The sequence below is a fragment of the Paenilisteria riparia FSL S10-1204 genome (assembly GCF_000525995.1).
GTDB lineage: Bacteria > Bacillota > Bacilli > Lactobacillales > Listeriaceae > Listeria_A > Listeria_A riparia.
The window spans coordinates 230,095-287,357 of sequence record NZ_AODL01000007.1; the positions used below are offsets into that span (position 1 = coordinate 230,095).

Here is a 57,263-nt window from a genome sequence, read left to right on the forward strand (position 1 = left end):
ATTATTACAATTGTGTATATAATGTCAAAAGTATTATTCATTTTACCCTCCCAATATGTAATTTGTATTGCATTATCTCCATATTCTATGTTATTATAACATAGAAAGCGCTTTTAATAAACTATTACATAAAAAGGAGTGGTTTTTTTTGAAAAAAAAACAGGATTATCGGCTTTAATGTTCATACTTATACTATTAGTAATTATGTATCCTCTACAAACGGTTGAAGCAACAAGTATAAGTAAAAAATTAGACACTGTTGAGGAAAAATACGACTTAGAGGAAATAAGTGTAGCAGAAGCAAAAGAACTTGGGGCAATTCCAATTAAATTTAATACAATCGATGAGCTAGACAAATTTTTAGCCCAAGAAGAAGCTAAAGAAGAAGCGCTGGCTAAAGAAAATGTACTAGTAGAGAATGAAGAGAAATCTACATTTGCAATATCCGATATACCTATCTTATCTCTATTTATTTCTAAAGCTAATGCTGCTAGTTCTACTGCCTCTAAAACACTCTGGTCAAACGGTGTATCTACAACCAAGGGATATGCTCGAGTAACTAAGGATAAGGATAAAAAAATTACTGCTGTATCTACTTGGTCAAATCAATCTGGGGTCCCATGGCCTATAGGGTGGGAAAGTGTAACAAGTTATCATTCATTAAAAAGTGGGAAAAAATCTGGAACTGCAACTTTTAAAGGAAATAAAATATACTATCTAATTTTACCTGTGCGAGATATGGCTTACAAAAAATATACTTCCTATACAATGGGATTCTGATGTGAACAAACAAAAAATAATTTTTGGAGTTATCCTGTGCTTAGGAATAATATTTTGCATTAACAAGTATCTATATTCATTAGTCATGGTAAATGGTGATTCGATGAATCCAAGCCTTACCGATGGTGAGTTAAAGTTAATGGTGAAATCGAAAATCGGTAACATCAATAGATTTGATATTATAGTATTCCAAGATACAGATTCATCTGATTTAATGATTAAAAGGGTAATTGGGTTACCTCAAGAAGTTGTTCAGTATAAAGATAATCATTTATTCGTAGATGGAAAATTAGTGTACGAAGATTTTATAATGGGACTCTCGGATACAGACCCCAATTATCTAACCAAAAATTTTTCTACTCACAAAATAACAAAGAATCATTACTTTGTACTAGGAGATAACCGTCAACTAAGTGATGATAGCAGGTTATACGGGACAGTTAACATAGATAAAATTATCGGTGTTATTAGGTACACGCCTACTAAATAACTATTCCCGCTAACCCAGAAAATGCACTCAAAATATTGCTTTGCGTAGTCCTTAGTATTTATTCTACCAACCTAGAGAGCCTTCAAATCATTTTTGGGGGCTTTTTTTAATTTTCCAATCATGATATACTATTACGGTATTCCTATCGCACATGTAAAAAAAGATACACAATCAAATTTTTAGAAGGAGATGACTCATTTGGAAAAAATATTAGTTCTAGGAGCCACTGGTAACATCGGCTTCACAGTTGTTCAAACATTGGTAGAAGCGGGACATCAAGTTCGTGCCGGCGTTTCCAATCTCGAAAAAAGTAAAGCACTGTGGCAAGGTAATAACTTGGTGGATGTTGTGCATTTTAATTTTTTAGATGCGGGCACGTATGCCAGCGCACTAGAAGGTATTTCAAAAGTTTTCTTTGTCCGTCCACCCCAACTATCGAAGCCTAAGGAAGACATGTTCCCATTTTTACACTTTCTAAAAGAGCGGCAAATTGCGCATGTTGTTTTTGTTTCGCTTATTGGAGTTGAGAAGAATCCGGTAACACCACATCATAAGATTGAAAAAGAAATGATGCGCCTGGACCTTCCATTTACTTTTTTACGTCCTAGTTTTTTCATGCAGAATCTCAATACGACACATCAGGAAGATATTCAAAAACATGATGATTTATTCATACCTGCAGGCAAAGCGCGAACGAGCTTTATTGATACACGCGACATTGGAGAAATCGCTGCTATTTGCTTGATGAATACCCCACAACATATTGAAAAAAAAATATAGCATTACTGGAGAAGAAGCATTGACGTATTATGAAGTAGCAGAGAAAATGACCGCGATACTAGGGAGAGAAATAACATACAGCAAGCCATCGCTATTAAGATTTCGCGCAACGATAATAAAACGCGGAACCCCAAAAGCGTTCGCCAACGTCATGACCATGCTTTACTTCATTACCCAAATGGGAAACGCAAAACAAATAACCCCAACAGCAAAGGAATTATTGCACCATGAGCCTACTTCGTTTGATCAGTATGTTAAAGATTATCGTGAGTATTTTTTGTAATGGCTGGAGAATAGATTGCATTGGCCGCAGACATTACTCATTAGATTAAGAGAATGTCTGCCAAAACAATCGTAAATAGTTAGATTTATATTTCACATTACTCTGGTAAAAAAGGGGGTGTATAAGTGCGCCCTTTTCCTAATTTATGTTTCATATTACTTAGATAAAAACAATTACTTTCCTAAACCAAACTTCTACTTCTGTTTTATTTACATTTCACATTACTTAGATAAAAACTCTTTATCAACTGTTCGCGTCATTATATTTACGCTATTTACATTTCACATTACTTAGATAAAAACATCCTACTTCTATTACTATCTCTTTTTTTTTAAGAACATTTACATTTCACATTACTTAGATAAAAACGTTAGGCAGTCGAGAGCTAAAAGGAGACGTTAAAAAATTTACATTTCACATTACTTAGATAAAAACTTGATTTTAGTATTTCATCATAATAAGTAGCCTTATTTACATTTCACATTACTTAGATAAAAACGCAGAGGGTAAGGCGCCTAAACGGATACAATCATTATATTTACATTTCACATTACTTAGATAAAAACGCATATGACTTATCAAAGCAAGCACAGCAAGAATCATTTACATTTCACATTACTTAGATAAAAACAATGTATTCCATCATCGTATCCCGAGATGTCTCATTTACATTTCACATTACTTAGATAAAAACAAAATCACAAATGCGCGCTTTGAATTCGCAACTAAAATTTACATTTCACATTACTTAGATAAAAACAAATCTCGTTAGAATTATCATCGTACAGGATAATAGTATTTACATTTCACATTACTTAGATAAAAAACTTTTTTATTTGTTCACGGCGGTCACACTATTCAATATTTACATTTCACATTACTTAGATAAAAACGCCGTGCAATTGCGCATGGGATTCTAAAAACGCTATTTACATTTCACATTACTTAGATAAAAACTTATGCTGATAGGCTGTTCTACTGTATTAGCGCTATTTACATTTCACATTACTTAGATAAAAACGTTTTGCGCAAAATGGATTAAAAGGTTCAGACGCATTTACATTTCACATTACTTAGATAAAAACTACATCGCCAATCTCTGTTACAGCGAACGCACATTCATTTACATTTCACATTACTTAGATAAAAACATTTTTGAACTCGCAACTAGAAAGTATAAAAAAAGGATTTACATTTCACATTACTTAGATAAAAACGCAGATAAAATAGCTATACAGGCATATAAAAGAAGATTTACATTTCACATTACTTAGATAAAAACTTTCAATACTTCGCTCATACATTTCATCAACCTTTCTGATTTACATTTCACATTACTTAGATAAAAACATATTGAATCATTAACAAAGCAGCCATATGTTGTATTTACATTTCACATTACTTAGATAAAAACGATTCCCACGCGGTGTATACTACATTCACTTTCGGAATTTACATTTCACATTACTTAGATAAAAACTAGAGGGAGAATGAGAAAATGGATTTTATTGTATTTATTTACATTTCACATTACTTAGATAAAAACCAAAAGTTGATGTTTTGTTGTTGCGCTTTAATGAATTTACATTTCACATTACTTAGATAAAAACAGGTACCCTCTCAACGCTTACTCCCATCATACCTTAAACACCCAAATCTGTCGACCGACAAACAAATCCTACATTTTCGCTCTCAAACCTTACAGTGTAAACTCCGAAAGCAGGTGCAAACCCATTCACATCAGCGCTTTATAAAAATCTGTCGATGTCCCCATTATTTTGCACTACTGGAGGTCGACAGATTTTTTGATGTATTAAAAGAAATTCGAAGTTTTCTCATCCGCAACGCCCCAAAACTCCTTTTCGAGCCATCTTTCATTTCGACTTGAGAACACAATGACAGAGTCTTCTTCATCACGAATATACTGATCTAATTCCATTCGTAATTTTGCAAGTAAGGCTGGGGTTATCTCGCCCTCAAAGACAGATTTTTGCACGTGGGTTAAATATTTTTTGCAGATTTTGAAAATATTTCTCGATACTTTCGGGCCACCGTTATCCATTGCTATATCGTAAATCAGGATAATATACATAGTATCACCACCAAATCTTGAAGCCTTCATACGGCTTATCATTCATTAAATGCTTGATGAGTTTGTAGCATTCAAGCCTAATTAAATGGCGGTACGAGACATTTCGAGCTAACTCGCGATGCTTCACTGTCTCTTTCATTCGCAAATCATAAGCTTGTAAAATCTTCTGTCGCGCTTCTTTTTTCATATAACAGAAATTCGCTTCTCTTTCGAAATCTTTCTCTGTAATAATATTTTTATTCAACATGCTAAAAATCAAACGGTCAGCAATTAGTGGTTTGAAGACTTCTGAGATATCTAGGCAAAGCGAAAATCGGCGTTCACCCGCGCTGTGCAAATAACTGACTGCAGGGTCCAACTGCGTTTTGTAAATCTCTGTCAAACAACTAGAATACACAAGTGAATTAACATATGAAATCAATGTATTAATCATATTGTCTGGTGGTCTTTTCACCCGTTTTTCAAAGTCAATTTCCTGATTAATAATGGCCTGCCACGCTCGGTAGTAGACTTTGCGAATATTTCCTTCAATTCCCATCAGCTCTTGAATATTCGCTGTTTTTGCGATTCGTTTCCGTAATAATTTAATTTCAGCCATCGCAGCGTCCACGTCTTTATCCCGTTGCCGATAATACCTCAAATTTCGCAAAATATTAAACGAAGCACTTTCAACAAACTGAACCGCGATTTCATGCCGCTTCGCTTCATCCACATAATGGGTTACTTGCGCTACTAGGAGTTCCCCGGAAACGTTGGCTTCGCGCGGGTAATAACTACCACTATAAAATCCATAATAATTAAAAATATGCACTGGAATGCCAAGCTGACCAATATAATTCAAGCATTTCGTATTTAAATCTACTTCGCCAAATAGAAAAATTTCGCGAGTCATCTCGACTTTTAAATCTTTAAAACGACCGTCTGGCGCCGTTAGCCGTATCACATTGTCTTTTCGCTTTAACTCACCATTTGAAAATAAATAATAACTCTCCATATCGGTCTCCTCTCACACAAAACAATACTCGAAATACGCGCATTTTTTGCAAATCGGTTTTTCTTCAAGCTTTGGTGATTTTTGTTGTGTGGTTATTTTTTCGATGTCTGCCATCACTTCTTTAAGTCGCGCCACATCAGATTCCGTAAGTATCACTTCTTCACGGCGCCGTAATTTTGGATAGTCGATAATGCCATTTTCAATCGCTATTCCTTTTTCACGCAAGAAATAAATATAATACTTCAACTGCCAAATTCCCGCTTCTTCAATAGCTCGGCTTTTCTTCACTTCATGGAGCACTTTCCAGTCACGGATAAAATCGATATTTACCGTTTCATCAATCATCACCTGACCCGCGTCCCGACTATAGCTCGATTCATCCAGCAACTTGCCAAGCTGCACGTTTTCGTCCAAATGTTCCATCCGAATCGCTTTCGAAAAGCACCATAATTTCCGCTTGCAAACAAAATAATAATAGACATGTGTTCCGCTTATTCTCATTGGTGTGCCTCCTTTTAGAAGAATAGATTTTCTTGAGATGGCTCTTTTAGTGTAATGCCGATTTCAGAACTATAGTTACATTTTAAAACACTAATTGTTTCATATTTAGTCATTTCCTTTTTATCCAACTCGCTTTTTTTTGACGATGTATCCAGGCGCATCCATCATAAATTCGGATAATTTAGTTCTGGCCTCCATTCTGCTTCGTTTATTTTCTTTTCCAGGCTTTGATATTTCCGCCATATATCCCTCAATTTCAGCGCGATTTTCATCAAAAACTGGTTCTGGAATGACCGTCACCGAATTAATATTGCGGAATTTTTCGCGTACGGTCTTTTTGTCAAGCTCGTATGTGTGAAATGACTTTACGTAGTTGATATTGCAAATTACGGTTTCATAATAATCGCTACCTGCTAGTGCTTCGGTAGAATAAACGCGATCAATAAGCGCTAACTTCTCCGCTTCTGAAATCGGACCTCCCACTTCTTGCAACGCTTTTCTCGAATTTTGATGAATTAGTGGGTCAATGACGCTATTTTTTCCAATTCCGGAGCATTTTTCGTCAAAAACATAGACGTTCGTCGCCACATCCAGTTCTCGATTTCGATAGCAACGACCCATGCGCTGGAACAATCCGTTCAAATCAGATAGCTCGGTGAACAGCAAATCAAAATCAATGTCTAGCGAAGCCTCAACAACCTGCGTCGCCACCCAAATACAAGGCCCTTCGCTCGTCTTATGCCCATCCGCCAAAATAGCATCTGATTTCGCATTCCGATCTCGCTTAATAAATTGACTATGAATCAACTTCACTTCGTCACCATATATTTTCTCCAAATTCTCGTACATCTCTTTAGCTACACGAACCGTATTACAAATCACCAAAATCCGATTTCCATCATAAAAATCACTAATAAAATCACTATTTATCTGCTTATGCACCACTTCCAAACTATGGCGAATCCGATCCGAAATAAAATCCTCTTCGGCACGCGTAAAAGAAACACCATTTTCCGCTAGCAAATCAGGAATAATTCCCGGTAATGTCGCTGTTAAAATCGCAAATTGACCGCCCACTTTTTGAATATAGGAAAGCCCCACGATGAGGTAGGCAAGCAAGTCCGGTGAATACATTTGCACTTCGTCGATAATAACTTTGGAGTAAGATAACGTCGCCAATTTCGGCTCAAATCCTGCATATCGGAAGACAAAATCAAACAATTGATCTAATGTACAAACAGTGATTGGTAGCGACATCTGGCGCGTTTTTGTAAAGTACTCCTCGATGTCCTGAATATCCTTTTCGCGTTGCAAATACTGCCCGTAAGTTTCCGAATGCAAAAGCCCCACCCTATCCGTCACGTCTTCGCGGATAATGCCTGTTTCGCTACTCGCAAGCCTATCGTAAATCGCGTTAATCGCTGTGCGTAAAGGTAGCGTGAAAAATCCTTTATTATTACCGAGCCATAGCAAACCAGCTTCTGTTTTCCCCATTCCTGTTTCCGCGACAACGATAATATTATCCTGTTGATGGGCATACATGTATTTTTGTAAAGGCTTCCAATCCGCGGCAGGGTTTGATTTGCGGAAGGTTTCAAGTTGGTTGTTTAATGCAGATTCTAAGAAGTTGTTTGGTTTTTCGACGTCGATGTAGGCGCTCGCTGCGAAGTCGATGCGGTTTAGGAGACCTTTTAGAAGAACATATTGGATGAAAAGTTCGAAGCTTTGCGCATTATCCCCTTCAAAAATTCGTACAGAAACTTGATAGTACTTGGAAGGAATACGATTTCGATAAGCCCGATTTTTCCCTAATGCCTCATATGTAAATCCGTTCCACTCTTGTTCCAACTTTTGCATCTCACTCGACCATTCTTCCAATGTAAAATGAATATCACGCTCATGATGGCGTGCAACCGCTTGAAATAAAAGTTGAATTTCCTCTTTTGAGTAGCCATCTTCCTTCAATTTCTTATAAGGGACAAACGCTACAGAAAGATAATTATGAGGGATTTCTTTTTTGTTGCGCCTTCCACCAGATACTTTTTCTTGAAAATATACATTCATCTTTCCAAGATCATGCGTTAGACATGCCAACTTCAAAAAATACCAGTTAACCGGAATATCAGGATAATTTTCTTGCAAGATTTTGTAGTTCGTTAATAAATTATCAGTATGTTCTTGGATTGTTTCTTCTGGATTTGATTTCGCTAAATATCGGTTCACAACTATACCTCCAAAAAAAGGAGAGAGATAATCCCCCTCCCGACTTATTTAAGCAAACTCTAAAAATACTGGTTTTCCATCCTCATCTAAGAAAAATTCATCCTCTTCTGATACCAAAATCGAAGTCGTGTAAAAAACATCTTTTTTGGACCAGTTTCGGTACATCTTAGGAGCTTTAGCCGTGCCTCGATTTACCAATTCATATTTATCAGTGAGTAAATAACGGGTTCCTAGCATGTCATTCCTACCGATATTACTGTGCATATCAGGTGTAAAAGTTAGCTTGCCTAATATGGAACTCGGTACGTATGCACCATAGTCTCTATCTAAGCAAATGTCATCTTCTGCCTCGACTTCACGAATCTGGACTACCTTTACTTCTTGTATCGTCGCAATATCTTCACGTCGACCAAGCGATGGGTATTCTTGTGGCACTTCAAATGCTTGAGCAATTTCATCTACTAGACTTTGATCCTCAGGAACGATATGCAATAATAATTCTACATCCACGAGCAATTCCGCCGTAGCAACACCACGACTTATCCCGTAACCATCAACATTTAGCTGATGACGATTTTTATCGAATGTCATACCATTTTTAAATTCATATCTCGTGTACAAATCGTTTACTTTCGAGAAATACTTCCCTTGAATACTAATCTCCATCGGATGATAGCTCGTGAAGCCACACATCGTATGCACCATTCCAATAACGGTGGAATATGGCGGCAATGGGTATGTTTCTTTTAACTGAAAACTAGTTGGTTTCTTGTAATTCACTAAATCCTGCCATAGCTTAATTCTAATTGCTTTCATAATATGCATCAATCTTTTCTTTAAGGTCTTTGAAAAATGCTGGTACGGATTCGGCGTGAAGTTCTGTTTTGATTTCTGATGTGTTATCAAACTGTCCATCGATGACGCCACATTTTGTATTTTCTTTAATGCCAGGATAGTCAATGACACCTAAGATATTATCTACAAGAATCTTGTTATCTTTAATATCCACAACATTTTGGAAAACTGGATTTTTCACATCATAAACGCCACCAACAATGAATAGCGGTTTTAAATCTTCACGACGTCCACGAATATCTCGATACAATAATGCAATTGTATCCATCAATTTTTGAACACGGCGGCTTTTTTCTTTGTTGTCAATTTCAACTTGTCCGTCGATACCAATTTGGTCTAAATCGATGGTTACAGTGTAGCGATAGTAAGAGCGATGAATTTCTGCTTGGGCAATGTTCATGTTCTCACCGACTTTATCGGCTTGTCCTTTATTCGTTAAGAAATCCAAATCAGCCTTGAAAGTTTCGAGCGAGATAGCATTGGACAAGCGTACTTTTGCAGAACGTTTTTGTCCTTGTGTGCCTTTTTCGGTTTTTAAATAGCCGAAGAAATCTAATTCTGGATAGTCTGTAATAGTTGCCTCGCTTAGGAATTGGATAACTTTCTTGTCCCCACTTCCTTCTGCCTTTACCGGAGCAGGATTTTCACCCACCTGCTCCATCATGTTATAGCGAATTGCTTGGCGAGATATGTACGTGTACTGGTCGCCGTTGTTTCGCGATATTTTTTTAAGTGCTGAAATGTTCCCCAAGCTCTCCCCGTAGTTCGCACTTTCCGCTTGAAAAATAATTGTCATTGCTAGTCCTTTACTCTTCATCCTTATTTCCCCCGTTTTCGTTATTTTCTAATGGCCCATTTACGCCAACCATAAAAGCATATCCGACAGTTTTAAAAGTCTCGTCATTTGTGAATGCTTTTAAAAAGAAGTCTGGTATTGCTTTGCCTAAATAAGAGTAGCTATTTAAAATGATATCCATAAACGCATCACGATTATTGGTTTTTAGCGCGTTTAGTATTTTGTAATTAAAACCGCTTAATTTGTTTTCAGGATATGCTTTTTTGAACTCCGTACCGCATTTATTAATGTGCCAGATTTGCCCTTTCGAAATGTCTGTCATCGCCTCTATCTCCTTTAAAAAATTAGTGTTGATGCTAAGCAATGCGCCTACATGCCCCATATGGTAGTAGGTGTTGCTAACATTAGTTACTTTTAAATACATCGTTTTGTGAATAAACGTAAATAAATTTTCATTATTCATAAGACGGCGAACTGTTTCTTGGTAGAAATTTATGTTCAGATTGCCTTCTTTTAAGCCACATTTTTGAATCGTTTTCAATGTTTCTTTGGATTCTCGAAATATTTTCAAAGCACGTTTTGATAAAATGTTGAAGCGGTACGTTTCGTTTTCATAGCGCACTACTTGAATATCTGCAAGTTCGTAGTGACGCTTATCTTCTGTTTGATTCGTGATTGCTTCGATTAATGCGCGGTACGGACTCGTTGATGTTAGATTTTCTGTGCTATGGTGTAGAATTTCATTATGAACCTTCTTATTTACTGCATGCAACGTGTCTATATTTATGGAGTCGTTAATGAAGATGCCATTACCATAAACATATGTGAAACCTGCTGGAACGCACGAATAGATGAGTTTACACACTGGGCAAACTGCTATATCATTGTTGAAATCCCAGACATGTGATGTTTTTCTTGCTGTATCAAAACCTGTTTCATTCATAAAACTTAAATCAAGTTTCATATTTTTTATAGGTTCATTACAAGTAATACAGTTGAATTTCGCCTTTTCTAAGTTTGTCTCAAGATGCTCTAATACAGGTTCTACAAAGCTTTTCCGATAATCAATATAACAATCTTTTTCTTTTGTCTGCGAGTACAGAAAACTAACACCACTCCAGCCATTGTTAATTACCGTATAAATCACGTTTTTAGCAGCTAAATATTTCTTCCCTTTTTGACTTTGGCAAAAATCAATAATCTCGTCTAATTGAGTATAGACTTGTTTTACATTCTGAATAATTTCTGTGCACCTTTCTTCGAATGTTTCTTTCTTTTTTAATTGCCCAACTTTAGTAAGATTTTTCCCCCATTGGACAGGATCTTTCGTTTCATCAATAAGCGGATATGCGCCGACATAACTATTGCTTTTCAAATAATATTTAGCAATCGCTATATAATTATTAAGCCTATCTAGCGACAACTCATCAAAATCTGAAAAATCTGCTTCACGATGCCGTTCCATTTCTTCTTTGTACGAAATGATTTTATACCAAGAAAGTGTCTTTTCGTAAGCTTTTATGAAATATGCAAAATAAGACTCCTCAAATCCATCTAGTAATGCTGTATCAAAAAATAAACGCTGTCCTTCTATTCGAACATTTTCTTTGCCGACAATATTCACAAATCCGACGAGGCCAGCGTTAAACAGCCAATCTCCAGTTCGACATTCTATTTCTCTCATGATTTCACCTCCCTATTGTTGCGCAAGCATACCGAATCCCATGCCGGTAAGCGCACCGAATCCTGATTCAACAATATGCTCTAACAAATACTTCTCTGCTTCAATCTCAATTAACCCCAAAGAACATACAATGGAAATATCGTAGTGCTGCGCGACTGTTTTTTTCATGTTGATTGGTCTGATTTTCATTTTTTCAATGTCTTGCGCAATAAAACTTCCATATTTGCCTTCTAGTTTGATACGTAAATTTCGTTTCAAAATCGGGATGAATTGCTCGTCTTCGAACATATAGAACCAGTCTTTCTGTGTTTCTCGGTTATGATCGCGACATACAATTGGAGATAGCGTTTGGAGTACAATGCTTTCCGTCTCAATCGGAGCAATTCGAACCATATCAACTGATTTCACTTCTAGCTGGCACACATCCGAAATCTTGATTTGCTCTCTTCTCAATTCCATAAATGCGTTATAAAACATGATTGCCTGCTCTGCATTTCCTGTTGAAAAATTAATTATTAAGCGCTTTCCCTTCACTGTAATGTCTTCTTTTCCAAATACAGCATCTTGGAAGTACACCGCAAAAGTAAAATCTTTTTGCCGATTAGCTCCATATAAATCTGCAAATATTTCTGGATATGCTTTTTGCAGGCCTGTTTTGAAAACCATCAATATTTTTCGTCTAAAATTCAATGGAAACTTTTCATTACTTAAATCACACATAATTTTCAGTCTCAAGTAATCACCTCATTTGCATCTCGTCAGTCTGTAATAATTTATACAGCCACTTACATTATAAAACATTTTATCTATTCTTTGCACTTATTAACAGGTAAATTCATATGCTTTATTTCCAATTGTTCACAAAATAGACACCTAATTCCATACAGAATTAGGTGTCTATTTGCCAACTATATCACTTCAAAACCAGCTTCCCAGCTACTTTCTTCTTATCAATCAACTGATGTGCCCCTATTATCCCACGAAGATCAAATGTGAGCGTTTCAGCTGTTTTGAGTCGTAATTTATGCGAGCGATACAAGTCTGCCAGATAACCAAGCGCCTCTTTATCCTTCATATCTTTCGTCCGTGTCATCCGCATCGTCTTCACTTTCTTCTCCTCCGCATTCTCTGGAAGACTAGTAAGCGAAATATAACGACCACCTTTTTTCACGTACCGCAAGCCCTCTTCTGCGCCTTTTCCGCCAAAACTGGCGTCCAGCACGACATCTGCTTTATCAGCTAATGCTTCAGCAAGATTTTCTTCGTCATATGCCACGACTTCATCGGCTCCTAATGCACTAACGTAATCTCGATTTCTACTATTCGCAATCCCTATTACGTGAATTCCTGCTTCTTTTGCAATTTGGACGGCAATGGAACCAACTGCTCCGGAAGCGCCTTGAATGATTAGGATTTCGTTCTTTTTTAATTTTGCTAGTTGTAATGCGAAATAAGCTGTTGTGCCAACGGAAGCTAGGCCTGCTGCTTCTTCTAGGCTCATTTCTGCGGGTTTCTTCACGATTTTTGCACTGGAGATAGCGACATATTCGCCGTAGCCGCCAATGCTAGGGTGGCCAATGACGATATCGCCGATTGCGTAGTGTTTGATTTTCGAGCCGACTTCTACGATTTCGCCGACAACATCGCTACCTGGAACGATTGGGAATTCGAGTGGCCTTATTTTTTGCATAGTTCCTGCACGAAGTAATGCGTCATACGGGTTGATTCCTATGGCTTGGACTTTAATTAAAACGTCTTTTTCACTGAGTGTTGGCTTTGGTAATTCTAGCTCTTCAAAGACTTCTGGTGGCCCGTATGTGTTGAATCCAAGTGCTCTCATTTTGTATTCCTCCCTATTTGTCTACTTGCTCTGTTTCTGTCAGCCAATCAATAATCTCATCTTCTTCTGCGGCGTTTACATTATGCTGTACGTAGTAGGTGCGCATCGTAACATTGTCGCTCATCGTTTTGAAAAAGCGGGTAATGCGCTCGCCTTCTTCGACTGGTAAGATGGCGTCATCCACGCCGTGCCCTACAAAAATTCGTTTGTTCTTAAGCAATAAGTTTTTCGGTGATTTCTCAAGGAATGCTGGTAGTTTAGCACTTAGAAAAATACCGCCACGATACATTCCACCATTGCGTACAAATTCGGTAATCGCAACAATTCCTCCTTGTTCGAAGCCAAGTAAATACATGTTTTTACGGTCAATTGTTGCGTATTGCCTGCTAATTTTTTCGATAAAATTGTGGATATCGTTTGCCGCATATGTAATCGATGACTCGCTTGGTTCACCATCAACAACTGGCTTATAATACGCGTATCCAGGTCCTTTTTGAAGTCCGCCTCTGATTGCTACAATAACAAATCGATCCATAATTGGCTCAAGAATCCCTGGTAAATCTAGCTCATCACCACCTATACCATGCAGTGCGAACACGGTTGGGAACACATCATTCGTTTTGCGATTAAGTGGTTCATAAATATCATATGCAAACATAAAAATACCTCCATTATTTCGCTAGTTCAGCGATTTTCTTAAATTCTTCTTCCGTTAACGTAATACCTTTACCCATCTTCTCGTTTTCTGGAGACCAATCTCGAATATCATATTTCGGCGCGCGCCCGTTCCAGCTAATTAGATTTACTTCTTTTCGCCAGCCTTTCGCATTTTCCGATAATACACCAATATGTTCTACAATTTCATATTCAATATTGCTCATCTGTCAAAACTCCTTTTATTTATGTTCTGTTTTCTCCATACTACCAAATGTTTACCCTCAAATCTTCTCTTGGAATCGTCATTTCGAAAAATCTTTTTATTTAGACTAGAAAAATCGTGGTTGGTGCGTTAGGATGAGAATAGAGAGTTGCTTGAAACGGAGGTAATTGGATGGAAGAGGCTTCAGAAGACCTGTTGTTAGAAACGTGTTTATTGGCGGGTAAAATTATGATGGAAAGTGGCGCGGAGATGTATCGTGTGGAAGATACGATGAGCCGAATTGCTGAGACTGCGACGGATACAAAAGGTATTAGTTTTGTTACACCGACAGGGATTTTTATGGCGCTTCAAGGCGGCTCTACGGTGAAAATGGAGCAGATTCCAACGCGGACGATAAATTTGGAGAAAGTATCGATGGTCAATGACTTATCACGAGAGTTTACCGTGCGTAAAATTTCTTTAGGAAAGCTGTACACGCAACTACGGGCACTTGATAAAGAAGTGAAATTCTTTCCTGTTTGGCTACAGATTGTTTCTTCGGCAGTTATTAGTGGCACATTAATGATGATTTTTGGTGGTGTTTGGAAGGATTTCATTGCGACTTCATTGATTGGTGCGATTGGATTTATCATTTTTTATTATGGGACGGAATTTTTTAAAGTGAAATTTTTGGCGGAGTTCTTGGCTGCGTTTACGATTGGGTTATTGTCAGTTCTAGTGATTTCGATTGGCTGGGGCGTGAGCTTAGATAAAATGGTTATTGGAGCTGTAATGCCATTGGTTCCTGGTGTGCCGATTACGAATGCGGTGCGCGACTTATTGGCTGGACATCTTTTATCAGGAATAGCTCGTGGTACGGAAGCTTTAATCACAGCTGGAACGATTGGAATTGGGATTGCGGTTGTTTTTCGATTCTTCACGTAATGCGACATGAAAGTTAGGAGGTTAGATGATGTTTTGGACGGTATTTATGCAATTAGTTTTTAGTTTTCTGGCCACGATGGCGTTTGCGATTACGACGAATGTACCACGTAAATCTTTGATTGCTTGCGGGCTAACGGGAACGTTTGGCTGGATGACGTATTGGATTTTGTTGCATTTTGATGCAGGAACAACGATGAGCACGCTGGCTGGTGCTTTTATTGTCGCCATTGCGAGCTTCTTTTTTGCAAAATATAAACGGCTACCTGTGACGATTTTTAATGTGCCCGGAATTGTGCCACTTGTGCCTGGTAGTTTAGCATATCAAGCTGTGCGAAACTTTGTACTTGGTGATTATATTCAAGCGATTTCTTTTTCTGTTCGTGTTGCACTAGTTGCTGGGGCGATTGCAGCTGGACTTGTACTTTCGGAAGTGCTAAATCATAGTATTCGTCGTTTTCGAGAACATAAAGAGAACATCTGAGTGTAAATCATTGACTTACTTTTTGTAAGTTGTTAATATTAAGTTATTAAGTCAATGAAATGAGGAATGCAAAGATGAAAGTAGCGATTTTAGTAGGTAGTTTAAGGGAGCATTCGCACAACAAAACATTAGCAACATTTATTCAAAAACGTTATGCCAAAGATATCGATGGGGAACTATTAGATTTGAATTTGCCGCTTTACAATGAGGACTTGGAATCTGATTTGCCCGCTGATGTTGTTGCTTTTAAGAAGAAAGTCCATGATGCAGATGCTGTTTTATTCGTAACTCCAGAATACAATCACTCGATTTCAGGTGTTTTAAAAAATGCGATTGACTGGGCTAGCCGGATTACTCCTGACCTTAAAGAAAAACCAGGATTTATTGTCGGTGCTTCGATGGGGGGACTTGGAACCGTTCGCGCACAAATGCATTTACGCCAAATTCTCGATACAATGGGCATGCGCATTTTGCCAGCAAATGAAGTCTTCATTAGCGCAGCGCATACTAAATTTGATGAAAAAGGCGACCTTATTGATGAAAGCACCGTTGCTTTTCTTGATTCGGTTGTGGCTAATTTTGTCGATTTCTATAAACGAAATAAATAATATGGACTCGGGCAGGAGAAATCTTGCCTTTTTTAAATGAATCTTTTCCGCCTTGCATGTATACGTATATACGTGTATACTATTAAGTGAAAGGTGATGATAAAGATGATGTACGCATTGAAGCGATCCACTAGAAAATCTGGACATAGCGTAATTACGACATTACCGCCCGATGTTATGAAGAAATTAGGTATCATTTCCGGAGATAATGTGGAGTTTGTAATCAAAGATAATGAAGTAGAACTAAGAAAAGCCGCCGAGAAGAAAGAAACCGTATCACAAGAATTCTTAAAGATGGCCGAAGAAGTGTTAGACGAGTATGACCAAGCCTTCCGCGGACTTGTTGATCGATGACCATTCGTTATTTAACGGAACCAGAAATCATCATGCTAAACGGTTTGCTGATCAAGAAATATAGCCCGATGGAACCAATAGGCCTCGTGGAACCGAATTCTCTTAATATGAGTGTAGAGCTACCAAAACAAATTGTTTTTAATCAGGAACTCTACCCGACAATCCCAGAGAAAGCTGGTATTCTATACAAAAATTTGGTCATTAAACATTGTTTTGCAAATGCAAAGAAGCGGACGGCGCTTGCTTCTTTAGGTTTATTTCTGAAATACAATGGCTGGCAACTCCTCGCTGGCAATCAAGATGCGGAGGATTTCACCGTTGCCATCGCGCTTGACAGTAACATGGCGCTTACAACGATTTCTAATTGGATTGAAAAAATTCCGCGATGCCTAAGATAAGGTAGCGCGGAATTTTGCGTTATACGAACGAATTAACACGTGCGTTTTTAGTAAATTTATAGCTGGCAATGCAGAAGAACAGTAACGCATAGCCAAGCAATATTGCGATGTTTAGACTAATCGATGCCAAAGTACCATTTTGCTGTAATGTCGTAATTGCGTCCATCACCCAATATTGCGGCATGAATTCAGCCAATTTTTGCATGAAGTTCGGCATGATAGCAACGGGAATAAGTGCCCCTGAAAGCAAGCTCGTCAATGTGAACAAAATCATCTGCAAGCCGCTGACGCTCTTTCTGCTCGTCGCTGTGAAGCCAAGTGCCAACGATAACAACACCGCCATCACTGCAAAAATAAACAAAATACCAAATAGCGCAAAGTAGGAAACGCCAGGATCAATCTTGAAAGCAAAGCGCATAGCGACTAAACAAATAACAATTTCTGTCACAACAACAGCTAGCGAGAACAATGCATTCCCTAGCAAATACACCTTGCTACTTAGCGGCGTAGACATCAAGCGATAAAACGTCCCGTCCTCTTTCTCCTGTAAAATTAACTCTCCTAAATTTCCCGCTGCATAAAGCAACATCATACATAGAAAACCTAAAATCTGCATTGACATCATCAAAACAATATCTTGCTGGTTACTTGTCATTTTTTGTGTAATGGCAATTTTGGATGTGTCAAATGTTTTAGCGTATTTAGAAAAACTTTGTCCACCATCATTACTTGCCTTAATCATCGTCATCATGCCTGTAAGCGAAGCATTGACAGCTGATTTCACTGCATTATTAACCGTATCACCTTGAATTGACTTCACCGTAATATGTTGCGGATCAAGCGCAGCAATGCTTTTTTCTGAACCTTTTCCTAAAATGACAAGTGCATCCAACGAACCACTCGTTAACTTCTTATTTCCATCCTCTAGTGAAACCGATGTTGCCTGCTTATTTGCATCTTTCATCCAATCTACCAATTGCGTCGTATAAACACCCTGATCCTGATTCACCAAGCCAACCTTGAGCCCACTCGTATCCGATTGCGCACCATACGAAAGAAAATAAATTAAAATACTCAAAATCGGCAAGCCAATAATCAGCAGCAGTTTCGCCTTACTTTGCGTCATACTCTTTAAATTATGCCTAAAAATCCATCCAACTTGCTGCATTTTAATACACTTCCTTTCGTCTAATCCAATAGCTCATGACAACAACAAGCACTAACGTAATCGAAATATTCAGCGCAATCGGCCAAAACGACGCCGAAATGACATTGTTATACATCACATCACGTACTCCAACGCGTACCCAACCAATTGGCGAAAGCTTCGACATCAAGCCATCTCCCGTTGGAAAATAAGCTCCTCCAAGGAATGCAAATACTTGCACCAATATCGAAGCAGCACCCGTTGCCGCAGGATTTCCATTACTGAACACATCGACTGCCATCCCAAGTGCCACCGACAAGAGCAATAAACTAAAGTAAATCACAAAAATTAGCAATGCATTCTGACCCCAATGGACACCAAAGAAAAGTTGCGAAACGGTCATTAATAGAATCAATGCAACGGTCTGCATAAATATCGCGCCGAGAAAATTTCCAATAATAGCTGTTGATTTACGAATCGGAGCAATAAACAACCGTACATCCGTATGACGTACCTTCTCCTCACGAAATACATTAATACCTGTATTTATTCCGAACATCATCATCATAGCAATCATCGCAATTGCATAGTATTCAAAAGCCGTAATTTCATTTCCTGAAGCCTGTTTCTCAACTGTAACCGCGGAATCAGAAACTTTAGGCGGGTTTTGCAAAATTTTAGCCTGCGTCGGATCCACTTTAATAATCGTGCTCGCCAACTGATACTGCGATGTAAATTGTGTTAAATAGCCATTTAAAACGCTCATCTCAATCTGACTCGGTGAATTCGTCGTTACTGTCAAATCATCACCAACTTCGACAAATCCTACTGCATCGCCATTTTCCACGGCACTCTTTCCAGCCTTGGTGCTTTTCGCTTTTTTTAAATACAATTTGCTTTCCACTCGCCGTCTTAGCGAATTGACTAAAGCTATCGCCAATCGGACTATGTTGCTCCACCACATATTCTACCGTCATTTTATCCAGCTTTACGTCACTACTAAAGCTATCCTGCAAAACGCTCCCCAATACAAGAATTAGCGCCAACGGAAAAATCAACATGTAGAGAAAATAACCCTTGTCACGCAGTGTTAACTTGATTGTCTTGAAAATTATATGAAAAATCATCATCTGCCTAGCATCCCTTCCCTAATCACGTAATTTCCGACCAGTCAAATTCAAAAAGACCGTCTCTAAATTCAATGTTTGTTGGTTCATTTCTATTACTTCCACCGACTGGCGAATCAGTGTTTCCAATACCTTGTTCAAATTGTTCACTTCGCTGTTCGACGTAATTTTCACTGTATTGCCTGCCATCAATTCCACAAGTTGAATACCCGAAATCTCCTGCAACTCTTCTATATTAATTTTTTGCACATCATCAACAACAATTCGCATTTCCTTCATGTCGGAAACAAGACTCACCAACTGCTCTTTCGTGCCTTCTGCAATCACTTTTCCGTGGTCAATAATCGCAATATAATCACATAACTCCTCTACTTCTTCCATATAGTGGCTCGTGTAAATAATCGTACAACCAGAAGTATTCAATTTCTTAATCGACTTCAAAATATAATTCCGTGATTGTGGGTCAATACCAACCGTAGGCTCATCCATAATAATCAGCGCCGGTTTATGCGCAATCGCACAAGCAATATTCAAACGTCGCTTCATCCCGCCAGAAAAAGTTCCCGGCTTATCTTTTCGCTTATCCGCTAATCCGACGAATTCCAGCGCCGTTTCCGCTGCCATGTCCAACTCCTTCCCACGAAGCCCATACAAACCCCGCAAAAAAGCGCACATTCTCAAATGCTGATAAATCATTATACAACGCAATGTCTTGAGGAACTAGACCGATACGTTGCTTAATCTCTATTCCATGTTGTTCCTGATCCTCACCAAACAACCGAATCACGCCACTGTTCTTCTTCAAAAGCCCACACAAAACACTAATTGTCGTACTTTTTCCAGCACCGTTTGGCCCTAATAAACCAAAAATCTGTCCTTCTTCAATTGCCAAATCCAAATTATCCACAGCAATATTTTTCTCAAATTTCTTTGTTAGCTGCTCAATCTCTACGATTTTCATTGCTTTCCCTCATTTCCACTTGTTATCTTGTTTCTAGTATAGAAAAAAAGTGAGCATCGCAACAGTGCAAATACTCACTTTCTTACCGTGAAGATTTCACGAATTTTTTCACATCCGCTAATCATTTTTCATTGTTTCTAGTGGTACCAACGTGATAATTTGAAATCCGTCGGTTGAATCGATAATCAGTTTTCCGCCAAGCTTCGCCGTTCTCTCTTCCATCCCTGTCAAACCTAGGCTTTTCGTCACCGACTCCGCACCTACACCATTGTCCTTCATCTCCAAACGCACAAATTTATTTAGAACCGTCAAAGTAACCTCAACGCGACTTGCCTGACTATACTTCAACACATTCGTCAAGCCTTCCGTCAAATTTTGAATAAACACATACCACATCGCTTGCGTCACCTTACGAAGTTCTCCTTGCATTTGAAAAATGGTCCGAATCCCATATTGCGTCTCAAACGCCTCCAATTGTGCCTTCACACGATTAATTGCAAGACTTTCCTGCGCTGGTTTCGTTGTTTTTAACGTTTTACGAATCTCTTCAATACCCGCTTTATTTATCAAAATCGCATTATCCAGCAGTTCTGCAGCTTTCTCCTGATTCGTGCCCAGGAGAGCTTTCGCTGCTTCAAGCTGTATCAAACCTCCCGTCAACGAATGCCCCAACTGATCATGAATTTGGTGTGATAAAGCATTGCGCTCTTCCAATTTTGCCAAGTATGCCTGCCTAATTCCAGTCGTCTCTGCGGCCTCTAGCTTTGCCGCAAAACCGTCCAATCTCACACGCATCTCCTCATTTTCAGCAACCAAATCTGCCGTCACATACGCCGTTCGATTCAAATGCCAATAAAAAGCCCCTACAAAAATACTAATCCCAGCATAAATTAACGAATATCCACTAAAAAAGAATGGAATCAGCGTCAAAATAAGCGCTAACCAAACCCATTTCGCCTCTAACTTCTTTCCGCGAAGCAACAAAGCAAAAGTACAGAATGGCAATAAAAAATCCATGAGTGGCAGATACCAAATACTAACCAACCAAATAAGCACAATCAACAACAATCGAATTCCCAACTGGTATCGTATCAAAACAAACGACAACAACGTCAGCGATAAGTACAATAAAATGTGCAATAAATAAAGCGCCACCAATCCGTTAGTCATATCCAACTGAAACAAATAAGCCACGAGTAATAAACAAAATGTGCTATCCAGCATCAATTTATAACGTGTCACATCTCACCGCCCCCAACTTTGCCCGTCAAATACAAAATTGCTAGCTGCGTCCGATGGTCCAGCCCTAATTTACCGAGCAATGCCGAAATATTGTTTGCCACCGTCCCTTCCGAAATAAATAAATTCTTCGCAATCTCCTTATTCGAAAGACCACTCGCCACAGCCTTCATCACGTCCATTTCACGCGCCGTTAAATGCAAACCACTTAAATCCGGCGACACATCCGGTTTTTCCGTCTCTAGCGACTGTCTCACCTTATCCCAGATCTCTTCCTGAATAATACTCTGATTCCGCATCACACTCATCACCGCATGCCGAATCAACTCCGGCTCATTGTTTTTCAACAAATAGCCCTTCGCCCCATTCGCAATCGCCTTCAAAATAAACACATCATCATCAAACGTCGTCAAAATAATCACTTTCGCATCCGTCGTCTCCGTTATTTGTTTCGTCGCCTCCACCCCATCCATCACCGGCATCCGCACATCCATCAACACAACATCCACCGCCTGCGCCTGACAAAATGCCACTGCCTCCGCTCCATTCTCAGCAGAACCAACAACCTCTATCTCATCCATCGTCCCTAAAATAATCTCCAAGCCACCCGTAATAAACGAATTATCATCCACAACTAAAACATTAATCATCAAATCTCGCATCCTATCCTTTTTTTCATAAAGTCAACATAGCATATCCGCCTTAATTTCTCCAATAAAAAAAAGACCGCACCTCGTAAAAAGTGCAGCCATTATATTATCGTCTCGCAATATTAACCGTCGTAAACACGAATTTATCATACCGATGACGCGACTTCGAATACTCAAATGCCATCCCATTATTCAAATAAACCGTCTGTTCTACTTCAATAACCGGGTCCGTATTCTCGCAATCCAAATACTGAAAATCCATCTCCGTCGGCTTATCCGCGCGAATCTGCTTATACGAACTCGCAATTTTCAAATTCAGTTCCTCGCGAATATACGAATAAATCGAATGCTCCAGCACTTGCTGCGTCACACCGGGAATTAGCGCCACCGGCATACTCGTATATTCCAAAACATACGGCTCACCATCCACAAGCCTCGCTCGAACAATATCATAAATCGGCGTCTCCAAGTCTATATTTAACCGCTCCGCTACATATTCATCCGGAAATGTCACCTGAAAATGCACAATTTTACTTTCGACATCGCGCCCCTCAAGTAACTTCGTAAATCCGTTAACCTCTTGACTATGAATGTTCAACCGATCCATATCAAGCGCCGATTTAATAATAAACGTCCCATGCCCACGCTTCCGATAGAGCAGCCCTTCCAAAACAAGAACTTCCAGCGCCTTTTTCATCGTCATGCGGCTACAATCAAATTCTTTCGCAAGTGTCATTTCATCCGGAATCGGCTTATCAAGCGGATATTCATTAGCGAAAATACGCTTCTTCAACTCCTCCGCAATAAAACTATATTTGGTCTGATTTTTCGCCATGACGCTAAACACCTCTTTTTCTTTCTATTCTACCATAAAATTAAACTTCAAAACCATGATTTTCAGACAGCTCTTTGTACCAACGACCAGAAGACTTAATCGTCCGTTTGTAATTATCATCCAAGTTTACTTCCACTAAACCATAACGATTTTTATAAGCATTCGCCCAAGACCAGCAATCCATAAATGTCCACAAATGATACCCTTTACAGTTCGCGCCCTCATCCATCGCTTTATGCAGCCATCTCAAATGATCTTTAATAAACGCGATTCGGTAATGGTCATCAATCGAACCCTCGCTTGTGCGGTAACGATCTTCACCTTCTACACCCATCCCATTTTCCGAAATAAAGAACGGAATATTGCCATAGTTATCACGTAAATTAATTGCAATATCATAAATCGCCTTCTCAAAAATTTCCCAACCACGATACGGATTCATTTTCCGATATGGCATTTCATAGTTATCAAATAAATGCTCTGGCATAAATGGCGCATCCGGATGAGCCGCATATTCCTTCGCTTTCACACGGCGCGGTTGATAATAATTCACACCTAAAATATCGATAATATTGTGCTTAATGACCGCCAAGTCTTCCTCCGTATGCACTGGCACAGCATCATGCTCTTTCAAAATAGCCACTAAATCAGCAGGAAACTCGCCCTTCGTCACTGGATCCAAGAAGCTACGGTTAAAAATTAAGTCCGCAATATGAGACGCGCGTAAATCTGCAGGATTTTGACTACGTGGATAAGAAGGCGTCAAGTTTAAAATAATTCCAATTTCGCCATCTTGATTTAACGCATGATATTCCTTCACAGCAAGCGCATGAGCTACCGTCGTATGATACGCAACTTGCGCCGCACGCTTAAAGTCCACGACATTCGGATAATGCATATCGTATAAATAACCCGCTTCCACAGGAACAATCGGTTCATTAAAAGTAAACCAATGCTTCACCTTATCCCCAAACAACTCAAAACACGTTTTCGCAAAAGTTGCGTAAGCAGAAACCACTTCACGATTTTCCCAACCGCCCAGTTCCTGCATCGACATCGGCATATCAAAATGATACAAGTTCATAAACGGCTCCACACCATTCGCCAACATCTCATCAATCACGTTATTGTAGAATTCCACCGCTTTCGGATTCACTTCTCCGATACCATCAGGAATTAAGCGCGACCATTGAATCGACGTCCGGAACGAATTATGCCCCGTTTCCTTCATCAATTGGATGTCCTCCTTGTATTGGTAGTAGAAATTCGATGTATTCGTAGGCCCAACATTATTGAAAAAACGTCCCGGCTCCTCTTGATACCAATGATCCCAAATACTCGGCTTTCTTCCATCTACATCCGCCGCACCTTCCGTCTGTGGCCCCGAAGCCGCACTACCCCACCAAAAATCTTTCGGAAATTCATATTTCATTTTAGCTACCTCCAAATGACAAGCCATCTAAGCCTGTTTAATAACTTTATTATACCCTATTTAATTAAAAGTATAAACTTATAAATGAATTAAGTAGTATATAAAAACAAAAAAAACCATCATCATGACGGTTTTAGAAATAACAATTCAATTTGTGATGACAAATGTAAAAAATCTTGCTATAATGAACTTAGTAGAAAAGTGAAGATGGTGGCTATCAACATAAAGGCGGTGATGCTTATGAAAAATAAGATAATCCCTTTGGAAAGGATCAGCATTGTCAGTTGCAGAAGCAATTGCGCTCATGATTGGTTTTGGAAGCTTTACGGTTTCCTTAATCGGTTTAGTAGTTGTGATTGTCAAATCTGTGGACAAAGACAAAGAGTAACCGCCTATCTCACTTTGACGAGGTGATAGATGGTTACTCACATTTAAACTAAGTCACCGTCTTTAACGGTTTCTACTTGTCAGGGAGACTGTGTATCGAGCACAGTCTTCTTTTCATGTCTATTGTACCAAAAATCGATTTTCTCCGCAAGTCTCAAAGACAACAAATCCGCTCAAAATCTACTTGCTAACCTCTGTCAATTGAGCTAAAATAAGAAGATGTCGTATATGTCTGGGAATAGGGCCCGGACGTTTCTACTCAGCTACCGTAAATGGCTGAACTACGAGCAATAGCATACGCAGTCTCTGTTGCTTAGGGACCGTTCTTTTTTGCGATGGCTCATCTTTGAAAAATGTGCGACAACACAATTCAGGGAGGCTTTTTTTAATGGAGAAATTGTTTAAACTGCAAGAAAATAAGACAACGGTTAAAACAGAAATCTTGGCGGGGTTAACGACCTTCTTGTCGATGGCGTACATATTATTTGTCAATCCATCTGCGCTTTCTACAACAGGTATGGACATGAGCGCAGTGTTTGTCGCTACGGCTCTAGCGGCTGTGGTTGGTTCGCTACTTATGGGACTTATCGCAAACTATCCGATTGGGTTGGCACCTGGGATTGGACTTAGTTCTTTCTTCGCGTACACGGTTTGTGCACAGTGGGGTATTCCTTGGGAAACGGCATTATCTGGCGTTTTAGTATCAGGTTGTGTTTTTATCGTTCTTACAGTAACAGGTATTCGCGAAAAAATTATCAATGCGATTCCAACGGAGCTAAAATTTGCTGTTGGGGCTGGGATTGGCTTTTTCATCGCTTTTCTTGGTTTGAAAAACGCGGGAATTATTGTTGGGAATAAGGCAACACTTGTAGCACTTGGTGATTTACATAACAGTGCTGTATTGCTAGCTGTTTTTGGTATTGTTATAACGATTATTTTAATGACGCTAAATATTAATGGGGCGATTTTTATTGGGATGGCTGCCACGGTCATTGCCGGGATGATTTTTCAACTGATTGATGTACCGACGCAAATTGTGGCGCCGATTCCGGATATTACCCCTACTTTTGGGCAAGCGATTTTCCATCTTGGTGATATTTTCACGCCGCAGATGTTGATCGTGATTTTGACATTCTTCTTCATTGATTTCTTTGATACGGCGGGAACGCTTGTGGCTGTGGCGAATCAGGCTGGTTTTATGAAAGATAATAAAGTGCCGCGCGCAACTCGTGCTTTGTTTGCGGATTCTTCGGCTACGATTGTTGGGTCAATTCTTGGGACTTCGACGACAACTTCTTATGTAGAGTCTACAGCGGGGGTTGCAGTTGGTGGTCGTACTGGCTTGACGGCGATTGTGATTGCGATTTGCTTTGGCTTATCGATGTTCTTCTCGCCTTTACTTGGGGTGATTACAAGCGCGGTGACGACGCCGGCTCTTGTGATTGTCGGGATTTTGATGATTGGCAATGTCGCACATATTGATTGGTCAAAATTTGAGATTGCTGTACCGTGTTTCATGGTTATTTTGATGATGGTACTTAGCTTCTCGATTGCTTCGGGGATTGCATTAGGATTTATCTTCTATCCTATTACAATGTTCTTTAAAGGCCGTTACAAAGAGGTCCACCCGATTATGTATATTCTGATGGTCTTGTTTATTTTATATTTTGTATTTATTGTTTAAAAAAAGAGGCATCGCAAAAATCGCGGTGCCTCTTTTTTATTGGTGTTTTTCATAATAATCATAGCCTCGACCGATGTCTTCTAGGGCATGTGAGTCAGAGCCGTAGATGAGTTCGATGCCGAGTGATTGGGCAACTTGCGCGATGTCTAACGGCGGATAGGTTTCTTGGCAAAATTCTTTGTAAAGTCCTGCGGTATTCCAATCTAGTTGGTATTGCTGGGCTTTTACTTCTTTTAAAAGTTGAGCTACTTGGACGCGCGCGGCGCCTGTGATTGCTGTTTGGTCGTTTTTGAAATAATGTTGGAATTTCTGACATAAGGAAATGTGGCCGAGTCGTCGTGGTTTGGCTGGACCTAAATCGGCAAACAACGATTCGCGGATAAGGTCATAGTATGCCTTTTGAATCGCCGCAAAACTTCCATAATGCTTCCAAATTCCAGCTTCGAAATCGGTTGCTGAAAAATCGATGAAACGCCAACCATCGATGCCCGGCATGAAATGAAGCGATAAAACACCGTCATCCATCTGTGAACCGTATTCCTGAAGTAGCGCTCGTGTGTCTGCTTCAAATCCCGGCAAGAAATCGACTTCAAGGCCAACATGAATGCGAATTTGATCTTTGTATTTCTGTTTCATCTCGTGCGCTTTCTTGAAATACGCGTCCAACTGGTCCCAGCGGAGTGCTGCGGTTGCAATGTCTTCTGGTGAATTCGCAATCTCCCGTTCGAAGGCTGTAGGCATTGGTGGGTGCTCGGTAATCGAATAATCGGTGAAGCCAAGCCCAATTGCTTTTTCAATCATCGTCTCGACTAAATCTCCAGAACCGTGCGGGCAAAATTCTGTATGCGTGTGGCCATCCCATTTTTTCATCTATCATCGCTCCTCTTTTCCCTCATTATATCATTGCCGAAAATTCTAGTCATGCTTTCCTTATAAAATATTTCATTTTTCTGATATAATGGACAAAAAATAATTGGTTTTTATCTATTTACAAAAACGCTTTACTCTGCTAATATGTTAACATGTTAAAGTTTATAAAAAGGAGCCTAGAATATGAAATGGAATCGAAATTTACCCATCGGGACTAGAGATAAGCTTTTTAAGGAAGCAGCGTCGGCTTATGATATGGAGCATCAGGTGAATCGGTTGTTTCATGCGCGAGGCTATCAGCGGATTGAGACGCCTGTCATTGAGTTTGATGATGTTTTTTCGGCAATTAATGATATGAATTTGTATCGCTTTTTCGATAAGAAAGGTCGGTTGACGGTGCTTCGACCAGATATGACTTCTCCGATTGGACGTGTCATTAGTACAACTGGGGTGACGCCACCTTTGAAACTTTGCTACAGTGGCAAGGTTTTTCGGGCTAATGAGGAGCTTTCGGGTGAGCGAAATGAGATGACGCAGGCTGGGATTGAAATTATTGGTTTTGCTTCGATTAAGGCGGAGATTGAGTGTATTACGAATGCGATTGGCATTTTGAAGCAACTTGGGATTGCTGATTTCCAGATTGAAATTGGGCATGCTGCGATTTATCAAGCGATTGTGCAGACGCTCGGCTTGCAAGAAAAGGACGAAGAAGCCTTTCGCCAAGCCTTGCAAAATAAGAGTTTGTTTGGGATTCGGTCGTTTGTGGCGAGTCATCCGAGTGCGATGGATGCGTTTATTTTGGCATTGCCGCGATTGTTTGGTTCGGTGGATACGATTCAGGAAGCGCGGGATTTGACGGATAATGTGGTGATTTTGGAGGCGCTGGCGCAGATGGAGACGATTGTGCAGGTTGTGGATGCGCCGGAACATTTGTCGGTGGATATTGGTCTCGTGCAGGAATTGCATTATTATACGGGGGCGATTTTCCGGGGCTATGCGGATATGTCGGCAGTTCATTTCTTGAGTGGCGGTCGCTATGATTCGTTGTTCGCTCAATTCGGTGAAGATAACTGGCCTGCGGTCGGGCTGGCGCTGAATTTGGATGAGATTGTATCTTTGAAACGCCGTACATTGAAAACTAAAAAAATAGATGAAAAAGTATTTATTCATTATTCGCTGGAGACGAAGCAACTCGCTGAAGAAGTTTTGGCTCGGACGCCGAATGCTTCGCTTAGTTTTTTTGATGAATTGTCGGAAAGTATTGCTTACGCGCAGAAATGGCAATTTAGTAAACTCATCGATGTTAGCAATAATACGATTCTGGAATTGGAGGTCACGTCATGAAATCATTACAAATCGCTTTAACGAAAGGACGCTTGGAGAAATCCGCCGTGGCACTTCTTGAAAAGGCTGGTGTCAATTGCGATATGCTACATGAGAAAAGTCGAAAATTGATTTTTGCGAGTGAGACGGAGCCTTATTCTTTTATTTTGGCAAAGGCGCCGGATGTGACGACGTATGTGAAGCATGGCGTCGCGGATATTGGGATTGTTGGGAAAGACGTGTTGATGGAGCAGGACAAGGAACATTATGAGATGCTAGATTTAAAAATTGGTCAATGCCAGTTCTGTTTGGCTTCGACGCCAAGTTATGATCCAAGTGATTATCGACGCAAAATTATTGCGACGAAGTACCCTACTGTTGCCACGAAATATTTTCGCGAACGTGGGGAAGATGTCGAGATTATAAAGATTGAAGGTTCTGTTGAGATGGCGCCAATTCTTGGTTTGGCGGATGCAATTATTGATATTGTAGAAACTGGTTCAACATTACGGGAAAATGGTTTGGTCATTTTTGATACGATGTACGCTATTTCAGCACGCCTGATTGTGAATAAGGCTTCGTTGAAACGGAACAAGGCTCAAATTTTTGAGTTGATTGACCGGTTGGAAAATACATTGGAGGTGGATGTGTAATGCGGTTTATCACTGGGAGCAAAGAGGAAATTTTAGGACAGTTACATCGTTTTTCTGGCGATGAGGTGCAAGCGGAAACGGAAGCAGTAGTAAAAGCGATTATTGCGGAGGTTCGCGCGGATGGTGATGATGCCTTGTTTCGCTTTACGGAGCGATTTGACGGGGTGAAATTGACTGATTTCAGAGTGCCTCAAGAAGCCTTAGAGCAAGCGTTTAATCAAGTGGAGCCTGATTTTATCGAAGCTTTAGAACAGGCAAAAGCCAACATTCTTTCCTACCACCAAAAGCAAAAACAATCGGGATTTGTTGATACGGAGAAAAACGGTGTGTTGCGCGGGCAGTTGATCAGACCATTAGAAACGGCAGGAATATATGTTCCAGGTGGGACGGCGGCTTATCCTTCATCGGTATTGATGAACATTTTGCCTGCTAAAATTGCTGGGGTGCCGCGGATTATTATGGTAACTCCGCCTGGTAAGGACGGGATGAATCCTCATATTTTGGCGGCGGCGGCCATTGCTGGAGCGGATGAAGTTTATCAGATTGGTGGTGCGCAAGCTATTGCGGCGCTGGCATTTGGGACGGATTCGATTCCGAAGGTGGACAAGATTGTTGGCCCTGGGAATTTGTTTGTAGCACTCGCTAAACGCGAAGTGTTCGGGATTGTGGATATTGATATGATTGCTGGCCCTTCGGAAATTGTGGTTGTGGCGGATGCGACGGCGAATCCTCGGTTTGTGGCGGCGGATTTGTTGTCTCAGGCGGAACATGATAAGTTAGCGCGCGCGATTTTGATTACAACGAGCGAGCAGTTTGGGAAATCCGTAGCGGACGAAGTGGAGAAACAGTTGCAGACGCTGCCTCGTGTGGAAATCGCCACAGCTTCGATTGCGAATTTTGGGCAAGTGATTGTGACGGAGACGCTGGCGGATGCTTTTGAGATTATGAACGACATTGCGCCAGAACATTTGGAAATCCAATTGGAGAACGCGATTGATTATTTAAGCTATGTCAAAAATGCGGGTTCGGTCTTTTTAGGCGCTTATGCTTCGGAGCCATTGGGTGATTATTTTGCTGGTCCGAATCATGTTTTACCGACGAGTGGAACGGCGCGCTTCTTCTCCCCGCTTGGTGTCGCTGACTTTTGCAAACGGACATCGTTTATTTCTTATACAAAAGAAGCGCTGGCCAAAGAAAAAGATGCCATTGTCTTGCTCGCTGAAAAAGAAGGCTTGACGGCGCATGCTCGTGCTATCCAAATTCGCTTTGAGGAGGAAAACTAAATGAGAACTGTTAAAATGGAACGGAAAACGGCGGAAACATCGATCAAAATGGAAGTGTATCTTGATCAACCGGAGAAATGCGAAATCAATACCGGGGTTGGTTTTCTCGATCATATGCTGACACTTTTCGCGCGTCATAGCCGGATTGGTTTCGTCTGTGAGGCCATCGGTGATTTGGAAGTAGATTCACATCACACGGCGGAAGATGTCGGGATTGTGCTTGGACAATGCTTGAAGGAAGCGCTTGGAGACAAGGCGGGTATTAATCGTTATGGTTCAGAATACGTGCCAATGGATGAGTCGCTTGGCTTTGTGGCACTGGATTTGAGCGGTCGGTCCTATCTTGTTTTCGATGCGACGTTTGATAATCCGAAACTCGGTGCTTTTGATACGGAACTCGTAGAAGAATTTTTCCAAGCGGTGGCTTTTAATGCCGCGATGAACTTACACTGCCGCGTGCTTTACGGCAAAAATACACATCACAAAATTGAAGCGCTATTCAAGGCATTCGGTCGCGCGTTGCGTCAAGCAATTACGGTGAATCCTGATATTCAGGGCGTCAACTCGACGAAAGGTGTGTTGTAAATGCAGATTGCAATTATTGATTACGATGCGGGAAACACGAAAAGCGTCAGCAAAGCATTGGATTATATCGGCATTGAAAATACGATAACAGCTTCGAAAAACACAATTTTAGCAGCAGATGGCATTATTTTACCCGGTGTTGGTGCGTTTCCAGAAGCAATGGCATCACTTGAGGAACGCGATTTGATTGCGGTTTTGCAAGATGTTGTGGCACAAGGCAAACCACTGCTCGGCGTGTGTCTCGGCATGCAATTACTGCTCGACTCTAGCGAAGAACACGGCTACACACAAGGCCTCGGCTTAATTCCCGGCCAAGTCAAATTACTACCAAACACCGCAAAAATCCCGCACATGGGTTGGAATCAACTTGAAGTCACGCAAAACTGTCCTTTAACGCAAAATCAAGAAGGCAATTTTGTTTACTACGTCCATTCGTATTACGCCGACTGCGACGCTAAATACGTCATGGCAAGCAGCAGCTATTCTGTCCAAGTTCCCGGCATTATCGCGAATGCGAACGTCTACGGCGCGCAATTTCATCCCGAAAAAAGCGGCCAAGCAGGACTTGAAATTTTACAAGGATTTAAGGAGGTTATCACATGCGCATCTTCCCAGCAATAGATTTGAAAAATGGCCGTTGTGTTCGGCTGTATCAAGGTGATTTCGCTCAAGAAACGGTGGTAAATCCCAATCCGATCGCACAAGCTAAAGCCTTCAGTGAACAAGGTGCGACCTACCTACATATCGTGGATTTAGACGGCGCGCTAGAAGGCAAACCGATTAATCTAGACGTTATTCGTTCCATGAAAAAAGCAGCAAACCTTCCCGTCCAAGTCGGCGGCGGTATTCGCCACATGAAGCAAGTAACATTTTATTTAGAAGAAGCAGAAATCGACCGCGTCATTATCGGCTCGGCAGCTCTTGAAAATCCGGACTTTGTTCGCCAAGCCGTTAGCCTTTACGGTGACAAAATTGCAGTTGGCATTGATGCAAAAAATGGTTTTGTCGCAACGTCTGGCTGGCTAGATGTAAGCACGACGGATTATCTCACTTTTGCAAAAGAAGTCGAGAAAATTGGCGTTCAAACGATTATTTTCACAGATATTGCTAAAGATGGTACGCTAGAAGGTCCGAATTTGGAGCAACTACAAGCTATGCAACAAGCTGTAAACGTTGATATTATCGCATCTGGTGGTGTTAGTAACAAACAAGATTTGGAACAGCTGGCGCAACTCGGTCTATACGGTGCTATTTGTGGAAAAGCGCTCTACAACGGCAATATTTCCATGGCGGAAATCACGGAGGTGGAGAACCTTGCTAACTAAACGCATCATTCCATGTCTCGATGTCACAGATGGGCGTGTCGTCAAAGGCATTAACTTCGTATCTTTAACGGATGTTGGTGACCCTGTCGAAATCGCCAAAGCCTACAATGAAGCCGGTGCCGACGAGCTCGTATTTCTTGATATTACAGCTACGCACGAAGAACGGCGCACAATGATTGAAGTGGTGGAGCGAACTGCCGAACAAGTCTTCATTCCACTTACTGTTGGCGGCGGCATCCATTCCGTGGCAAACATGAAAGACCTATTGCAAGCCGGTGCCGACAAAATTTCACTCAACTCGGCTGCACTTAAAAATCCAAACTTAATCGCAGAAGGCGCCGCAAAATTCGGCAATCAATGTATTGTTGTTGCTATCGACGCCAAATATCACGCCGAAGATAAAACCTGGCATGTCTACAGCCGTGGCGGTCGTGATGACACTGGGCTTGACGCCATCCAATGGGCAAAAAAAGCGGTCTCACTTGGCGCAGGTGAAATTTTGCTGACAAGTATGGATGGTGACGGAACAAAAGACGGATATGATATCGCGCTCACCGATGCAATTTGTAATGCCGTCACCGTCCCTGTCATCGCATCTGGTGGTTGCGGAAACGCTCAACACATGGTGGATGTTTTTGAACAAACGAGCGCTGACGCCGCACTTGCTGCTTCGATTTTTCATTATGGTGAAATGACGATTCCAGAAGTGAAACAAATTTTGCAAGAGAAAGGAGTTGCGATTCGCCAATGACACTCGATTTTTCAAAGGGGCTTATCCCGGCAATTATTGTGGAAGACACGACTGACGAAGTCCTCATGCTCGCTTATATGAACGAAGAAAGTTACGGCAAAACCCTCGAAACAAACACCACCTGGTTCTTCTCGCGTTCTCGCAATGAACTATGGAATAAAGGCGCGACATCTGGGCATTTCCAACACGTCAAAGAAATCCGGTCTGACTGCGATGGCGACACCCTCCTCATCCGCGTCGACCAAATCGGACCCGCCTGCCACACTGGCGCCCATAGTTGTTTTTTCAATCTTGAAAAGGAAGTGACGACAAAATGAGCATTCTAAACGAACTCTACGACCAAATCAATGACCGCAAAACTACACCGAAAGAAGGCTCCTATACGAATTATTTATTGGACCGCGGACTCGATAAAATTTTGAAAAAAGTAGGTGAAGAGGCAACGGAAGTCGTGATTGCTGCTAAAAATCAGGACAAAGCAGAGCTCACGTCAGAACTTGCCGATTTGACATACCACGTCCTCGTCTTGCTCGCAGAACAAGGGCTAACGCCAGCAGACATCGAACGCGAACTTGAAAAACGCGAAGGCAAGCTCAGCGTCACAAAAGACCGCAAGCCAATCGACGAATTATAAGGAGGTTTATTCATGCAAACAAAACCAGCTTTGGACGCATTGTCCGCATACAAACCCGGCAAACCGCTGGAAGAAGTTCGCCGCGAACTCGGTCTTGAGAAAATCTACAAACTAGCATCCAACGAAAACCCATTCGGTACATCTAAAGCCGTCACCAAACTACTAAAAGCAGGTGATATTGACTTATCGTATTATCCCGACGGTGCTGGTCGTATTTTGCGTGAAGCGATTGCGGCATTTCATGATGTCCCAACCAATCAAATTCTGCTTGGCTCAGGTCTTGATGATGTCATCCAAATTATTTCCCGCGCCGTTTTGACACCCGGTGATACGATTATTGAAGCCGCTCCGACTTTTTCGCAATATTCCTTGCATGCGACGATTGAAGGTGCCAAAACGATTCGCATTCCTGTCGATGAAACAACTGGGAAATCCGACCTTACGGCAATGGCTAACGCCGTGAATGCACGAACAAAAATCATCTGGCTATGCAATCCGAACAACCCGACCGGCACGATTTCTAGCCAAGCCGAAGTACTCGCGCTCTTAGAAGCCGTTCCGAAAAATGTCCTTGTTATCAGCGACGAGGCTTACTTCGAATACGCGACTTCCGAAGAATATCCAGATACACTAGCGCTACTCGACCGTTTTCCGAACCTTATCATTATGCGCACCTTTTCCAAAATCTACGGTCTCGCGGGCTTACGCATCGGATACGCGATTATCCCAGAAGCGCTCCAAGACGCATTCAACATCGTCCGGCTCCCGTTCAATACATCATCCATCGCCCAATCCGCCGCAATCGCCGCATTAAACGACCAACATTTCGTTGACACATGCGTACAGGCAAACAGTGCAGGATTACAACAATGGTATGAATTCCTAGATAAGCGCGGTCTATCCTATTACAAATCCGACGCCAATTTCATTTTCTTTAACGTCGAACGCGATGCGACCGAGCTTTTCAATCAACTTTTGCAAAAAGGCTACATCGTCCGCGCAGGCTTAAAACCAAATTGGCTTCGTATCACAATCGGCTCCAAAAGCGAAAATGATGGCTGTATACAAGCGCTGGCCTCGATTTTGGATAACAAATAATTACACGTACTTCTCATGAAGGGCGCATAAATACGTCTGAAAACACGTATAAAACGAATCCCGGCTACAAATTGTGACATGCTTGCCGAGTTGGAATAAAACCCCTTGTCTCTATACTTTCGAAAAAAAACAGATAAATTCCGTGCATCAACTTGATGGATAGGTTCCTTCATCGGAACCTATTTTTCCGCCTCGTAATCACTGTCTAACCTTACTCTCATCCCATTTTAATCTAATATCTACTTCCTGACAAAATTGTCACTTTGCACTTCGAAATTGTAAGCCAAAGCGATGTTTTGAAATCTAGTTACACGCTATACTTAATGTATTGGAGAAGTCATCTTTCCCCGAGATGACGTGGCCAGTGGCGATAAATAAAATGAGCTTTCTTTAAAGCCTAATACACACTTCAAAGAAAACTCATCCCTTATTCCAACTACTGTGAGCATGACTCGCTTTGCTCATGTACAACGAATACATCCCTATACCATATTTAATTCCCTGATATCCCTTTTAATATCGCCGCCCCACAACCTCCTATAACTCCCTACTTGCACACGCTTCCCCGGCGTGTGTTTTTTTATTGCTAAAACGATTTACCGACATTATCCTCAATCCATTTATCAATGCTCACTTTAGAGTAATATTTCGTCCCATCTATCGTGATTGTTGGTAAATTTCCTTGCTTCTGCAATTTCGCTAGTTCTTCATCACTAATTCCTAAATAAGTTGCCAAATCTTCCTCGTAAAGCAGTTTTGTCTCCATTCTGCTCTCCCTTTTTGCTTTATTTTATAGAGGCTTTACAACAGTCGGCTGATAGTCTATCAAAATCATCGAACGCTCGGCCGGTTCGTCTTGCTCACCTTTATGCACCGAACTTACGTAATGGCTCACAGACTCATCCGCCACGCCATAAGATTCCAACGCTTTCGTCAATGTAAAATCAGCAAAAATATGACGCGCATCCATCGCTTCTGGGAACTGATCCACATCATCAATCGTCGCAATCACATTTTGTCCACCGTTCACATTCTGACGTTTCACTAAATGCGCAAACGTAAATGGCTCGCCGTCCCGATGCAAACAGTTCGGCGAAGAAACCGCCTCTTCCCCATCACGTTCCACTTTCAACTTCACGAAATGCACACCAACATTGATCGGCATCACCATATCCCGCTTGTCCCAATACGTCTGTGCAAAGTCAAATTGAATCATCTTCTTCAAAAGCTCATTATCCAACATCGCTTGCTCAAGCATCGGAAAACTACGATACGCGTCGGGAAACTCTGGATTAAACGCTCCTTGAAAGTACTCCGCAACTTCTTCCCCGTCCTCTTTCACCATCGCAGGCAACCATTCCACTTGATTTGACCATGGTAAAATAACTGCACGCGAAAAACGACGATACCGATGAAGTCCAGACGCGTAAGCATCCGTTGGCAAGTTTTCAAAAGCTGCTTCAATCTCGGCGAACTGACTTTCCACCCATGTCATGTCCTTATTATATAGACTAGCAATATCCTCACCCGCATCAAAACGTATATATCCTTTTTCTAACATTTCTTCTTTGTACACAACGATTCCTCTTTTCTTTTAAACTCCTCATTATTGTAACATTTTGTCCCAACTCAAAGAAAGCGTTTATAAATTGCGCATCTTATTAAAAGAATCTGAAAAATTATTTTTTTTGCCTTGTATCCTCAGCGTATTTCATGTAAACTAACATTATAAGTGAAATTTCAGAATAACCTTTTCCTGAAAACAAAGAAAATACATGGACTATAATCTTACACTCCATGGTATATTTATTCTCACTTAAAATAAGAATATGGGGAGCGATTCAATATGGTACAACAAGCAACAGTGACAAAAGAAGTAGAGGCAGCAGAAAGCTACACAGCACGTATCTTTGAAATAATAAAAAAACGCAATCCTTCTGAGAGCGAGTTTCACCAAGCAGTAGAGGAATTTTTACAATCGTTAGTTCCTGTCTTAGCAAAAGAGCCGAAATACGAGGCTGCTGGAATTTTAGAAAGATTGACCGAGCCTGAACGACTTATTACATTCCGTGTGCCTTGGGTAGACGATAATGGCAATGTACAAGTCAATCGTGGTTTCCGCGTACAATTCAATAGCGCTATCGGTCCATACAAAGGCGGCTTGCGTTTCCACCCATCGGTAAACGGCAGCATTGTCAAATTTCTTGGATTCGAGCAAATTTTTAAAAACTCCCTAACAGGCCTCCCAATCGGCGGCGGTAAAGGTGGCTCCGACTTTGATCCTAAAGGTAAAACAGACAACGAAGTTATGCGTTTTTGCCAAAGCTTCATGTCCGAGTTACAGAAATATATCGGTCCCAATACAGACGTTCCAGCAGGCGACATCGGTGTTGGTGCCCGCGAAATTGGTTTCCTATTCGGTCAATATAAGCGCCTAAACGCGTTTGATGCCGGCACATTAACAGGAAAAGGTTTGAACTACGGCGGAAGTTTAACACGTACCGAAGCCACAGGTTACGGCGTAGTCTACTTCACACAAGAAATGCTCCAAGACAAAAATGATTCCTTAAAAGGCAAAAAAGTCGTCGTTTCCGGATCAGGTAACGTAGCCATTTATGCCATCGAAAAAGCTCACGAACTTGGCGCAACAGTCATCGCATGTAGCGATTCAAGCGGCTATATCCTAGATGAAAACGGTATTAACGTCGCAACAGTAAAACAACTAAAAGAACAAGAACGTAAACGGATTAGCGAATACACAACACACCATTCAGACGCTACTTTTGTGGCAAACGGCGACATTTGGTCAATAGCTTGCGATATCGCCTTACCTTGCGCAACGCAAAACGAAATCAATGCCGATCAAGCAGCAGAGCTTGTTAAAAACGGTGTCATCGCTGTCGCAGAAGGCGCGAACATGCCGTCTACACTTGACGCGGTAGCTGTCTTCCAAGAAAACGGCGTATTATTCGGACCTGCAAAAGCCGCCAATGCTGGTGGAGTTGCCGTATCCGCACTGGAAATGGCGCAAAACAGTATCCGTATGAGCTGGACTTTTGAAGAAGTTGATTCTCACTTGAAATCCATTATGAAAAACATTTACAAAAATGCTAGTGCTACAGCGTCCGCGTATGATGCAGAAGGAAATCTCGTTGTTGGTTCTAACATCGCTGGCTTCCTTAAAGTTGCAGATAGCATGTTGACAGAAGGTATTATCTAAACTACAAAAAGACCGAATAATGACGGGGTGTCTCCCTCACTATTCGGTTCTTTTTTCTGCTGTCTTCTACTGTGTTCGACTCGATATTACGTGTCAGTATACTTTCTGCGACGACAACGACATTCGCTCCAATACTAATATTCGGCACCACAACACTTCCAGGAGCAAAGTGAACAAAATTACCAACCGAGATGTCGTGTTCTACCGTCGCGCCACTGTTGACAATCACATGCACCGTATTCGCTTGAACAATCGAACCTGCCATCACCAAGCTACCCTCGCCGATTTCTACCGTTCCTTCAACAAATGCCGTCGGATGAATAATTACAACTTTTATTTCAGTTTTGAATTTTTTGTAACATTAATGCAACAAAACTTCATAAGCCTATACTTTTCTCTGGCTGTGCTATAATGAGAGAGAATAGAAAGCTTAAGGAGGAATTATGAATGGCTAACAAAGAAGCGATTGCCTACATTGGTACATACACCAAAGTAGAAAGTGAAGGGATTTACCGTCTTCACATCGATAAAAAAACTGGTGAGATTACGCAAAATAAATTGGCTGGCAAGATGGATAACCCAACCTACTTGAAAATAACAGAAAATCAAAAATATATTTACTCCGTTGCAAAAGATGGCGATAAAGGTGGCGTTGCTGCTTTTAAAATCCAAGAAGATGGTTCGCTAGAATTGTTAAATCAAGAAGTGAAAGCTGGAAACCCGCCTTGTTACGTGGACTCTTCTCGTGATGGCGATTATGTTGTTTCGGCGAATTACCACTTAGGAACCATCATTGCTTATCCAACATATAAAGGTGCGCTAAAAGAAGCTAGTTCTGAGGTGCAACACATTGGTAAAGGCGTTAACCCAGAGCGTCAAGAAAAAGCGCATGCTCACTTCGCTGGTTTTACACCTGACGAAAAATACGTGATTACGTGCGATCTTGGAACAGATTTCGTCACAACGTACGCAATCAAAAATGGCGTTCTTGAAAAGGTAAGCGATTTAAAAGTGAAAGCTGGTAGCGGTCCTCGTAACCTTGTTTTCCATCCAAAAGCTAGTATTGCTTATATCATGACTGAAATGGCGGCAGACGTTGTTGTGGCGGCTTATGATGAAGCTACTGGCGCGTTAACAGAAATGCAAAGTATCCCGTCTTTACCTGCTGATTTTGAAGGCGAAAACAAAGGTAGCGCGATTCATATTTCTAATGATGGACGTTTCCTTTATGTTTCTAACCGTGGACAAGATGCGGTTGTTACTTTTGCGATTGATGAAGAAGGAAAATTGAGCTTAGCGGCAACTACTCCTGTGGAAGGCGTTGGCCCTCGCGATTTCGACCTTGATCCAACTGGCGAAATTCTACTTGTCTCTAATGAAAACACGAACAACGTTACTGTTTTCGGCGTAAATCAAGAAACAGGCGCTCTTACTTTACTACAAAAAGACATTCACGTTCCTGAACCGGTTTGCGTGAAATTCATTAACGAATAAAAAAGAAGAGGCTCCTCACGCGGACAATACGTTTGGAGTCTCTTTTAAGGAGGAATTAGTATGCTTACAATGGGTTATATTGGTTTTGGGAAAAGTACGACGCGGTATCACATGCCGTATACATTAATTCGCGATAATATTCGCATTAAAACAATCTACAATCACAGACGTAAGCCAGAACTAGAAGCGGATTACGCGAAATATGAGATTCAGTTTACAGATCATCTGGATGAGCTTTTGCAAGATACAGAAATTCAGCTCGTTAGCATCTGCACGCCCGCAAATACACATTATGAACTAGCGAAAAAAGTGTTGGAAAGCGGCAAAAATGTTCTTGTTGAAAAACCATTCTGTACAACTGCGGAGGAAGCAGCGGAACTTTTTGCATTGGCGAAATCGAAAGGACTCATTGCAATGGCTTACCAAAACCGCCGTTTTGATAGTGATTTCTTGGCGGTGAAAGAAGTTTTGGCAAGTGGTAAATTAGGCGATCTTGTAGAGTTAGAATCGCACATGGACTATTATCGTCCTGAGGCGCCAAGCTTTGACGGAGAGAATTATGATGGTGCTTTTTATGGGCTTGGTGTTCACATGATGGATCAAGTAATTGATTTATTCGGACGCCCTGACGAAGTTAGCTACGACATTCGTTCTGTCCGTAATCCAGGAAATCCTGACGATACTTTTGAAGTTCAATTCTTTTATCCGAAACATAAAACAATTGTGAAAACGAGCCATTTGGTGAATATTCCTTATCCAAAATTCATTCTTCACGGTACAAAAGGCAGCTTTGTAAAATATGGTATTGATCAGCAGGAAACGTGTCTAAAAGCTGGTGTAATGCCTGGTGATGTAGATTTTGGCGTTGATCCTGAGAGTCATTATGGCACACTCGTCTATGTTAATGATGCTGGCGAAACCGTACAAGAAACTGTACCTACACCACTCGGTGACTACGGCCGTCTTTATGATCAGCTACATGAGGCTATTTTAAACAACGCCACAAAATTAGTCTCTGATAACGAGACACTTACCAATATGACGATTTTAGAACAAGGCTTCACAGCAAAAAATCCACGCGTCATATCTTTATAGATAGATTATTTTTGCTCTTATCTGGTGCGTTTCTCATCAGATAAGGGCTTTTTTATAGTAGTGTTCATCTCTACTTTGCAATACTTGCCTATTCACCAAAGAAAACGCTCTCAATATCCATATCGATGTAATAAAAATTCGTTTTTATGTAACAATTTACAAGTGAATAAATGGTATAATTATAATATCAAATGGAAAAAGGAGTGGAATACATGAAAAAAAGAATGCTGATTGTCGCTGCAGGAATAGGAATCACACTAGGAGGAATCACTTTAAGTAGTCCGATTGCATCTCAGGCTGCTATAGACGCGGATATCGTAGGCGTTGGACAAGATCCTATACAAAACGTGGTACCTTTTTTAGCTGGAAATATACTTGATAGTAGTAAAGAAGCAACATTTATTGGTCCATCAAATGCTATACTAGTTGTAAATGGACAATACTTCAGAGAAAATACTAATGGTGTTTTTCATATTCATTTACCTAATTATTTAGACGTAGGTGATAAGGTTGTTACTCAGTTCATCTCAACCTCATCAGGTGCAAGTAGTGCCGCCAGAGTATACACCGTAGCAAGTGGGACTACAATAGATCCATTGGTAGCACCTGGAGCAACACGTGTATTTGGTAGCACACGACCAAATTCTCAAGTGACACTTCTAGTAAATGGGCAACCTGCGGGCTCCGCACTTTCATTCGGCTACGGACAATGGAATATTGCACCACATATCCATATCCCTCAAGGAAGCAATGTTTCCGTGCGAGTAACCTCCATTAACAATGGCTATTCACATACTTTAAGTAGTCCAGTCTACAAAGTTACCACGCCTAATCCTGGATCACTACCAAAAGGACCCCAATTAGTACAAACAGTTACAGATCAAAGCAAAGATATTTTCTTTATTGCGACTCCTTACGCAAGGGTAACACTACTTGGGACAAATCACTGGGCCGATTCAGCCGGTATCGTACACGTTAAATTAGGAACAACATTAAAAGCCGGAACGACATTAACCGCTACTATGGTAGACGATTTCAGTCATATACGTGAGCCACTCACATTTACAGTGCTTTCATCGAGATAATGCAACTTAAAAACCACCACTTGCAACACATGCAGGCGGTGGTTTTTTGCTAATTTACCAAACAAATTGCCATGTCACACCGAACTTATCCGTGATCCATGTTACTTTTTTAAATGGGCCTATTGCTTCTGGCCCCATCATAACTGAGCCACCTTCTGCAAATGATGCAAATAAGCGGTCAAATTCGGCTTCATCCGTGCAATGCACAAGAATCGATGCTGCCCAAGAAAAGGCTGGTGCGTATTCTTTTTCCATATCCATGACCATGAAAGACTGTCCGCGAAGTTCGAACGTGCCATTCAACAGTTTGCCTGTCTCACCACGATCTTCTTCCCCAATATATACTTTACTTTTCTCCACAGCCTCTGGAAACTGGCTTAAATAAAAGGCCATTGCTTCTTCTGCATCCCCACTAAATGTTAAAAAAGTAGAAACGGATTTCTCTGGTTTGTACATGTCTCATTCCTCCATCTTCTATTTATTCGCTACATTACGCCCATCAATATTAACAAGAAAAACACCAGCCAAAACACAATATACCCCATTGAAATAATAAAACCAATCACTGGGAGAAAATTACGCTCTGTCTCTTTTGTAATCCCTATTAACGACACAATCAGCGTAAGAACCGCGACACCAAAAATAACAATAAACCAATTACCTGCCGTGACAATACCAAACTCCACAGGTTTTATAAAAATCATTACAATACACAGAATCCCTAGTAAAAATGCTAAAAAGCCTAAGAAAGTTGTTCGTTTTTTGATCGGTGCATCTTCCATGTTCTTCATCCCTTATCCTAATTTTTAATGACACCACGAGCCACATATTGCATATCGTTTGCGGACTCTACTGTGTAATTACCATTTTCAAAGCTAATTTTTGTGACACTAGCGTTTTCAATTGGCACAGCAACGGAATCAGGATCTAGGAGTGATAGCAAAATATTAATTACCATACCGTGACAAACAACTAACACATTGCCGTTCGTTACTTCACTACAAATCAAGTCCAGCGAAGCAAGTAATCGGTTCGTGAAAATATCCCAATTCTCCGCCATGCCTGTTTCGTCCATTTCCGCAACCATATCAATCATTAATCGAGGTGCATCATGCTTATGTACTTCAAAAAATGCTTCCACCGTCGGAAAACCGTGTACCTCACAAGCCTTTTCCCACATCACCCGATTCAGTTCCCCTTCAAACTTTCCAAAACCGAACTCGCGCAACCCTTTTAACTGATTTAAAGGCAATTCAAATGCTGCATGTCGCATCACAATATCCGCCGTTTCAATCGTGCGTCCACGGTCACTCGTATATACCGCTTCGAATTTCGTACCTGCTAAGCCACGCCCAAGCTGTTCTGCAACAATGATTCCGGCTTCTGTAAGCGGACTATCCGCCCATCCTTGAACTCGATCAATCGTATTTAACATGGTCTTTCCATGCCGCGTGACATATAAAGTTACCTTATTACTCATTCCCTTTTGCACCGCCATTCTTTCAATTATATTCTCAGTGTATCAAGCTGAGCCATGTTTTGCAATTCTCATATTACCAAAATGGCGTTTTCCCGCAAGAAAACGCCAAATCAATGTCATTAATCAACACCACGCATATATTTTTTCAAAAGTGGTGCACTTAAAAATAACAGAATCGCGAAAGCCACAGCACCAAATCCAAAAATACCGAAGTACAAAATTTCCGTATCTGCATTGAAAAATTGGGTTGCTTGCGCGTTGAACGCCTGTGCCATCGAATCAGATAAGAACCAGACACTCATGGTTTGTGATGCAAAGGCAGCCGGTGCCAGTTTTGTTGTAGCGGAAAGGCCTACTGGTGATAAACACATTTCCCCGACGATACAAATGAAGAAGCTAAATACAAGCCAAAGCGGGCTTACAGCAGTCGTCGTATTACCAGCTAAAATCCCTGGCAACATCATGATTACAAACGATAACCCTGCAAAAAATAGCCCTAACGCGAACTTACGTGGCGTTCCTGGTTGCCGTTTTCCCATCTTCGTCCAAATCCATGCGAAAATCGGTGATAGAATAATGATAAACATCGGATTCAGCGATTGGAATATACCCGGATTTAACGTAAAACCTCCAACACTTAAATCCGTCCGATTCGCTGCAAACAGAGCAAGCGTTGTTGATCCTTGCTCCTCAATCATCCAAAACATAACAGAAATCAAAAACAGCGGTATGTATGCAGTTAAGCGCGCCCGCTCGTCTTTTGTTGTTTTCTTACTTGTCATCATCACGATAAAATACAGAAGCGGAATAATAACACCAAGCACCGTCACCGTCATGATAACCGTTTCTAACGAATATTCCCCTTGAAGCAAACCGATAACCGTGAAAATTGCTGCAATTCCAAGAGCTAATCCAAGAGCAAGCCCAGACATTTTCTTCTTTTCTGCACTCTTTAGTGGATTCGGAACTTTTTTTCCAGCATCGCGCAAATACATTTTTCCAGTAATAACATATACAATCAGACCGACCGCCATACCAACTGCAGCCACACCAAATCCAGCATGATAACTGCCTGCTGAACTAGAAACAGATGTCACAATAAATGGTGCAATAAATGCTCCCAAGTTAATCCCCATATAAAAAATACTAAAACCAGCATCCCGCCGTTGATCCTTCTCTGGATACAAATCCCCAACAACGTTTGACACATTAGGTTTCAAAAATCCCGTTCCAATAATGATAAAGAACATCGATACAAATAATGCCGTCGCGCCCCCCGGAAATGACAGCGCAATGTGCCCTACCATAATCAAAACGCCACCATAAAAAATCGTCCGTCGCGGCCCTAAAATTCGGTCAGCCGTCCAGCCCCCAATGACACCCGACATATAAACAAGTGAGCCGTAAATCGACATAATCGCCGTCGCAGTAGCCTGAGAAAAACCAAGCCCACCGTCCACAACCGCCGTATACATATAATAAATAAGAATTGCACGCATCCCGTAGTAAGAAAAACGTTCCCAAAATTCAGTGAAAAACAGCGTTGCCAGTCCTCGCGGATGCCCAAAAAAAGTTTTGCTACTACTATCTTTTATCGCCATCGTACTCCCCTCTTCCCTATTAAAATACACTCCAGAGCATGCTCAGCTAACAAAGAAGCATACTCCAGAGTTTCAAATGATTATCTTATAATGCGTTTTTGTAAATTTCACGGCTTACTTCTAGCGTCTGATCTCCACGTTCGGAAATTGCCGTCAAACCATGGCTTTCCAATTGTGAAACAAGCGCATCCACCACTTCTTCCCCCAGCTCATAATCGCTAAAATGCGTCGGAGCACCTAGAGATTCAAAGAAAGCACGCGTTTTATCAATCGCTGTCTGTACTTTTTCATCGTCAGTTCCTTCGGTAATATGCCATACCCGTTCTGCGTATTGCAATAACTTGCCGTATTTCTGCTCTTTACGAACTTCAAGCAACGAAGGTAAAACAATCGCAAGCGTCCGCGCATGGTCAATATGATAAAGCGCCGTAATTTCATGACCTAAACCATGACTCGCCCAGTCACCAGGGACCCCTTTATTTAGCGTTCCATTAAGCGCATAAGTCGCTGTCCACATGAAGTTTGCACGTAAATTATAATCATGGTTCGACTCATCTACAACATCAGGACCAATTTCAATCAACGTTTCAAGCAGCCCTTCCGCAAAACGATCTTGCACCATCGCACCAACTGGATACGTCATATATTGTTCCATAATATGCACAAACGAATCAATAACACCGTTCGCCAATTGACGTTTTGGCAACGTATACGTAAGCTCTGGCTCAAGAATCGAGAACTGCGGGAAAGTAACCGCACTACCAAAACCAAGCTTTGCTTTTTTCGCAACAATGCTGACAACGCCGCCACTGTTCATTTCAGAGCCAGTCGCAGGAAGCGTTAAGACGGTACCAAACGGCAATGCTTTCGTAATCGGAATGCCTTTTCCAATGCCACTACCGAAAATATGAATTGGCTCTTCATCGAAAAGTGCTGCAGCCGCAATGAATTTCGTTCCGTCAATAACAGATCCGCCACCGACAGCAAGTAAGTAATCAAAACCTTCAGCTTTTACTAATTTCACCGCTTTAATTAACGTTTCATAAGTAGGGTTTGCCTCAATCCCACCGAACTCACCAAATGTATGCCCACTTAAAGCCTCGCGCACTTTCGCAAGTGTCCCAAAGCGTTCCACACTACCGCCACCATATAAAACAAGTACTTTCTTATCCGTTGGTACAAGCGTGCTAAGTTCCTTGATTCGATCTTTCCCAAATACGATACGCGTTGGATTGTAATAATCAAAATTTGCAATTTCTTTATTCATTTTGTCCTTACCTCGCTTTTTTAATTTTGTATTGTGGTGCTTTTCTTTGTTTTACACCAATACTTTACACTTATATACCCATTATTACAAATGACTACACTTGCCAATATCAGCAAATGAATCCTGTCTTCACTTTTTTTCGGGTCACTCTAAAGAAAACGTTTTCTTTGAGAATATTTTCCTTAATTTGTCCACATAAAGTCTACAGACAAAACCACTTATATTTAGTATTCTATAGATAGACCTCTTCATCCCTTACACCTATAGAGTACATGCTTGTTGGCCGTCAATGGTTCCCTTCTGTTGACGGCTATTTATGTAAGAGAAAGGAGTATAAAATGCATAAAAAATGGAAAAAACATAATTTCAGCCTAATAATGGGGATTTTAAATGTCACTCCCGATTCTTTTTTTGATGGAGGAAAATATTTAAACACACAACACGCCGTTGCCCGCGCAATTGATATGGCAAATAACGGAGCTTCCATCATTGACATTGGAGGTATATCCACACGACCAGGTTTTTCAGAAGTTAGCATCGAGGAAGAAAGACATCGGGTCCTCCCTATTATTAAAGCGGTACGCCAAGCTTTACCTGATATATGGATTTCACTTGACTCTTGGCGTAGCACTGTTGTCGAAGAAGGCATTTTAGCAGGAGTTAATTTCTTAAATGACCAATGGGGCGCAAAATACGATTCTAAAATTGCAGAACTTGCTGCAAAATACGATTTACCAATTTGCTTAATGCATAATCGAAAAAATACGGACTATACAGATTTCATGACAGATGTAAAAAAAGATTTACTAGAGAGCGTTCAAATTTGTCAAAAAGCAGGGCTTGCCAAAAGAAATATTATTCTTGATCCAGGCATCGGATTTGCCAAAACACCAGAACAAGATTTAGAAATAATTCGCCGAATCGATGAAATTGTTGCCTTAGATTTCGAAGTACTGCTTGGCGCAAGTCGAAAATCTACCATTGGAAAAGTGCTCGACCTACCGGTAAACCAAAGAATGGAAGGTACGGGAGCAACGACTGTATACGCCCTTTCAAAAGGATGTAGCATCGTGCGCGTGCATGATGTTAAAGCAATGTATCGTATGGCCCGTATGACAGACGGCATCATGGGAAAAATTCCGTTATAAACCAACCTCAGATAGGGTTAAAGAAGAGCAAGTCCAGTAGCCCTGCTCTTCTTTAAAAGTGACACATCGCAATCCTAATTTCATCCAATTTTTATATAACCTTACATGTAAACCAGTGTTTTTCAATATACTTTACGCCTATATATGTTCCAGAGCTGGCTGAATTGAGGTAAATAAAATAAAACGATTCCAATCAAAAACCCTATATTTACTAGAATACTATAATAATCATAAAACGTATTATAAAAAGCCGCTAAAAATAAAATGGCTACAGTGCATAGCTGTTTTGTAAGATAAATCCCCTCCCACTCCCTGTTAGAAAGCACTGAGCGCAATACATAGTAAATAAAATAAGCAATTCCCATACTAAGCGCCGCTCCTTTTGCCCCGTAGTAAGGAACAAAATACAATGCCAATGTTATATTGGTAATTATGGCCCCAATCGAAACATATATGTTCAAATATGTTTTCCGGCTGAATACAATCCCCAAAGTTGTTGTTTCACTAATTGTATAGAGAATCGGGACAAAACATAGGAACGGAAAAATACTGACTGCCCCTTGGTATGAATCCGTAAAAACAAACATAATAGCCGGTTTAAAAATAAGGATCCCCACAAAAAAGAAACGAAAACCCACCCGCAACAAAATCACTAACCAATTGAAAATGCGCCATACTTCTTTTTTCTGCATACCATCGATACGCTGTCGGAACCCAAAAGCTTGTAAAACTCATCTGCACAATCTTTAATAAACTAGCAATTTTAAAAGCTGCCGTATATAAACCCAGCTCCGTATATGTGGATCGTAATCCGATAATAAAGCGATCACTTATTGTAAAAATCGCCTCAATAGCAAGCGCAATAAATATTGGGAAGCCGAAAGTCCACATCTTTCGAATCATTTGCCTATCTATTCTAAAGTTAGCTACATTTAAAAGTGGCAAACATAACAGCACGATAACGCAGTCACCTAGCATCTGACCAATTAAAGTCCCATAAACAACTACCGTAAAATCTCTATCTCCAAATAAAATCATCAAAACAGTAATGCCTAGCACAGACACACGAATAATAAAAGTTAGAAATGAATATAGTTTCGCCCTCTCATCCATTCGAATAGCTAGCAAACAAAATCGTTCCAAAATAAGCATAAACATACTAGCACAAAGCAAGTAAATAGGTAATTGCATCGATGCATCTTGAAAAAGCCACATGGCAAGCTCTTGTCTAAAATAAAATCGCAATGATACTAAGCAATATGGCCATTAATAAAGGTATCAACATCGCATTTTGAATTAAATTTTTCTTATCTTCATTTTCATGGTAATCGCGTGTATATGCTTGGTCAAATCCCAAATAAAGATATACGGTTAAAAATGTTTGCACCATAATAAACATGCTTGCTCTACCGTATTCATCAGGCGATACAAAATAAGTAGTAATCGGAACAGTGATAAAAGAGATAATCGCACCTGCTATTGGCCCAAGTGAGAAATAAAAAAAAACGAGTCAACGTGTTTTTCATCTATGATTACCAATTTTTTGTTGTTTTTTCATTCATTTCATACCTCTTTCTTTCAAGTCATTAATACGTTTTCCATAGGCATCTATAAAGCGTGTCCTATGTCTCACTATACAATGTACTCGGCCATCATTTGAGTAAGCAGTTTTTCAATAACGTCTTGTTGTTGCGATTCGGACATTGACGATCCTGATGGCAAGCACAATACTTCTTGGAATAATTGCTCACTAACATTTCGTTCGTTTGCCTGATAACACGCTGCACCTGCAAATGATGGTTGCAAATGCAATGGATTCCACATCATCCTTACTTCTATCCCAACGGCTTCCATCCGTTGAGCTATTTCCATTGTGGATACCGCTATTTTCTCAAAGTCTAATCGAATCGCAGACAACCAACAATTCGGAACGGTTTGAGCTAAAACTGGCATCATGGACACACCATCAATTTCGGCAAATGCTGCTTCGTATCTTTTAAAAATAGCCTGGCGTTTGGCAATGTGGCTATCCAATACTTCTATCTGGCCGATTCCGATACCCGCTAATACATTACTTAGCCTGTAGTTATAGCCAATTTTTTCATGCAAATAAAACATGGCATCCTCTTTTGCCTGTGTCGCAAATTTAAAAGCCTTCCTACGGGTGCTCTCTTTCTTGCTAAGAAGCATCCCACCACCCGATGTAGTAATGATTTTATTGCCATTGAAAGAATAGATACCCATTTCTCCAAATGTACCTGTCATTTTATTTTTGTAGGTGCTACCTAAGGATTCCGCTGCATCTTCAATTAGTGGAACATCATATTTTTGGCAAATCGACTGGATTGCGTCTAAATCTGCTGCTAATCCTAATAGATGTACGACTATTACAGCCTTAGGTAATCTATTTTTCTTTACGGCATCTTCCATCGCGATTTGCAATGCAATCGGACACATATTCCACGATTTTTCATCGGAATCAATAAATACTGGTTCTGCACCAACATATACAATTGGGTTCGCACTCGCCGCAAAAGTGAGTGTCGAGCAAAAAACAGTGTCTCCTTTTGTCACGCCTAAGGTAATCAAAGCTAAATGGATAGCAGCTGTTCCTGAATTAAGCGCTAAGGCGTGTTCTGCTTTTGTATAGTACTTCATTTTTTGTTCAAAGTGGTCGACGTTAGCGCCTAATGGAGCAATCCAATTCGTTTTAAATGCTTCATCCACATAATGTTGCTCGTTACCTCCCATATGTGGCGGTGATAGAAATATTTTTCCTTCATTCACAACATAGTCGTCCTCTCTCTTCCAATTTTTTGTAAAACATCCGTTAGTTTATCTAGTAAATCCTCTTTTTTATACTTGATGGCCAGTTGACTGACACATTGCTGCACTTCTTTGTATTTTTTTTTTTATGCATGCTCAAGTTTTCAAGATATAGCCTCAATCCATCAATATTTCCATAATCAAAGCCTTGACCAGCTTTGAATTCACGCATCACTTTATCTTGCCAACCTTTGTAATTAATTAGTGTTGGTTTCCCTGCTGCCCAGAAATCAAATAGCTTATTTTGACTATTACGATTTAATATTTCTTCATCTCGAACAAAGCACATACCAACATCGCTCATCGTCACCAATGTCTGAGCCTCGGCTTTTGAAACAGCATCTAAAAAAAGAACATTGGTTAACTTTGCTAACTTAGCTTCTCTTATTAACCTTGGTTTTTCCTTGCCATCTCCAACTATTACATAGAGAATTTCGTCATTTTTTGTGCTCCTAGCTAACTTTAAAATGTAGTCGATGTGGTTCACGAAACCAATAGTGCCTGCATATAGACTAATAAATCTGTTTTGTAATTGTGGATACTTTGTGTAAAGCTGAATTTGATCCATGATACTAATAGATTTAAATCTACTAATATCTGCGAAATTCGTTATTACCTCGACTTTATCTGGATGGATGCCTTTTTGCACAATATCCATTTTCATTCCTTCAGACAAAGCAATGATTTTATCTGCTTTGTCGTAAACATCTGATTCTATTTTATAAAGTATCTTGATGAGAAAATTATTTTTAATAATGCCTAATTGAATCGGTACATCAGGCCATAAATCACGGACTTCAAAGACAAAAGCGCATTTTTTTATTTTCGCTACCCATTTTCCAACAAGCCCAACGGTGAGAGGAGTCGACGTTGCATAAACGAGATCAATATCTTTTTCGCGAAGAGCGTAAAACAAGCTTTTTAGCATATAGATGACAAATGAGAAAATCCTGCGAATATAGCCATATTCTTGGCGGTACGGTGTTTTTGTTGAGATAATTGTAATGCCTTCACAAGATGATATATCATTTCCAGTAATCATTGTCACCTGATGCCCTTCAGAAACAAGTTTTTTGGCAATTTCATAAGATCTTATGCCACCTTTTTCCTTCTCAAAATACTGATGTAAGTAAACTATTTTCATAATGTCACATCCTCAAAATTCGTATAAAAAGAAATCAGTTTTGCTTCCTCCGTTTGCCAATTATAAGCCTCTCGAAAAGCATGGAATCCACACTTTCCCATCTCTTTTGCAATCTGTTTATTTTCTAAAAAAAATAAAGCTTGATCTACCACAGTATCTAAGTTACTGGTATTGGCAGATATGCCGCATGGATAACGTTTCAAATCTTCTTGCATCAGAAAGTCTGAAACGATGAATGGTATTCCCGCAGCCATATATTCCATACATTTCGTTGGCTTACAACCTCGAAAATTGGCGTTGTCCAGGAGTAAAGATAAACCCACATGCGCTGTTTGTAAAATCTGAAATGCTTCGTCAAACTTTTTTGGACCTTCAAAAGAAATCCATTTTCTAAGTCCCCTTATCTCTACCTCTGTTTTAAAAATTTCGGCATCCTTTCCAGTACCTATCACCCGAATTCGAAAATCTTCGCGTTGAGTAGCTAGTTTCTCCGCTAAGTCAATCATCAAACGTGCACCGCGTAACTCAGAGATGCTTCCTATATAGACAAAAGTGAATATATCACTCTTTGGGAGGAATTGTGATGCCATTCTGATCGCTGGGTAATTGTATATATCCATTGTTGGGCACGTTAATTGCGTATAGTTTTCTTTGTAGTGTGCTTCTGCAAAGATAACACCGTCACATGACTGCATCAGCTTTTTCTCCATCATTTGATATGGTCGCTTCATTATTTTGCGAAAAACATTTGGAATTGCTTGTTTAGAAGCAATTATCTGTGGCACATTTTCATGCATATCATAAATAATAATTGGTGCAATCGGCGTTCTTTTTTTGATAAGCCATGCTAGTAGTAATAATTCTGGGTCATGTAGATGGATAATGTCCGGTTTTTCAGAGCGTATCATCTGCCATATACGTTTCCAATTCTTATATCTCTTTAGTCTTGGCAGTTTGGGCAATAAATGAATCCTTATCGGTGTATCAATATTTGTACTCACTTGATTTTGGACAGCGATGTGCGTCACCTGATAATCGAGATTTTCAGCAATAGAAGTTGCTTCCCGAAAAAAGATACGTGTGTCACTCCACGGATGTACAGAACTAATATTAAACATTTTTTTGAGCATGCAATACGCCTCCCGCACATGAAGCAATCAGCGAGTCATTCAATTTTTTAATATTAAATTCATGGTATATTTTATTTCTCGCCTGTTCGGAAATTTGTGCCCATATTTCTGGCTTATGAATTATCTCTATGATTTTTTCAGTCGTTTCTGGAACACTGTTCTCTGCTACAAGCCACCCATTTCGATTATTTGTAATTAGTTCTGGAATGCCGCTATGTTGTGTTGAAATAACCAGCTTACCGCGCGCCATCGTTTCCATTAAAGCCACTGGCACGCCTTCTTTATCACCATCTGAAGCGGTTTTACTTAATTGTAGAACAAAATCAGCTTTTTCGATGGCTTGCTTAACTTCTGTCTGCGATTGCCATCCTAGTAATGTTACTTCTTTTTCTAGCTTGTTCTTGATGATAAGTGCTTCTAAATCATGTCTTAATGAACCTTCACCAATGATTTTCAAAGCGATTTTTAAGCCTCTTTTTTTAAGTTCATACATTGTTTTAATAGCAACGTCCATCCCTTTTTTTCTCTGTTAAGCGCCCGATAGAAAGGAAGTTCACTGTCTCATCTATCGGGGTAGGTTTTACTGGATGAAACTCGTCTACATTAATCCCCATACGATGTACTTGAATCTGCTCCGGATTCGCACCATATACTTTTAATAAGCGTTCAAATTGATGACTTACTGGTAATAACTTAATATCTGCGGCAAATAAACTACTATATATACTACTACCGTGCTTTTTTACAAATGTCGTGACATCATTCCCATGAAAAAATGTCATGACGTTTTTAGGTAATAGCTTTTGATTCTGTAAATAAGCAGCAATAATACCACTTGGTCCATAATGACAAATAACCGCGTCAAATTTTTGTTTTTTAAGAAAATACGGCAACGCATATAAAAATCGTACTGTAAAAATCATTTTGCCATACTTCCTATAGTTAAACGCCTGACATGTTGCTTTTGGCGCCTTCCAAATACTTTTTGATGCTATTTTCAGACCGCCGATAAGACGTTTACTTTTCGCCGAATCATTATTTAAAAAATGAGTCTTTTCTAACAAACCATATTTTTCTATTTCAGGATGGTTTTTTTCATTGTTTACCTTATTCCAAGCTACTATCTCTACGTCAATTCCTCGATCAATAAATCCCGTAATTTGATTCAAAATAAACGTTTCCGATAAAGCTGGAAATGAAGATATCAAAAATAGTACTTTCACATTTTATACCTTCCTCTCATCATTTTAGAATCATAACCCCATAGAAATATTTTGAGGAGCGCTTTGATTGGCTAATAAAAGCAATTTTTGGCGCAGTGTCGCGTTATTCATGCCTTGATAGCTGGCCATTAAGTCTTCGATAGCCGATACTTCTTCCAGACTTGTGTAATAATTACCTTCATAAATTTTATTGCTAATTTTAGATGAAAATTCTTCTTTATTAAACAGCTCTTCAGACATCTTCTCACCTGGACGAACACCCACATATTCCATAACAATATCTTGTTTATTTTTATCAGATAGTGCAATTAAACGGTTGACCATCAAATCTAATTCCACCTGTTCTCCCATGTCCAATACAAAAATGGCATTCCTTTGCGTTAACATGCTTGCCGAAATGACTAATTTACTGGCTTCTGGAATTGTCATAAAGTAGCGTTTCATCTCAGGATTCGTTATAGTAAGCGGTATGCCACGATGAATTTGCTCCCATAATTTAGGGAAAACACTGCCACGACTACCTAAAACGTTCCCGAAGCGTACCACATTGCATTCTGTCTTACTTACCGCATCCATTTCCAATGTTAACTTTTCCGCCAATCTTTTTGTAGCACCCATAATATTTTCAGGATTAACCGCTTTATCTGTGGATACCATAATAAACTTTTCTACTTCCATTGCTTTACTCGATTGAATTACATTGTAAGTTCCAACGATATTATTTTTCACCGCCTCGTAGGCATTGTTCTCCATCAATGGAACATGCTTATGCGCTGCTGCATGGTAAACGATATCCGGTTCGTGCTGTTCAAAAATTCTAAACAACTGCTCCACATCACAAATATCTGCAATGACAGAAATAATCTCACCTTGATAAGATTCTTCTTTTCTTTGTTGTTCTAATAACGTACTAATCTGAAAAATACTACCCTCGCCTTTACCTAATAAAATCAGCTTTTTTGGATGGCATTTTAAAATTTGACAAGCAAGTTCTGAACCAATCGAACCTCCAGCGCCTGTGATGAGCACTGTTTTTTGTCTTATTTCTTTATGGACTTCCTTGTAGTCTAACTGGAACTCAAATCTATTTGGAAGTAACTCACTATAATTTAATTCAGGAATTTCTATTTTTCGCTTCTGTTTTGTCGAAAACACCTCTGGAAGAATTAAACATGTTATATTATAAGACTTTATTTTAGAAATGATTTCTTGTCTTTTCTTATCATCAAGTTTTGAAATTACCAAAATAATATGTTGGATTTTATAATTTTCTATGCAACTATCGAGACAGCCTAAACCGCCAACTATAAGAATACCTTGTAATCTCGCATTCCATTTATTTGGATTATCATCTAAAATGGCCACTGGCTCATATTCACTATCTGATTCACTAAGCTGCTTAATGACAAATTGACCTCCTAATCCTGCGCCAATAATTAAAGTTTTTTTCTTGTTTTTCATTGTCACCAATCCTTCTATAAAAGACTATCCTATTATTTTTTGTAGCGTTCCGCTGAAACATATCCATCTTGACTAATACCATCTTTTTTTAAAACTACCAAAATTGTAAGCAAGCTAATTTTCAAATCGAATAGCAACGAATATTTCGTGACATATATCACATCTAACTGAAATTTAGCTTTCCAATGAACATTGTTCCTCCCGTTAACTTGGGCCCATCCAGTCATGCCTGGTTTCATCTCTAACCGCTTACGTTCTTCTATTGTGTATAATTCATTGTATTCTAGCGGTAAAGGTCTCGGCCCAATCAAGCTCATATCACCTTTTAAAACATTAATTAACTGGGGCAACTCATCTAAGCTCCATCTTCTAATTAATTGCCCCAGTTCCGTCACGCGCTCATTATCTGGTCGCGGTTCATTATTACTATCTAATACACTACGCATTGTTCTAAATTTATACATTACAAAGCCTTCCCCTTGGTACTTTGCTCTGACCGATTTAAAAATTGGGCTTTCTTTAAAATGGAAAGCTAGAACAACATACAAAATCCCCATTGGTATACTGAAAATAAAGAGAAATACAATAGACATCAGTATATCTGCGCTACGTTTTATAACGTGCTGTATCTTCATCGACTATACCTCCCCGTTAAGCTCTCCTTTTCCAATTATAACTCCCTATCTATTTCGTGATTTGCAATTCTGGTTTTAATTCTTCCTTACACTCAAAAGGTCTATACTTCGTTCTTAACATTGGTTGATTGTTTAATCGCTCTAAAATTTCATCTTTAAAAAATAGGACCGCACCATCTTTTTTTTATTCTCGTTATTTTGTTTCTGCTGATTAGTGAATAAAAATTTTGACGTGATATTTGTAACATATTAATTGCTTCCGTTGTCGATAAAAAATAATAATTTAGCGTTTCTAGCTGTTCCTTTCTGGATAAATCTTTCATTACTACATCTCCTTGTATCATTTACCCCTCATTATAAAGAAAGTTCTTGTGGTGTTTTTTTCACTTGATTGCCGATTTTGCCATATGTTCGCTTCTTTTCTTCATAGCTATCTTTTAAAATATCTTTTGTATCTAAAATCAATTTGCTATTTTCACCAATCTTTGCGATATCAAAAACATCATGTTTCGTTAGCAAGACAACCAAATCATAATCACCAAAGTCATCATAATTTAACGGTACAGAGTAATGTATCTCTCCTTGGTTATCAATAAATTCAGGTGCTTTTGGATCGCAAAATGAAACATTGGCACCTCGTTTCCTTAATAATTCAAAGATTTGTAGCCCTGGGGATTCGCGTAAGTCATTGCTATTTTCTTTATAGGCCATTCCCACTAATAGGATACGTGAGCCATTGATTGATTTTTTGTGTTCATTTAACGTTTCAACCACATGTTCTGCCATTTTTTCTGGCATTAAATGATTGATTTCATGGGCAAGTTCAATAAATCTACTATAAAAATTTTTAGATTTTGCTTTCCATGATAGATACATCGGATCTAGTGGGATACAGTGACCACCAATTCCTGGGCCTGGCGTGAATTTCATAAATCCAAATGGCTTTGTGCTGGATGCCTCAATGGTTTCCCAAATGTCTATGCCTAATTTTTCACACAATAAAGCCATTTCATTAATAAACGCTATATTGATACTTCGGAATGTATTTTCAAGCAGTTTGCTCATTTCTGCAACTTCTGTAGAATTCACGGCAATGACTTCTTGTATGACTTGGCTATATAACGCTTCCCCTAATTCTTTAGAAGTACTATCTAACCCGCCTACCACTTTTGGTGTATTTTCTGTTTGGAATAGCTTATTTCCAGGGTCTACACGTTCAGGTGAATAGCAAGCAAAGAAATCTCTTCCTAAAACGAATCCTTCTTCTTCCATAGTAGCGCTAATAATTTCGCGTGTCGTGCCTGGATAGGTTGTACTTTCAAGAGAAATCAGTACCCCCCTTTTTGCATTTTTCTTGATAGTATCTACAGCAACTTCAATATACCGCATGTCTGGTTCCATCGACTTTGTTAATGGGGTCGGGACGCAGATTATAATAGCATCCGCCTCCAGTAATGTTTTTGGATTCGTTGTCAGTTGAAGGTTTCCAGTTTCAAGCCTTGTTCTA

63 protein-coding genes, 2 pseudogenes, 1 CRISPR repeat array and 1 riboswitch (1 of these 67 running past the window's edge) are annotated in these 57,263 nt (G+C 40.1%); of the genes and pseudogenes, 26 read left to right on the forward strand and 39 right to left on the reverse strand.

Annotated elements, in window-relative coordinates; translation table 11 throughout:
• Positions 1-138: 138 nt before the first annotated feature.
• From PRIP_RS05895 to PRIP_RS17395, 4 genes are all read left to right on the forward strand, one after another.
• Complete coding sequence (locus tag PRIP_RS05895) at positions 139-780, forward strand: hypothetical protein (RefSeq protein ID WP_149023767.1); 642 nt, start codon at positions 139-141, stop codon at positions 778-780.
• Between the two features lies 1 nt (position 781).
• Positions 782-1,270: a signal peptidase I gene (gene lepB, locus PRIP_RS05900; RefSeq protein ID WP_052008745.1), complete on the forward strand. Its 489-nt coding sequence runs from the start codon at positions 782-784 to the stop codon at positions 1,268-1,270.
• Between the two features lie 198 nt (positions 1,271-1,468).
• On the forward strand, positions 1,469-2,050 hold the full coding sequence (locus PRIP_RS05905) for an SDR family oxidoreductase (RefSeq protein WP_206538186.1): 582 nt from the start codon (positions 1,469-1,471) through the stop codon (positions 2,048-2,050).
• 19 nt (positions 2,051-2,069) lie between these two features.
• Positions 2,070-2,333 (forward strand): Rossmann-fold NAD(P)-binding domain-containing protein, encoded by a 264-nt coding sequence (locus PRIP_RS17395; RefSeq protein WP_206538187.1) that lies wholly within the window; start codon positions 2,070-2,072, stop codon positions 2,331-2,333.
• Positions 2,334-2,416: 83 nt separating this feature from the next.
• Positions 2,417-3,943: direct repeats of the CRISPR family, unit length 30 nt; unit sequence ATTTACATTTCACATTACTTAGATAAAAAC.
• A 203-nt stretch (positions 3,944-4,146) separates the two neighbouring features.
• Here the strand turns inward: PRIP_RS17395 and cas2 are convergent.
• From cas2 to PRIP_RS05960, 11 genes are all read right to left on the reverse strand, one after another.
• Positions 4,147-4,425 (reverse strand): CRISPR-associated endonuclease Cas2, encoded by a 279-nt coding sequence (cas2, locus tag PRIP_RS05910; RefSeq protein ID WP_036100104.1) that lies wholly within the window; start codon positions 4,423-4,425, stop codon positions 4,147-4,149.
• Positions 4,426-4,429: 4 nt separating this feature from the next.
• Positions 4,430-5,419 carry a type I-B CRISPR-associated endonuclease Cas1b gene (gene cas1b, locus PRIP_RS05915; protein WP_036100110.1) on the reverse strand — a complete coding sequence of 330 codons (990 nt, stop codon included), beginning with the start codon at positions 5,417-5,419 and terminating at the stop codon, positions 4,430-4,432.
• A gap of 12 nt (positions 5,420-5,431) precedes the next feature.
• Positions 5,432-5,920 carry a CRISPR-associated protein Cas4 gene (gene cas4 / locus PRIP_RS05920; RefSeq protein ID WP_036100112.1) on the reverse strand — a complete coding sequence of 163 codons (489 nt, stop codon included), beginning with the start codon at positions 5,918-5,920 and terminating at the stop codon, positions 5,432-5,434.
• Between the two features lie 120 nt (positions 5,921-6,040).
• The gene (cas3, locus tag PRIP_RS05925; protein WP_241434094.1) at positions 6,041-8,143 is read right to left on the reverse strand and encodes a CRISPR-associated helicase Cas3'; all 2,103 of its coding nucleotides are present in this window, start codon (positions 8,141-8,143) and stop codon (positions 6,041-6,043) included.
• Positions 8,144-8,191: 48 nt separating this feature from the next.
• The gene (gene cas5b, locus PRIP_RS05930) at positions 8,192-8,968 is read right to left on the reverse strand and encodes a type I-B CRISPR-associated protein Cas5b (protein ID WP_036100114.1); all 777 of its coding nucleotides are present in this window, start codon (positions 8,966-8,968) and stop codon (positions 8,192-8,194) included.
• Entirely contained in the window at positions 8,946-9,815 is an 870-nt protein-coding gene (cas7i, locus tag PRIP_RS05935) for a type I-B CRISPR-associated protein Cas7/Cst2/DevR (protein ID WP_036100115.1), read from the reverse strand. The genes cas5b and cas7i overlap by 23 nt, the downstream gene beginning before the upstream one ends.
• Positions 9,805-11,478, reverse strand: a complete 1,674-nt coding sequence (gene cas8a1 / locus PRIP_RS05940) for a type I-B CRISPR-associated protein Cas8b1/Cst1 (protein WP_036100116.1) — start codon at positions 11,476-11,478, stop codon at positions 9,805-9,807. Before cas8a1 ends, cas7i begins: the two co-directional genes overlap by 11 nt.
• A gap of 12 nt (positions 11,479-11,490) precedes the next feature.
• Positions 11,491-12,213 carry a CRISPR-associated endoribonuclease Cas6 gene (gene cas6, locus PRIP_RS05945; protein WP_036100117.1) on the reverse strand — a complete coding sequence of 241 codons (723 nt, stop codon included), beginning with the start codon at positions 12,211-12,213 and terminating at the stop codon, positions 11,491-11,493.
• A 178-nt stretch (positions 12,214-12,391) separates the two neighbouring features.
• Positions 12,392-13,318 (reverse strand): NADP-dependent oxidoreductase, encoded by a 927-nt coding sequence (locus PRIP_RS05950; protein WP_036100119.1) that lies wholly within the window; start codon positions 13,316-13,318, stop codon positions 12,392-12,394.
• A 13-nt stretch (positions 13,319-13,331) separates the two neighbouring features.
• Positions 13,332-13,976: an alpha/beta hydrolase gene (locus PRIP_RS05955; protein ID WP_036100120.1), complete on the reverse strand. Its 645-nt coding sequence runs from the start codon at positions 13,974-13,976 to the stop codon at positions 13,332-13,334.
• A 13-nt stretch (positions 13,977-13,989) separates the two neighbouring features.
• Positions 13,990-14,199, reverse strand: a complete 210-nt coding sequence (locus tag PRIP_RS05960) for a YdbC family protein (protein ID WP_036100122.1) — start codon at positions 14,197-14,199, stop codon at positions 13,990-13,992.
• A 170-nt stretch (positions 14,200-14,369) separates the two neighbouring features.
• On the opposite strand from PRIP_RS05960, the gene PRIP_RS05965 reads away from it, so the two are divergent.
• The 5 genes from PRIP_RS05965 to PRIP_RS05985 all read left to right on the forward strand — a co-directional run bounded on the left by PRIP_RS05965 (position 14,370) and on the right by PRIP_RS05985 (position 16,963).
• The gene (locus PRIP_RS05965) at positions 14,370-15,122 is read left to right on the forward strand and encodes a threonine/serine exporter family protein (protein WP_036100125.1); all 753 of its coding nucleotides are present in this window, start codon (positions 14,370-14,372) and stop codon (positions 15,120-15,122) included.
• A 28-nt stretch (positions 15,123-15,150) separates the two neighbouring features.
• Positions 15,151-15,603, forward strand: a complete 453-nt coding sequence (locus PRIP_RS05970; RefSeq protein WP_036100127.1) for a threonine/serine exporter family protein — start codon at positions 15,151-15,153, stop codon at positions 15,601-15,603.
• Between the two features lie 74 nt (positions 15,604-15,677).
• The gene (locus PRIP_RS05975) at positions 15,678-16,211 is read left to right on the forward strand and encodes an NADPH-dependent FMN reductase (protein WP_036100128.1); all 534 of its coding nucleotides are present in this window, start codon (positions 15,678-15,680) and stop codon (positions 16,209-16,211) included.
• Between the two features lie 105 nt (positions 16,212-16,316).
• Positions 16,317-16,565, forward strand: a complete 249-nt coding sequence (locus PRIP_RS05980; protein WP_052008746.1) for an AbrB/MazE/SpoVT family DNA-binding domain-containing protein — start codon at positions 16,317-16,319, stop codon at positions 16,563-16,565.
• Positions 16,562-16,963 (forward strand): type II toxin-antitoxin system death-on-curing family toxin, encoded by a 402-nt coding sequence (locus tag PRIP_RS05985; RefSeq protein WP_052008747.1) that lies wholly within the window; start codon positions 16,562-16,564, stop codon positions 16,961-16,963. The genes PRIP_RS05980 and PRIP_RS05985 overlap by 4 nt, the downstream gene beginning before the upstream one ends.
• 19 nt (positions 16,964-16,982) lie before the next feature.
• Here the strand turns inward: PRIP_RS05985 and PRIP_RS05990 are convergent, their stop codons facing one another.
• The 8 genes and pseudogenes from PRIP_RS05990 to PRIP_RS06020 all read right to left on the reverse strand — a co-directional run bounded on the left by PRIP_RS05990 (position 16,983) and on the right by PRIP_RS06020 (position 24,354).
• A complete protein-coding gene (locus PRIP_RS05990; RefSeq protein ID WP_241434095.1) occupies positions 16,983-18,131 on the reverse strand; it encodes an ABC transporter permease in 1,149 nt (382 codons plus the stop codon).
• Between the two features lies 1 nt (position 18,132).
• Complete coding sequence (locus PRIP_RS05995) at positions 18,133-18,957, reverse strand: ABC transporter permease (RefSeq protein ID WP_159101520.1); 825 nt, start codon at positions 18,955-18,957, stop codon at positions 18,133-18,135.
• Positions 18,917-19,240 (reverse strand): ABC transporter permease, encoded by a 324-nt coding sequence (locus PRIP_RS17135; RefSeq protein ID WP_159101521.1) that lies wholly within the window; start codon positions 19,238-19,240, stop codon positions 18,917-18,919. Before PRIP_RS17135 ends, PRIP_RS05995 begins: the two co-directional genes overlap by 41 nt.
• Before the next feature lie 18 nt (positions 19,241-19,258).
• A pseudogene (locus PRIP_RS06000) lies at positions 19,259-20,198 on the reverse strand (ABC transporter ATP-binding protein).
• Positions 20,199-20,315: 117 nt separating this feature from the next.
• Complete coding sequence (locus PRIP_RS06005; RefSeq protein ID WP_052008749.1) at positions 20,316-21,440, reverse strand: sensor histidine kinase; 1,125 nt, start codon at positions 21,438-21,440, stop codon at positions 20,316-20,318.
• Complete coding sequence (locus tag PRIP_RS06010; protein WP_036100130.1) at positions 21,437-22,087, reverse strand: response regulator transcription factor; 651 nt, start codon at positions 22,085-22,087, stop codon at positions 21,437-21,439. Before PRIP_RS06010 ends, PRIP_RS06005 begins: the two co-directional genes overlap by 4 nt.
• A gap of 106 nt (positions 22,088-22,193) precedes the next feature.
• Positions 22,194-22,922, reverse strand: a complete 729-nt coding sequence (locus tag PRIP_RS06015) for a GntR family transcriptional regulator (RefSeq protein WP_036086995.1) — start codon at positions 22,920-22,922, stop codon at positions 22,194-22,196.
• 40 nt (positions 22,923-22,962) lie between these two features.
• Positions 22,963-24,354: a glycoside hydrolase family 1 protein gene (locus tag PRIP_RS06020; RefSeq protein WP_036100131.1), complete on the reverse strand. Its 1,392-nt coding sequence runs from the start codon at positions 24,352-24,354 to the stop codon at positions 22,963-22,965.
• 277 nt (positions 24,355-24,631) lie between these two features.
• On the opposite strand from PRIP_RS06020, the gene PRIP_RS16675 reads away from it, so the two are divergent.
• Together PRIP_RS16675 and PRIP_RS06025 are read left to right on the forward strand one after the other, a co-directional pair.
• Positions 24,632-24,742, forward strand: coding sequence for a putative holin-like toxin (locus tag PRIP_RS16675; protein WP_077912919.1), 111 nt, complete (start codon positions 24,632-24,634; stop codon positions 24,740-24,742).
• 201 nt (positions 24,743-24,943) lie between these two features.
• Positions 24,944-25,045, forward strand: a riboswitch (purine riboswitch).
• Positions 25,046-25,129: 84 nt separating this feature from the next.
• Positions 25,130-26,425, forward strand: coding sequence for an NCS2 family permease (locus tag PRIP_RS06025; protein ID WP_036100132.1), 1,296 nt, complete (start codon positions 25,130-25,132; stop codon positions 26,423-26,425).
• A gap of 36 nt (positions 26,426-26,461) precedes the next feature.
• On the opposite strand, the gene hisJ is transcribed toward PRIP_RS06025, so the two are convergent.
• Positions 26,462-27,295 (reverse strand): histidinol-phosphatase HisJ, encoded by an 834-nt coding sequence (gene hisJ, locus PRIP_RS06030; RefSeq protein ID WP_036100133.1) that lies wholly within the window; start codon positions 27,293-27,295, stop codon positions 26,462-26,464.
• Positions 27,296-27,478: 183 nt separating this feature from the next.
• Between hisJ and hisZ the strand changes: the two genes are divergently transcribed.
• The 10 genes from hisZ to hisC are packed head-to-tail and all read left to right on the forward strand — an operon-like array spanning position 27,479 to position 34,947.
• Positions 27,479-28,639, forward strand: coding sequence for an ATP phosphoribosyltransferase regulatory subunit (gene hisZ / locus PRIP_RS06035; RefSeq protein WP_036100134.1), 1,161 nt, complete (start codon positions 27,479-27,481; stop codon positions 28,637-28,639).
• Positions 28,636-29,271, forward strand: coding sequence for an ATP phosphoribosyltransferase (hisG, locus tag PRIP_RS06040; RefSeq protein ID WP_036100136.1), 636 nt, complete (start codon positions 28,636-28,638; stop codon positions 29,269-29,271). Before hisZ ends, hisG begins: the two co-directional genes overlap by 4 nt.
• Positions 29,271-30,554, forward strand: a complete 1,284-nt coding sequence (gene hisD / locus PRIP_RS06045; RefSeq protein WP_036100138.1) for a histidinol dehydrogenase — start codon at positions 29,271-29,273, stop codon at positions 30,552-30,554. Before hisG ends, hisD begins: the two co-directional genes overlap by 1 nt.
• On the forward strand, positions 30,555-31,139 hold the full coding sequence (gene hisB, locus PRIP_RS06050; protein ID WP_036100139.1) for an imidazoleglycerol-phosphate dehydratase HisB: 585 nt from the start codon (positions 30,555-30,557) through the stop codon (positions 31,137-31,139).
• On the forward strand, positions 31,140-31,760 hold the full coding sequence (gene hisH, locus PRIP_RS06055; protein ID WP_036100140.1) for an imidazole glycerol phosphate synthase subunit HisH: 621 nt from the start codon (positions 31,140-31,142) through the stop codon (positions 31,758-31,760).
• Positions 31,739-32,464 carry a 1-(5-phosphoribosyl)-5-[(5-phosphoribosylamino)methylideneamino]imidazole-4-carboxamide isomerase gene (hisA, locus tag PRIP_RS06060; RefSeq protein ID WP_036100142.1) on the forward strand — a complete coding sequence of 242 codons (726 nt, stop codon included), beginning with the start codon at positions 31,739-31,741 and terminating at the stop codon, positions 32,462-32,464. Before hisH ends, hisA begins: the two co-directional genes overlap by 22 nt.
• Positions 32,454-33,215 (forward strand): imidazole glycerol phosphate synthase subunit HisF, encoded by a 762-nt coding sequence (gene hisF, locus PRIP_RS06065; RefSeq protein WP_036100144.1) that lies wholly within the window; start codon positions 32,454-32,456, stop codon positions 33,213-33,215. Before hisA ends, hisF begins: the two co-directional genes overlap by 11 nt.
• Entirely contained in the window at positions 33,212-33,532 is a 321-nt protein-coding gene (gene hisI / locus PRIP_RS06070; protein ID WP_036087012.1) for a phosphoribosyl-AMP cyclohydrolase, read from the forward strand. Before hisF ends, hisI begins: the two co-directional genes overlap by 4 nt.
• A gap of 2 nt (positions 33,533-33,534) precedes the next feature.
• Positions 33,535-33,849 carry a phosphoribosyl-ATP diphosphatase gene (gene hisE / locus PRIP_RS06075; protein ID WP_036087250.1) on the forward strand — a complete coding sequence of 105 codons (315 nt, stop codon included), beginning with the start codon at positions 33,535-33,537 and terminating at the stop codon, positions 33,847-33,849.
• A gap of 12 nt (positions 33,850-33,861) precedes the next feature.
• Positions 33,862-34,947: a histidinol-phosphate transaminase gene (gene hisC, locus PRIP_RS06080; protein WP_036100145.1), complete on the forward strand. Its 1,086-nt coding sequence runs from the start codon at positions 33,862-33,864 to the stop codon at positions 34,945-34,947.
• A 586-nt stretch (positions 34,948-35,533) separates the two neighbouring features.
• Here the strand turns inward: hisC and PRIP_RS06085 are convergent.
• Positions 35,534-35,713 carry a helix-turn-helix domain-containing protein gene (locus PRIP_RS06085; RefSeq protein ID WP_036100147.1) on the reverse strand — a complete coding sequence of 60 codons (180 nt, stop codon included), beginning with the start codon at positions 35,711-35,713 and terminating at the stop codon, positions 35,534-35,536.
• A 24-nt stretch (positions 35,714-35,737) separates the two neighbouring features.
• Complete coding sequence (locus PRIP_RS06090) at positions 35,738-36,523, reverse strand: 2OG-Fe dioxygenase family protein (RefSeq protein ID WP_149023769.1); 786 nt, start codon at positions 36,521-36,523, stop codon at positions 35,738-35,740.
• 270 nt (positions 36,524-36,793) lie between these two features.
• Between PRIP_RS06090 and gdhA the strand changes: the two genes are divergently transcribed.
• A complete protein-coding gene (gdhA, locus tag PRIP_RS06095) occupies positions 36,794-38,167 on the forward strand; it encodes an NADP-specific glutamate dehydrogenase (RefSeq protein WP_077912920.1) in 1,374 nt (457 codons plus the stop codon).
• A gap of 1 nt (position 38,168) precedes the next feature.
• On the opposite strand, the gene PRIP_RS16185 is transcribed toward gdhA, so the two are convergent.
• Positions 38,169-38,435, reverse strand: a complete 267-nt coding sequence (locus tag PRIP_RS16185) for an LbetaH domain-containing protein (RefSeq protein WP_149023770.1) — start codon at positions 38,433-38,435, stop codon at positions 38,169-38,171.
• A gap of 179 nt (positions 38,436-38,614) precedes the next feature.
• On the opposite strand from PRIP_RS16185, the gene PRIP_RS06105 reads away from it, so the two are divergent.
• From PRIP_RS06105 to PRIP_RS06115, 3 genes are all read left to right on the forward strand, one after another.
• Positions 38,615-39,661, forward strand: a complete 1,047-nt coding sequence (locus tag PRIP_RS06105; protein WP_036100148.1) for a lactonase family protein — start codon at positions 38,615-38,617, stop codon at positions 39,659-39,661.
• Positions 39,662-39,721: 60 nt separating this feature from the next.
• Positions 39,722-40,756 (forward strand): oxidoreductase, encoded by a 1,035-nt coding sequence (locus PRIP_RS06110; RefSeq protein WP_036100150.1) that lies wholly within the window; start codon positions 39,722-39,724, stop codon positions 40,754-40,756.
• A 212-nt stretch (positions 40,757-40,968) separates the two neighbouring features.
• Positions 40,969-41,841 (forward strand): hypothetical protein, encoded by an 873-nt coding sequence (locus PRIP_RS06115; RefSeq protein WP_036100152.1) that lies wholly within the window; start codon positions 40,969-40,971, stop codon positions 41,839-41,841.
• A 54-nt stretch (positions 41,842-41,895) separates the two neighbouring features.
• On the opposite strand, the gene PRIP_RS06120 is transcribed toward PRIP_RS06115, so the two are convergent.
• The 5 genes from PRIP_RS06120 to PRIP_RS06140 all read right to left on the reverse strand — a co-directional run bounded on the left by PRIP_RS06120 (position 41,896) and on the right by PRIP_RS06140 (position 46,189).
• Positions 41,896-42,297, reverse strand: a complete 402-nt coding sequence (locus tag PRIP_RS06120) for a VOC family protein (protein WP_036100154.1) — start codon at positions 42,295-42,297, stop codon at positions 41,896-41,898.
• Positions 42,298-42,326: 29 nt separating this feature from the next.
• Entirely contained in the window at positions 42,327-42,623 is a 297-nt protein-coding gene (locus PRIP_RS06125) for a hypothetical protein (RefSeq protein ID WP_036100155.1), read from the reverse strand.
• 17 nt (positions 42,624-42,640) lie between these two features.
• Positions 42,641-43,321 carry a histidine phosphatase family protein gene (locus tag PRIP_RS06130; protein ID WP_036100157.1) on the reverse strand — a complete coding sequence of 227 codons (681 nt, stop codon included), beginning with the start codon at positions 43,319-43,321 and terminating at the stop codon, positions 42,641-42,643.
• Between the two features lie 119 nt (positions 43,322-43,440).
• Positions 43,441-44,922, reverse strand: a complete 1,482-nt coding sequence (locus PRIP_RS06135; protein ID WP_036100159.1) for a peptide MFS transporter — start codon at positions 44,920-44,922, stop codon at positions 43,441-43,443.
• Positions 44,923-45,007: 85 nt separating this feature from the next.
• Positions 45,008-46,189, reverse strand: a complete 1,182-nt coding sequence (locus PRIP_RS06140) for an iron-containing alcohol dehydrogenase (protein ID WP_036100161.1) — start codon at positions 46,187-46,189, stop codon at positions 45,008-45,010.
• A 338-nt stretch (positions 46,190-46,527) separates the two neighbouring features.
• On the opposite strand from PRIP_RS06140, the gene folP reads away from it, so the two are divergent.
• Entirely contained in the window at positions 46,528-47,337 is an 810-nt protein-coding gene (folP, locus tag PRIP_RS06145) for a dihydropteroate synthase (protein ID WP_036100162.1), read from the forward strand.
• A 122-nt stretch (positions 47,338-47,459) separates the two neighbouring features.
• Here the strand turns inward: folP and PRIP_RS17295 are convergent, their stop codons facing one another.
• From PRIP_RS17295 to PRIP_RS06190, 11 genes and pseudogenes are all read right to left on the reverse strand, one after another.
• On the reverse strand, positions 47,460-48,029 hold the full coding sequence (locus PRIP_RS17295; RefSeq protein ID WP_149023771.1) for a lipopolysaccharide biosynthesis protein: 570 nt from the start codon (positions 48,027-48,029) through the stop codon (positions 47,460-47,462).
• Positions 47,935-48,552, reverse strand: coding sequence for an oligosaccharide flippase family protein (locus tag PRIP_RS16195; protein ID WP_052008752.1), 618 nt, complete (start codon positions 48,550-48,552; stop codon positions 47,935-47,937). Before PRIP_RS16195 ends, PRIP_RS17295 begins: the two co-directional genes overlap by 95 nt.
• Before the next feature lie 13 nt (positions 48,553-48,565).
• Positions 48,566-48,826, reverse strand: a pseudogene (locus PRIP_RS17915) (lipopolysaccharide biosynthesis protein); the annotation flags it as partial.
• 143 nt (positions 48,827-48,969) lie between these two features.
• A complete protein-coding gene (locus PRIP_RS06155; protein WP_036100164.1) occupies positions 48,970-50,124 on the reverse strand; it encodes an aminotransferase class I/II-fold pyridoxal phosphate-dependent enzyme in 1,155 nt (384 codons plus the stop codon).
• A 52-nt stretch (positions 50,125-50,176) separates the two neighbouring features.
• Positions 50,177-51,307, reverse strand: coding sequence for a glycosyltransferase family 4 protein (locus PRIP_RS06160; RefSeq protein WP_052008753.1), 1,131 nt, complete (start codon positions 51,305-51,307; stop codon positions 50,177-50,179).
• Positions 51,304-52,437 (reverse strand): glycosyltransferase, encoded by a 1,134-nt coding sequence (locus tag PRIP_RS06165; protein ID WP_036100165.1) that lies wholly within the window; start codon positions 52,435-52,437, stop codon positions 51,304-51,306. Before PRIP_RS06165 ends, PRIP_RS06160 begins: the two co-directional genes overlap by 4 nt.
• Positions 52,418-52,951, reverse strand: a complete 534-nt coding sequence (locus tag PRIP_RS16200; protein WP_052008754.1) for a glycosyltransferase — start codon at positions 52,949-52,951, stop codon at positions 52,418-52,420. The genes PRIP_RS06165 and PRIP_RS16200 overlap by 20 nt, the downstream gene beginning before the upstream one ends.
• Positions 52,935-53,660: a glycosyltransferase gene (locus PRIP_RS16205; protein ID WP_052008755.1), complete on the reverse strand. Its 726-nt coding sequence runs from the start codon at positions 53,658-53,660 to the stop codon at positions 52,935-52,937. Before PRIP_RS16205 ends, PRIP_RS16200 begins: the two co-directional genes overlap by 17 nt.
• A 30-nt stretch (positions 53,661-53,690) precedes the next feature.
• Positions 53,691-55,121: a polysaccharide biosynthesis protein gene (locus PRIP_RS06175; protein WP_052008756.1), complete on the reverse strand. Its 1,431-nt coding sequence runs from the start codon at positions 55,119-55,121 to the stop codon at positions 53,691-53,693.
• 32 nt (positions 55,122-55,153) lie between these two features.
• The gene (locus tag PRIP_RS06180) at positions 55,154-55,756 is read right to left on the reverse strand and encodes a sugar transferase (protein WP_036100166.1); all 603 of its coding nucleotides are present in this window, start codon (positions 55,754-55,756) and stop codon (positions 55,154-55,156) included.
• A 354-nt stretch (positions 55,757-56,110) separates the two neighbouring features.
• Positions 56,111-57,263, reverse strand: partial view of a nucleotide sugar dehydrogenase gene (locus PRIP_RS06190; RefSeq protein WP_052008757.1) — the 3' portion only. It continues 200 nt past the right edge of the window; 1,153 of the gene's 1,353 nt are visible here — the last part of the coding sequence; the start codon falls outside the window, past its right edge; its stop codon occupies positions 56,111-56,113.

What these genes read in the sequence shown, in the direction of transcription:
- PRIP_RS06140 (WP_036100161.1), bottom strand. Translation starts at nt 46,189, where the DNA reads ATGAATAAAGAAATTGCAAATTTTGATTATTACAATCCAACGCGTATC.
- PRIP_RS06110 (WP_036100150.1), top strand. Translation starts at nt 39,722, where the DNA reads ATGCTTACAATGGGTTATATTGGTTTTGGGAAAAGTACGACGCGGTAT.
- PRIP_RS06125 (WP_036100155.1), bottom strand. Translation starts at nt 42,623, where the DNA reads ATGGAAGATGCACCGATCAAAAAACGAACAACTTTCTTAGGCTTTTTA.
- PRIP_RS06180 (WP_036100166.1), bottom strand. Translation starts at nt 55,756, where the DNA reads ATGAAGATACAGCACGTTATAAAACGTAGCGCAGATATACTGATGTCT.
- PRIP_RS05975 (WP_036100128.1), top strand. Translation starts at nt 15,678, where the DNA reads ATGAAAGTAGCGATTTTAGTAGGTAGTTTAAGGGAGCATTCGCACAAC.
- PRIP_RS05990 (WP_241434095.1), bottom strand. Translation starts at nt 18,131, where the DNA reads ATGCAGCAAGTTGGATGGATTTTTAGGCATAATTTAAAGAGTATGACG.
- PRIP_RS16195 (WP_052008752.1), bottom strand. Translation starts at nt 48,552, where the DNA reads ATGTGGCTTTTTCAAGATGCATCGATGCAATTACCTATTTACTTGCTT.
- PRIP_RS05960 (WP_036100122.1), bottom strand. Translation starts at nt 14,199, where the DNA reads ATGAGCAATATTGAATATGAAATTGTAGAACATATTGGTGTATTATCG.
- cas1b (WP_036100110.1), bottom strand. Translation starts at nt 5,419, where the DNA reads ATGGAGAGTTATTATTTATTTTCAAATGGTGAGTTAAAGCGAAAAGAC.
- PRIP_RS06085 (WP_036100147.1), bottom strand. Translation starts at nt 35,713, where the DNA reads ATGGAGACAAAACTGCTTTACGAGGAAGATTTGGCAACTTATTTAGGA.
- PRIP_RS06105 (WP_036100148.1), top strand. Translation starts at nt 38,615, where the DNA reads ATGGCTAACAAAGAAGCGATTGCCTACATTGGTACATACACCAAAGTA.
- PRIP_RS05985 (WP_052008747.1), top strand. Translation starts at nt 16,562, where the DNA reads ATGACCATTCGTTATTTAACGGAACCAGAAATCATCATGCTAAACGGT.
- PRIP_RS06120 (WP_036100154.1), bottom strand. Translation starts at nt 42,297, where the DNA reads ATGTACAAACCAGAGAAATCCGTTTCTACTTTTTTAACATTTAGTGGG.
- PRIP_RS16200 (WP_052008754.1), bottom strand. Translation starts at nt 52,951, where the DNA reads ATGGACGTTGCTATTAAAACAATGTATGAACTTAAAAAAAGAGGCTTA.
- hisB (WP_036100139.1), top strand. Translation starts at nt 30,555, where the DNA reads ATGAGAACTGTTAAAATGGAACGGAAAACGGCGGAAACATCGATCAAA.
- PRIP_RS05950 (WP_036100119.1), bottom strand. Translation starts at nt 13,318, where the DNA reads ATGAGAGCACTTGGATTCAACACATACGGGCCACCAGAAGTCTTTGAA.
- cas4 (WP_036100112.1), bottom strand. Translation starts at nt 5,920, where the DNA reads ATGAGAATAAGCGGAACACATGTCTATTATTATTTTGTTTGCAAGCGG.
- PRIP_RS06020 (WP_036100131.1), bottom strand. Translation starts at nt 24,354, where the DNA reads ATGAAATATGAATTTCCGAAAGATTTTTGGTGGGGTAGTGCGGCTTCG.
- PRIP_RS05980 (WP_052008746.1), top strand. Translation starts at nt 16,317, where the DNA reads ATGATGTACGCATTGAAGCGATCCACTAGAAAATCTGGACATAGCGTA.
- PRIP_RS05965 (WP_036100125.1), top strand. Translation starts at nt 14,370, where the DNA reads ATGGAAGAGGCTTCAGAAGACCTGTTGTTAGAAACGTGTTTATTGGCG.
- PRIP_RS06115 (WP_036100152.1), top strand. Translation starts at nt 40,969, where the DNA reads ATGAAAAAAAGAATGCTGATTGTCGCTGCAGGAATAGGAATCACACTA.
- PRIP_RS06135 (WP_036100159.1), bottom strand. Translation starts at nt 44,922, where the DNA reads ATGGCGATAAAAGATAGTAGTAGCAAAACTTTTTTTGGGCATCCGCGA.
- PRIP_RS05955 (WP_036100120.1), bottom strand. Translation starts at nt 13,976, where the DNA reads ATGTTTGCATATGATATTTATGAACCACTTAATCGCAAAACGAATGAT.
- cas5b (WP_036100114.1), bottom strand. Translation starts at nt 8,968, where the DNA reads ATGCATATTATGAAAGCAATTAGAATTAAGCTATGGCAGGATTTAGTG.
- cas8a1 (WP_036100116.1), bottom strand. Translation starts at nt 11,478, where the DNA reads ATGAGAGAAATAGAATGTCGAACTGGAGATTGGCTGTTTAACGCTGGC.
- PRIP_RS17135 (WP_159101521.1), bottom strand. Translation starts at nt 19,240, where the DNA reads ATGATGATTTTTCATATAATTTTCAAGACAATCAAGTTAACACTGCGT.
- PRIP_RS05970 (WP_036100127.1), top strand. Translation starts at nt 15,151, where the DNA reads ATGTTTTGGACGGTATTTATGCAATTAGTTTTTAGTTTTCTGGCCACG.
- gdhA (WP_077912920.1), top strand. Translation starts at nt 36,794, where the DNA reads ATGGTACAACAAGCAACAGTGACAAAAGAAGTAGAGGCAGCAGAAAGC.
- hisA (WP_036100142.1), top strand. Translation starts at nt 31,739, where the DNA reads ATGCGCATCTTCCCAGCAATAGATTTGAAAAATGGCCGTTGTGTTCGG.
- PRIP_RS17295 (WP_149023771.1), bottom strand. Translation starts at nt 48,029, where the DNA reads ATGCAGAAAAAAGAAGTATGGCGCATTTTCAATTGGTTAGTGATTTTG.
- hisD (WP_036100138.1), top strand. Translation starts at nt 29,271, where the DNA reads ATGCGGTTTATCACTGGGAGCAAAGAGGAAATTTTAGGACAGTTACAT.
- PRIP_RS06175 (WP_052008756.1), bottom strand. Translation starts at nt 55,121, where the DNA reads ATGAAAAACAAGAAAAAAACTTTAATTATTGGCGCAGGATTAGGAGGT.
- hisJ (WP_036100133.1), bottom strand. Translation starts at nt 27,295, where the DNA reads ATGAAAAAATGGGATGGCCACACGCATACAGAATTTTGCCCGCACGGT.
- hisZ (WP_036100134.1), top strand. Translation starts at nt 27,479, where the DNA reads ATGAAATGGAATCGAAATTTACCCATCGGGACTAGAGATAAGCTTTTT.
- cas2 (WP_036100104.1), bottom strand. Translation starts at nt 4,425, where the DNA reads ATGTATATTATCCTGATTTACGATATAGCAATGGATAACGGTGGCCCG.
- hisC (WP_036100145.1), top strand. Translation starts at nt 33,862, where the DNA reads ATGCAAACAAAACCAGCTTTGGACGCATTGTCCGCATACAAACCCGGC.
- folP (WP_036100162.1), top strand. Translation starts at nt 46,528, where the DNA reads ATGCATAAAAAATGGAAAAAACATAATTTCAGCCTAATAATGGGGATT.
- PRIP_RS06160 (WP_052008753.1), bottom strand. Translation starts at nt 51,307, where the DNA reads ATGAAAATAGTTTACTTACATCAGTATTTTGAGAAGGAAAAAGGTGGC.
- PRIP_RS06165 (WP_036100165.1), bottom strand. Translation starts at nt 52,437, where the DNA reads ATGCTCAAAAAAATGTTTAATATTAGTTCTGTACATCCGTGGAGTGAC.
- PRIP_RS06010 (WP_036100130.1), bottom strand. Translation starts at nt 22,087, where the DNA reads ATGATTAATGTTTTAGTTGTGGATGATAATTCGTTTATTACGGGTGGC.
- hisG (WP_036100136.1), top strand. Translation starts at nt 28,636, where the DNA reads ATGAAATCATTACAAATCGCTTTAACGAAAGGACGCTTGGAGAAATCC.
- hisI (WP_036087012.1), top strand. Translation starts at nt 33,212, where the DNA reads ATGACACTCGATTTTTCAAAGGGGCTTATCCCGGCAATTATTGTGGAA.
- cas7i (WP_036100115.1), bottom strand. Translation starts at nt 9,815, where the DNA reads ATGAAGAGTAAAGGACTAGCAATGACAATTATTTTTCAAGCGGAAAGT.
- hisH (WP_036100140.1), top strand. Translation starts at nt 31,140, where the DNA reads ATGCAGATTGCAATTATTGATTACGATGCGGGAAACACGAAAAGCGTC.
- PRIP_RS06025 (WP_036100132.1), top strand. Translation starts at nt 25,130, where the DNA reads ATGGAGAAATTGTTTAAACTGCAAGAAAATAAGACAACGGTTAAAACA.
- PRIP_RS06130 (WP_036100157.1), bottom strand. Translation starts at nt 43,321, where the DNA reads ATGAGTAATAAGGTAACTTTATATGTCACGCGGCATGGAAAGACCATG.
- PRIP_RS06015 (WP_036086995.1), bottom strand. Translation starts at nt 22,922, where the DNA reads ATGGCGAAAAATCAGACCAAATATAGTTTTATTGCGGAGGAGTTGAAG.